At 68.8% G+C, this 40,511-nt stretch carries 35 protein-coding genes (1 of these 35 running past the window's edge); 21 read left to right on the top strand and 14 right to left on the bottom strand.

What is annotated here, in order from left to right; translation table 11 throughout:
• On the bottom strand, window positions 1-473 hold the beginning of the coding sequence (gene acs, locus ACZ7OI_RS05475) for an acetate--CoA ligase (protein WP_470262946.1). 1,507 nt of this gene lie to the left of the window's left edge; the window shows 473 of its 1,980 coding nt (coding positions 1-473); it begins with the start codon at window positions 471-473; its stop codon lies beyond the left edge, outside the window.
• Window positions 474-592: 119 nt separating this feature from the next.
• Window positions 593-1,171, bottom strand: coding sequence for a GNAT family N-acetyltransferase (locus ACZ7OI_RS05480; protein ID WP_470262947.1), 579 nt, complete (start codon window positions 1,169-1,171; stop codon window positions 593-595).
• 114 nt (window positions 1,172-1,285) lie between these two features.
• Here ACZ7OI_RS05480 and ACZ7OI_RS05485 point away from each other — a divergent pair, with 114 nt between their 5' ends.
• The 5 genes from ACZ7OI_RS05485 to ACZ7OI_RS05505 all read left to right on the top strand — a co-directional run bounded on the left by ACZ7OI_RS05485 (window position 1,286) and on the right by ACZ7OI_RS05505 (window position 6,500).
• Window positions 1,286-1,783, top strand: a complete 498-nt coding sequence (locus ACZ7OI_RS05485; protein ID WP_116204936.1) for a phosphoribosyltransferase — start codon at window positions 1,286-1,288, stop codon at window positions 1,781-1,783.
• Complete coding sequence (locus ACZ7OI_RS05490; protein ID WP_470262948.1) at window positions 1,780-2,502, top strand: Fic family protein; 723 nt, start codon at window positions 1,780-1,782, stop codon at window positions 2,500-2,502. Before ACZ7OI_RS05485 ends, ACZ7OI_RS05490 begins: the two co-directional genes overlap by 4 nt.
• 89 nt (window positions 2,503-2,591) lie before the next feature.
• On the top strand, window positions 2,592-3,341 hold the full coding sequence (locus ACZ7OI_RS05495) for a 3-hydroxybutyrate dehydrogenase (protein WP_470262949.1): 750 nt from the start codon (window positions 2,592-2,594) through the stop codon (window positions 3,339-3,341).
• A gap of 34 nt (window positions 3,342-3,375) precedes the next feature.
• Window positions 3,376-4,683, top strand: coding sequence for an MFS transporter (locus tag ACZ7OI_RS05500; protein WP_470262950.1), 1,308 nt, complete (start codon window positions 3,376-3,378; stop codon window positions 4,681-4,683).
• Window positions 4,680-6,500 carry a helix-turn-helix domain-containing protein gene (locus ACZ7OI_RS05505; protein ID WP_470262951.1) on the top strand — a complete coding sequence of 607 codons (1,821 nt, stop codon included), beginning with the start codon at window positions 4,680-4,682 and terminating at the stop codon, window positions 6,498-6,500. Before ACZ7OI_RS05500 ends, ACZ7OI_RS05505 begins: the two co-directional genes overlap by 4 nt.
• On the opposite strand, the gene ACZ7OI_RS05510 is transcribed toward ACZ7OI_RS05505, so the two are convergent.
• Window positions 6,485-7,000 (bottom strand): TetR/AcrR family transcriptional regulator, encoded by a 516-nt coding sequence (locus ACZ7OI_RS05510; RefSeq protein WP_470262952.1) that lies wholly within the window; start codon window positions 6,998-7,000, stop codon window positions 6,485-6,487. The two genes, ACZ7OI_RS05505 and ACZ7OI_RS05510, sit on opposite strands and share 16 nt — an antisense overlap.
• Window positions 7,001-7,142: 142 nt before the next feature.
• Between ACZ7OI_RS05510 and ACZ7OI_RS05515 the strand changes: the two genes are divergently transcribed.
• The gene (locus tag ACZ7OI_RS05515; RefSeq protein ID WP_470262953.1) at window positions 7,143-8,018 is read left to right on the top strand and encodes an aldo/keto reductase; all 876 of its coding nucleotides are present in this window, start codon (window positions 7,143-7,145) and stop codon (window positions 8,016-8,018) included.
• 2 nt (window positions 8,019-8,020) lie between these two features.
• Here ACZ7OI_RS05515 and ACZ7OI_RS05520 read toward each other — a convergent pair whose 3' ends face one another.
• On the bottom strand, window positions 8,021-8,899 hold the full coding sequence (locus ACZ7OI_RS05520) for a sigma-70 family RNA polymerase sigma factor (RefSeq protein WP_470262954.1): 879 nt from the start codon (window positions 8,897-8,899) through the stop codon (window positions 8,021-8,023).
• A 71-nt stretch (window positions 8,900-8,970) separates the two neighbouring features.
• Here ACZ7OI_RS05520 and ACZ7OI_RS05525 point away from each other — a divergent pair, with 71 nt between their 5' ends.
• Window positions 8,971-9,423 (top strand): carboxymuconolactone decarboxylase family protein, encoded by a 453-nt coding sequence (locus tag ACZ7OI_RS05525; RefSeq protein ID WP_452077508.1) that lies wholly within the window; start codon window positions 8,971-8,973, stop codon window positions 9,421-9,423.
• A gap of 60 nt (window positions 9,424-9,483) precedes the next feature.
• On the opposite strand, the gene ACZ7OI_RS05530 is transcribed toward ACZ7OI_RS05525, so the two are convergent.
• From ACZ7OI_RS05530 to ACZ7OI_RS05565, 8 genes are all read right to left on the bottom strand, one after another.
• Window positions 9,484-10,062, bottom strand: a complete 579-nt coding sequence (locus ACZ7OI_RS05530) for a hypothetical protein (RefSeq protein ID WP_470262955.1) — start codon at window positions 10,060-10,062, stop codon at window positions 9,484-9,486.
• 13 nt (window positions 10,063-10,075) lie between these two features.
• On the bottom strand, window positions 10,076-11,152 hold the full coding sequence (gene nicT / locus ACZ7OI_RS05535) for a Nickel transporter NicT (protein ID WP_470262956.1): 1,077 nt from the start codon (window positions 11,150-11,152) through the stop codon (window positions 10,076-10,078).
• Between the two features lie 93 nt (window positions 11,153-11,245).
• Window positions 11,246-12,175: an N-acetylmuramic acid 6-phosphate etherase gene (locus ACZ7OI_RS05540; protein WP_470263446.1), complete on the bottom strand. Its 930-nt coding sequence runs from the start codon at window positions 12,173-12,175 to the stop codon at window positions 11,246-11,248.
• A gap of 16 nt (window positions 12,176-12,191) precedes the next feature.
• Window positions 12,192-13,103, bottom strand: a complete 912-nt coding sequence (locus ACZ7OI_RS05545; RefSeq protein ID WP_470262957.1) for a MurR/RpiR family transcriptional regulator — start codon at window positions 13,101-13,103, stop codon at window positions 12,192-12,194.
• 301 nt (window positions 13,104-13,404) lie between these two features.
• A complete protein-coding gene (locus tag ACZ7OI_RS05550) occupies window positions 13,405-15,159 on the bottom strand; it encodes a serine hydrolase domain-containing protein (RefSeq protein WP_470262958.1) in 1,755 nt (584 codons plus the stop codon).
• A gap of 11 nt (window positions 15,160-15,170) precedes the next feature.
• Window positions 15,171-16,442 carry an exo-beta-N-acetylmuramidase NamZ family protein gene (locus ACZ7OI_RS05555; RefSeq protein ID WP_470262959.1) on the bottom strand — a complete coding sequence of 424 codons (1,272 nt, stop codon included), beginning with the start codon at window positions 16,440-16,442 and terminating at the stop codon, window positions 15,171-15,173.
• Window positions 16,439-18,241 carry a glycoside hydrolase family 3 protein gene (locus tag ACZ7OI_RS05560; RefSeq protein WP_470263447.1) on the bottom strand — a complete coding sequence of 601 codons (1,803 nt, stop codon included), beginning with the start codon at window positions 18,239-18,241 and terminating at the stop codon, window positions 16,439-16,441. The genes ACZ7OI_RS05555 and ACZ7OI_RS05560 overlap by 4 nt, the downstream gene beginning before the upstream one ends.
• A gap of 658 nt (window positions 18,242-18,899) precedes the next feature.
• Entirely contained in the window at window positions 18,900-19,721 is an 822-nt protein-coding gene (locus ACZ7OI_RS05565; protein ID WP_470262960.1) for an HAD family hydrolase, read from the bottom strand.
• A 692-nt stretch (window positions 19,722-20,413) separates the two neighbouring features.
• Between ACZ7OI_RS05565 and ssd the strand changes: the two genes are divergently transcribed.
• The 8 genes from ssd (at window position 20,414) to ACZ7OI_RS05605 (ending at window position 27,134) form a co-directional block, all read left to right on the top strand.
• Entirely contained in the window at window positions 20,414-21,472 is a 1,059-nt protein-coding gene (gene ssd / locus ACZ7OI_RS05570) for a septum site-determining protein Ssd (protein WP_470262961.1), read from the top strand.
• Entirely contained in the window at window positions 21,473-22,624 is a 1,152-nt protein-coding gene (locus ACZ7OI_RS05575; RefSeq protein WP_470262962.1) for a TadA family conjugal transfer-associated ATPase, read from the top strand.
• A gap of 403 nt (window positions 22,625-23,027) precedes the next feature.
• Window positions 23,028-23,789, top strand: coding sequence for a type II secretion system F family protein (locus ACZ7OI_RS05580; RefSeq protein ID WP_470262963.1), 762 nt, complete (start codon window positions 23,028-23,030; stop codon window positions 23,787-23,789).
• A gap of 281 nt (window positions 23,790-24,070) precedes the next feature.
• On the top strand, window positions 24,071-24,481 hold the full coding sequence (locus tag ACZ7OI_RS05585; RefSeq protein ID WP_470262964.1) for a type II secretion system F family protein: 411 nt from the start codon (window positions 24,071-24,073) through the stop codon (window positions 24,479-24,481).
• Window positions 24,482-24,511: 30 nt separating this feature from the next.
• On the top strand, window positions 24,512-24,676 hold the full coding sequence (locus tag ACZ7OI_RS05590) for a DUF4244 domain-containing protein (protein WP_344265646.1): 165 nt from the start codon (window positions 24,512-24,514) through the stop codon (window positions 24,674-24,676).
• Window positions 24,676-25,014, top strand: coding sequence for a TadE family type IV pilus minor pilin (locus tag ACZ7OI_RS05595; protein WP_470262965.1), 339 nt, complete (start codon window positions 24,676-24,678; stop codon window positions 25,012-25,014). Before ACZ7OI_RS05590 ends, ACZ7OI_RS05595 begins: the two co-directional genes overlap by 1 nt.
• Entirely contained in the window at window positions 25,011-25,373 is a 363-nt protein-coding gene (locus ACZ7OI_RS05600; protein ID WP_470262966.1) for an Rv3654c family TadE-like protein, read from the top strand. The genes ACZ7OI_RS05595 and ACZ7OI_RS05600 overlap by 4 nt, the downstream gene beginning before the upstream one ends.
• Before the next feature lie 1,140 nt (window positions 25,374-26,513).
• Window positions 26,514-27,134 (top strand): bifunctional DNA primase/polymerase, encoded by a 621-nt coding sequence (locus ACZ7OI_RS05605; RefSeq protein ID WP_470262967.1) that lies wholly within the window; start codon window positions 26,514-26,516, stop codon window positions 27,132-27,134.
• Between the two features lie 46 nt (window positions 27,135-27,180).
• Here the strand turns inward: ACZ7OI_RS05605 and ACZ7OI_RS05610 are convergent, their stop codons facing one another.
• Window positions 27,181-29,871, bottom strand: coding sequence for a DEAD/DEAH box helicase (locus tag ACZ7OI_RS05610; protein ID WP_470262968.1), 2,691 nt, complete (start codon window positions 29,869-29,871; stop codon window positions 27,181-27,183).
• A gap of 276 nt (window positions 29,872-30,147) precedes the next feature.
• On the opposite strand from ACZ7OI_RS05610, the gene ACZ7OI_RS05615 reads away from it, so the two are divergent.
• From ACZ7OI_RS05615 to ACZ7OI_RS05625, 3 genes are all read left to right on the top strand, one after another.
• Window positions 30,148-32,433, top strand: coding sequence for a sodium-translocating pyrophosphatase (locus ACZ7OI_RS05615; protein WP_470262969.1), 2,286 nt, complete (start codon window positions 30,148-30,150; stop codon window positions 32,431-32,433).
• A 137-nt stretch (window positions 32,434-32,570) separates the two neighbouring features.
• Window positions 32,571-33,158, top strand: a complete 588-nt coding sequence (locus tag ACZ7OI_RS05620) for a hypothetical protein (protein ID WP_470262970.1) — start codon at window positions 32,571-32,573, stop codon at window positions 33,156-33,158.
• A 233-nt stretch (window positions 33,159-33,391) separates the two neighbouring features.
• Complete coding sequence (locus ACZ7OI_RS05625; protein ID WP_470262971.1) at window positions 33,392-34,093, top strand: hypothetical protein; 702 nt, start codon at window positions 33,392-33,394, stop codon at window positions 34,091-34,093.
• A 64-nt stretch (window positions 34,094-34,157) separates the two neighbouring features.
• Here the strand turns inward: ACZ7OI_RS05625 and ACZ7OI_RS05630 are convergent, their stop codons facing one another.
• A complete protein-coding gene (locus ACZ7OI_RS05630; protein ID WP_344265618.1) occupies window positions 34,158-34,973 on the bottom strand; it encodes a S1 family peptidase in 816 nt (271 codons plus the stop codon).
• A 306-nt stretch (window positions 34,974-35,279) separates the two neighbouring features.
• On the opposite strand from ACZ7OI_RS05630, the gene topA reads away from it, so the two are divergent.
• From topA to ACZ7OI_RS05645, 3 genes are all read left to right on the top strand, one after another.
• On the top strand, window positions 35,280-38,159 hold the full coding sequence (topA, locus tag ACZ7OI_RS05635) for a type I DNA topoisomerase (RefSeq protein ID WP_470262972.1): 2,880 nt from the start codon (window positions 35,280-35,282) through the stop codon (window positions 38,157-38,159).
• A 61-nt stretch (window positions 38,160-38,220) separates the two neighbouring features.
• Window positions 38,221-39,369, top strand: a complete 1,149-nt coding sequence (locus ACZ7OI_RS05640; RefSeq protein WP_470262973.1) for an MFS transporter — start codon at window positions 38,221-38,223, stop codon at window positions 39,367-39,369.
• 63 nt (window positions 39,370-39,432) lie between these two features.
• The gene (locus tag ACZ7OI_RS05645) at window positions 39,433-40,284 is read left to right on the top strand and encodes an ESX secretion-associated protein EspG (RefSeq protein ID WP_470262974.1); all 852 of its coding nucleotides are present in this window, start codon (window positions 39,433-39,435) and stop codon (window positions 40,282-40,284) included.
• The last annotated feature ends 227 nt before the right edge of the window (window positions 40,285-40,511 follow it).

Raw genomic sequence — 40,511 nt, forward strand, 5'->3', positions numbered from 1 at the left:
CGCGCGCACGCCAGCATCGCGAAAATCGCCTCGGGCACCATCTGCAGCTGGATCGCCACGACGTCCCCGGCGACAACTCCCAGCGACGACAGCGCGTTCGCGGCCTTCGAGACCTCGTCCTTCAGCTGCGCGTAGGTGATGTCGCGCGTGTCGCCCGGCTCGCCGACCCAGTGGATCGCGACCTGGTCCCCGTGGCCGGACTCGACGTGCCGGTCCACACAGTTGTAGGCGACGTTCAGCTTCCCGCCGACGAACCACTTCGCGAACGGCGCATTGGTCCAGTCCAATACCTGGGACCACTTGGTGTCCCACGACAGCTGCTCCGCCTGCCCGGCCCAGAACTGCTCCCGGTCAGCGTCCGCCGTCGCATACAGCTCGGCCTTCGCGTTCGCCTGACCAGCGAACTCTTCGCTGGGGGGAAACGTGCGGCTCTCCGTGAGCAGGTTGTCCAACGCTGGGGACTGCTCGGTCATGGTGCAAAGCCTCCTGTAGTGCGAACCCGCGGCTCAGGGAACGCTAGCGACGTTAGTCCGCCTACGACAAGGTTGCAGCCACGTTGCGCGCACAGCTCCAAGCGAAGTGCGGCGACGGCTCAGCCGAGGCGGGCGAGCAGCCGGGCACGGGCGCCCGGCCACTCGGCGTCCGTCATCGAGTAGAGCACCGTGTCGCGGGTCGTGCCGTCCGGACGGATCCGGTGCGCTCGCAGCACCCCCTCGCGCAGCGCGCCGAGCCGTTCGATGGCGCGTTGCGAGCGGAGGTTGCGGTTGTCGGTTTCCCACGCGACGCGCTGGGCTCCCCAGTCCTCGAAGGCGTTGCGCAGCAGGAGGAATTTGGACTCGGTGTTGAGCGCGGTGCGCTGGAAATCCGCGCCGATCCAGGTGTGCCCGATCGAGAGGATCCGGTGTTTCGCTACTACCTGGTAATAGGAAGTGGTGCCCGCGACGCGGCCGGACGCGACGTCGATCTGCGCCCACGGGCGGCGGTCAGGGTCGGCGAGCGCGTTCTTCACCATCGTCTCGGCTTCGCCGAGGTCGGCGGGCTGGCGGACGCTCAGCCAGGCCCAGATGCCCGGGTCGGCTCCGGCCTCCAGCAGGCCGGGCGCGTGGTCGGGCGTGAGGGGTTCGAGCCGTACGTGGCGGCCGGACAGAATGGGGTGTTCGCTCCAGGTCACGCGATCACGCTACGTCGGCAAGTGGCTGTGTCGAAGTGCCATTTCTCGATCATTTCAGCAGTCCACTATTCGGCCGCTTATGCTCCCTGGACCACCCGGAGAAAGAGAGCGCGCATGGCCGAGGAGCGAGAAAACCTCACCTGGGAGTTGTTCGGTTCGGCGAGCCGGGAGCTGGCCCAGGAGGTGGCCGCGGACGGCTTCGTCCCCGACCTCATCCTGTCCATCGCGCGCGGCGGGCTGTTCGTCGCCGGCGCGCTCGGGTACGCGCTCGACGTGAAGAACCTGCACGTGATGAACGTCGAGTTCTACACCGGCGTCGACCAGCGACTGGACCTGCCGGTCATGCTGCCGCCGGTGCCCAACGTGGTGGATCTCACACACAAGAAGGTGCTGGTCGCCGACGACGTCGCGGACACCGGCGCGACGCTCAAGCTGGTCCGCGACTTCTGCGCCGACCACGTCGCGGACGTGCGGTGCGCGGTGGTTTACGAGAAGCCCGCTTCGACGGTGAAGTGCGAGTACGTGTGGAAGCGGACTGACCGGTGGATCAACTTCCCGTGGTCGGTTTTGCCGCCCGTGGTGGAGCGCGCTGGGCAGGTGCTGGACGCATGAGCGATCCGCTGAAGCCGTTGCTGGAGCTGGACGGCGTTGCTGCTGCGGCCAAAGCCGCGCAGGACGCGATCTTCGCCGTGCACCGGTTGCCCGCGAATCTGCGTGGCGGAGCGGAGACCGCGGCTGAGGCTTCGGTCCGTGCCGCGCGGGCTTCGGCGGGAATCGACGGGGCGAATCCCGAGTTGCCGGAAGGCGGTTCAGTGACCGACCCGCTGCTCGCCGGATCGTTGCGGGTGGCGGAAAAACTGGAGTCGCTGCTGCCGACGTGGCGGCGGGCTCCGTTGCAGACGTTGGCCCGGCTGCATCTGCTGGCCGCGTCCGATGTGGTGTCCGATCCGGATCAGCTCGGCCGTCCGCAGCGCGGCGGCGAGCGGCTGGAGCTGCTGGCTCAGCTCGTCACCGGGGCGACTTCCGTGCCCGGGCCGGTGCTGACCGCGGTCGTGCACGGCGAACTGCTGGCGTTGGCCCCCTTCGGTTCGGCGGACGGGGTGGTCGCCCGGGCGGCGGCGCGGCTGTCGATGGTCGCGACCGGGCTTGATCCGAAGGCGTTGACCGTGCCGGAGGTTGCCTTTTTCCGGCGGGTTCCGCGGTATGTCGAGCTGGCGCAGGGGTTCGCCGGCGGGACGACGGACGGTGTGCGCGAGTGGCTGCTCTTCTGTTGCGAGGCCTTCGAAACCGGGGCGAACGAGGCGCGGAGCATCTCGTCGGCCGCTGGCTGACCGGTGTGGTCTGACCACATCACCGAACGGCATTCTGTAGTGGACTGAGCCATGGTCGCCCTGGTCGGAGCGACTTACTGTTTCCGGCCATGACCAGTGACAGTTCCCTCGCCGGCCGCACCGCGTTGGTGACCGGCGGCGGCAGCGGCATCGGGCTGGCTTGCGTGCGGGCGTTCGGTGCGGCCGGGGCGAAGGTGCACGTGGTGGACGTCGCCGGGGCGGAGGCGGCGGCCGCCGAGGTCGGCGGGCAGGCGCACGTGGTGGACCTGACCGATCCGGCGGCACTGGCGACCCTGCCCGCGGACGTCGATGTGCTCGTCAACAACGCGGGCGTACAGTACGTCGCGCCGTTGCCGGAATTCCCGCCGGAGCGGTTCGCCTTCATTCAGTCGTTGATGGTCACCGCGCCGTTTTTGCTGATCCGCCAGTGCCTGCCCGCGATGTACGCGCGCGGCTGGGGCCGGATCGTGAACATGTCCAGCGTGCACGGCGTGCGGGCGAGTCCGTACAAAGCCGCTTACGTCACGGCGAAACACGCGCTCGAGGGACTGTCCAAAGTGGCCGCTCTCGAAGCCGCGGAGCACGGTGTGACCAGCAATTGCGTGAATCCTGGTTACGTCCGTACTCCGCTCGTCACCGGACAGATCGAAGCGCAGGCGGCCGAACACGGGGTGCCGCCGGAAGAAGTGCTGGAGCAGGTTTTGCTGCGCCGGGCCGCGATCAAGCGGTTGATCGAACCCGAGGACGTCGCCGATCTCGTGCTGTGGCTGTGCGGCGAGTCCGCCGGACATGTCACCGGTGCGTCGCTTCCCGTTGACGGCGGCTGGACCGCTGGCTGAAATCCCCTTTCCCCACAACGGAGTGGAGTCCACTATGGACAAAAAGCTGCTGCGCGTCGTCGGAGCCGGGCTGATCGGAACCACCATCGAGTGGTACGACTTCTTCCTCTACACCTCGGCCGCCGCGCTGGTCTTCAACAAGCTGTTCTTCCCGACCGCCGACCCGCTCACCGGCACCCTGCTGGCGTTGCTGACCTACGCGGTCGGATTCCTCGCGCGGCCGATCGGCGGGCTCGTGTTCGGGCACTTCGGCGACCGCATCGGACGCAAGAAACTGCTGGTCGTGAGCCTGCTGCTGATGGGCGGTTCGACGTTCGCGATGGGTCTGCTGCCCACGTACAGCGCGGTCGGCGTGCTCGCGCCGGTCCTGTTGACGCTGCTGCGGCTGATCCAGGGCTTCGCCCTCGGCGGCGAGTGGGGCGGCGCGGTGCTGCTGGTTTCCGAGCACGGCGACGATCGGCGGCGCGGGTTCTGGGCGTCCTGGCCGCAGACTGGCGTTCCGGCCGGGAACTTGCTGGCCACGGCGGTGCTCGCGATCCTGGCGTCCGCCCAGTCGGACGCGACTTTCCAGGCTTGGGGCTGGCGGGTTCCGTTCCTGCTGTCCGGAGTGCTGGTCGTGCTCGGCCTGTGGATCCGGCTGGCGGTTTCGGAATCGCCGGTGTTCATCGCGGCGAAGGCGGCTGCGGACGAGCGTGAGCAGGCACCGATTGTCGACGTCTTCCGCGGGCATTTCCGTGCGCTGGCAGTGACGTTCGGTGCGCGCATAGCGGAAAACGTGTCCTACTACGTCATCACCGCGTTCATTCTCGTGTACGTGACGACTGGGCTGGGGCTGCCGAAAGCGACTGGCTTGACCGCGGTGCTCGTCGCGTCGGCGGTGCATTTCGTGACGATTCCCTTGTGGGGCCTGCTGTCCGACAAGATCGGCCGGAAGCCGGTGTACCTGTTCGGCGTGGTCGGAATGGCCGCATGGTCGTTCGGCTTCTTCTGGCTGCTCGACCTGCGCACCACCTGGTCGGTGATCGGCGCGGCGGTGGTCGGGCTTGTCGTGCACGGTGCGATGTACGGGCCGCAGGCGGCGTTTTTCGCGGAACAATTCCCGACGCGGGTGCGCTACACCGGGCTCTCGGTCGGCGGCCAGCTGTCGTCCATCGCGGCCGGGGCGGTCGCGCCGTTGATCGCGGTGGCGCTGTTCGAGGCGTACCACTCCACGGTGCCGGTTTCGGTCTACGTGGTCGCGATGTGCCTGTTGTCGCTGGTCGCACTGCTCGCCGCCCGCGAGACGCGCGGCGCGTCGTTGCACGAGACGGCCGCCGAACGGCAGGCTTCAATGACAGCATGACGGGCGTGGACCCCACTGCCGAGGCGTATCGCCGGCTGCTCGAACTGCTCGCCGCCGGAGCGAGCAGCGAGCAGCTGGCGCACGTCGCCGCCCGGGGGTTGTCCGCGGAGCAGTCCGCCGCGATCGGTTCGGCGACCGAGCTGGCGCTGCGGATCCGCGAGACGCTCAGCGAGCACCGACGGCGGGAAGCCGAGCTGACGGCGTTGTTCGACACCGCGAGCGACCTCGCCCGGCTGCGCGACCCGGACGCGGTGCTGCGGTCGATCGTTCGGCGCGCGCGGACACTGCTGGGCGTGGACGTTTCGTACCTCAGTCTCAACGACGAGGCGAACGGCGAGACGTACATCCGCGTTACGGACGGGTCGGTTTCCGCGCTGTTCCAACAGATTGTCCTCGGGATGGGCGAAGGTCTCGGAGGGCTCGTTGCGCAGACCGCGCGTCCATACGCGACTGCGGACTATTTCCAGGACGAGAGGTTCCGGCACACGAGCCCGATCGATGCGGGCGTCCGCGAGGAGGGGTTGAAGGCGATTCTTGGTGTGCCGTTGGCGATCGGCGGCAAGGTTCTGGGCGTGCTGTATGCGTCGGACCGGTCGTCGCGGGCGTTCTCGACGGCTGAGGTCGCGCTGTTGTCGTCGCTGGCCGCGCACGCCGCGATCGCCTTGGACACCGCGCATTTGCTGGACGAAACACGGTCCGCGGCTGCGGAGCTGAACGCGGCCAACGCGACGATGCGGCGGGCCGACGACGCGCACGACCGGTTGATGGACCTCGTGCTCGGCGGTGCGGATTTGCCCGCGGTCGCGGCGGAAGTGGCCGGAGTGTTGCGCGGCTCGATCGCCGTGCACGACGAAGAAGGCGGGCTGCTGGCCGGTGCCTCGGTCGCTTTTGACGCTGCCGCGGTGGCTTCCTCGCACGCTAACGGCCGCGCAGTGTCTACAAAGGACGTCTGGGTGTGTGCGGTGCGGGCGGGCCGAGAGTTGCTTGGCAGCCTGACGCTTTCCGGACGTCCGGAGCTGGCTGGGGACGACCGTCGGCTCTTTGAACGCGCGGCTGTCGTCACGGCGTTGTTGTTGCTGCTGCGTCGTTCCGTTGCGCAAGCCGAGGACCAGGTGCGCGGCGAGTTGCTGACCGACTTGCTCACCGCGCCGACCCGTAACCCGGGTTCGTTGGTGGCCCGCGCACGCCGGTTGGGCGTCGATTTGTCGGCACCGCACGCGGTTTTGGTCGCGCATGCCTCCGGAATTTCTCGACGCGGACTGGCTGCGGCTTGCGCGAGGTACGGCGATTTGGTCGGTGTTCACGCGGAGCAAGTAGTCGCGCTCGCACCCGATCAGCCTGCGGCAGCGCGGATCGCGGCTGAGCTGAAGTCCATTGTGGACTGCCCGGTGACCGTCGGCGCCGCTGGTCCGGCGAGCGGGCCGGAAGCGTTGGCGCAGGCGTACACTGAAGCTGTTCGATGCGTTAATACTCTGCTGGCACTTGGCCGCGAAGGCGACGGCGCGGCGATGGCCGATCTCGGGTTCCTCGGCGTCCTGCTCGGCAGGCATTCCGACCTGTCCGGTTACGTCCGGGCGACGCTCGGCCCGGTCCTCGACTACGACGCCCGCCGCGGCACCGACCTCGTCGGCACGCTGCGCGCGTACTACGCGGCAGGCGGGAATTTGGCGCGGGCGAAGGAAACCCTGCACGTCCACGTCAACACGGTCGCGCAGCGGATGGAACGCCTGGCCGCGCTGCTGGGCGAGGACTGGCGTGAACCCGAACGGTCGCTGGAGATCCAGCTCGCGCTGCGCGTGCATCAGCTCGGCGGCTGACGGACTCCGGCGAGGATCAGGTCGAGCATCCGGTCCAGTTGCTCCGGCCCGCCCGGCAGCGTCCGCATGCTGCACGCGCCGACCACCGTCACGACAACGTCTTGCGCACGAACGTCCGCTCGAAGCGTGCCGTTCTCAACTCCCGCATCCAGGATCAGCTGAACTGCCTCGGTCAGCTCCGCGCGTACCTGCGTCATGTCGACGGTGCCCGCCTCGATGATCGCGCGCAGCGTGTCGGCCATGTCGTGCTTCGTGCTCGCGTACTCGGCGAAGCGGTCCATCCACCGACGCAGCGCGCGAAGCGGCTTCTCGGCAGCGAGCAGCTTCGGCGCGCTCGCGACGACCTGCGCCAACTCGTCTCGGTACAGCGCCTCGACGAGCGCTTCGCGGGTAGGGAAGTGGCGGTAGAGCGTGCCGATGCCGACGCCTGCTTCGCGCGCGACTCGCTCCAGCGTGACGGGCTCGTCGCCTTCGCCGAACGCCTTGCGGGCAGCAGCCAACAGACGGAGACGGTTGCGTTCAGCGTCCGCGCGAGGTTTCTTCGGGCTCGACAAAGCGGAGGGTCCTCCGTTTCTGCTACGGTGGAAATACGGAGGCGCCTCCGCATCAACTTCCACTATGCCACGGCAGGAGTTTTTCCTCATGACGGCAACCACCTCTCCAGGCGGCACCGCGAAGCTCGCCGGCCACGAGGTCGCGCGGATCGGCTACGGCGTGATGCAGCTCGGCCGCCCCGGTACCGACCGTGCTGAGCAGGTAAAACTGCTCCGCTCCGCGGCGAGCGCGGGCGTGAACCACCTGGATACCGCCCAGTTCTACAGCGACGGCCGCTGCAACGACCTGATCCGCGAAGCGTTCTCGCCCTATCCGGACGACCTCGTCGTGGTGACGAAGGTCGGTGCCGAGGAAGCACCGCAAGGGCTTCGGCTCGCGCAACAGCCGGAGCAGCTGCGGGCGCAGGTCGAGGACAACCTCGCCTCGCTCGGCGTCGAACAGCTCGACGTGGTCAACCTGCGCCGCGCGGACGCCGGACCCGGGCTGATCGCGGAAGGCGACCAGATCGTCGATATCGACGACCAGCTGGCCGAACTGATTTCCCTGCGCGACGCCGGAAAAATCGGCTCGCTCGGGCTCAGCAACGTGTCCGCGGACCAGCTCCGGCACGCGCTGCCGGTCGGGATCGTCTGCGTGCAGAACTCCTACAACGTGCTCGCCCGCGCCACCGAACCAGTGCTGGAGCTGTGCCGGGAACACGAGATCGCCTGGGTGCCGTACTTCCCGCTGGGGTCCGCGTTCGAGCTGGGCCAGGACGTCACCGGCAATCCGGTCGTCACCCGGATCGCGGCCGAACTCGGCTGCACCCCCGCCCAGGTCGCGCTGGCCTGGCTGCTTCAGCGCTACCCGGGCACGTTGCTGATCGCGGGCACGGCGACTCCGGCGCATCTCGCCGAGAACCTCGCCGCCGGCCAGGTGCAGCTGCCCGCCGAAGCGGTAGCCGCCCTGGACCGGCTCGGCTGACCTCAGAAGTCCAACGCCGCGATCCGCTCGACGTCGGCGAGGATGTTGATCTCCACGATCAGCCCGTCCGACATGGTGAACGACAGCACCGAAACCGGCTTCCCGTCGCGCAGGGCGACGATGCCGGGGCCGCCGTTGACGGTCGCGTACTGCGACACCATGCCGGTCGGCCGGAACCGCGACGCGTTGCCCGCGACCTCGGCCGCGCCGCGCACGACCTTCGAGTCCGGGCCGCCGGTGTCGACACGCAGCAAAGCGTCCGGGTGCAGAAGGGTGACGAGCCCTTCGAAGTTGCCGCCGCGGGCCGCGGTGAGCCAGGCGTCCGCGATTTTGCGCTGTTGGGCGCGGTCCGGCGGACCGGCCGGCGTCGCGCCCTGCACCCGCCGCCGCGCCCGGCTCGCCAATTGCCGTACGGCTGCGGTGTTCTTGTCGAGCATCGTCGCGATCTCGTCGAAGGGCACGGCGAACATGTCGTGCAGGACGAAGGCGAGCCGTTCCGCCGGGTCGAGCGCCTCCAGCACCACCAGCAGCGCGAGCCCGACCGAGTCCGCGAGGACCTCCTGCTCCGCCGGATCGACGCCGTCCCCGGTTTCCACGACGGGGTCGGGCACCCGGATGTCCAGCGGGTCCTCGCGGCGGGTCGCGCGGGAGCGCAGCATGTTGAGGCATTGCCGCGAGACGATCGTCGTCAGCCAGCTGCCGGTGTTGCGAATGTCCTCCCCGGACGACCGCGTCACCCGCAGCCAGGTCTCCTGGATGGCGTCGTCGGCCTCGGCGAACGAACCGAGCATCCGGTACGCCACCGCCCGCAACCTGGGCCGATGCTCCTCGAGCTGAGCCGCCCAAAAATTCTCGTCCTGTTTTTCGTCCCGCACTGTCACATCTTCTCCTTGGGCCGGGTCCTACCACCAAGACCCGCCGAACGCGGCGGACGTGACAGGAGGAGATCACCATGCAGGCTCGGATGACCCACCCGATCAAGGTGCACCCGGAAGCGATGAAGGCGCTGATGGCGCTGGCCACCGCCACGAAGGACAGCACCGTGCCCGCGACCACGCACCACCTGATCCACCTGCGGGCCAGCCAGATCAACGGCTGCAGCGTGTGCGTCGACCTGCACGCCCGCGAGATGAAGGAGGCCGGTGAGAAGGACGAGCGGATCTGGGCCGTCGGCGCGTGGCGCGAATCGCCGTACTTCACCGACGCCGAACGCGCCGCGCTGGAACTCGCCGAGTGCGTGACGCGGCTGGCCGACCAGTCGGACCCGATCCCGGACGAGGTCTGGGACGCGGCCGCGGACATCTACGACGAGAAGGAACTGTCGGCGCTGCTGCTGTCCATTGCCGGGATCAACGTGTGGAACCGGCTGAACGCCGCGATCCGCCAGCCGGTCGGATCGTTCTGAAACGCACTGGGGGTGTTGCCGGGGCGGCGGTGAGGGGATCCGCCGCCGCTTCCGGCAGCTTCACACACTCGCCGGGAGCTGATCCCGGATCGCGGCGACGGCGGCTCGCGGATCGTCGGCCCAGAAGTCGAGCTGAGTGATTTCGACGGCGCCCTTGCGGCCGAGATCGACCACCCGCGGTTCGCGCAGGGCGACCGAGAGGTTGGTCGACTGGTTGATTCCCACTGCCAGCACACCGTCTTCGGGCACGGTGACGCCGCCCCGCGCGCGCAGCGACCGGCTCACCTGCCGGACGGAATCGATGCTGGCCAACGGGATCCGGCAGTCGAAAAAGGACAGATAGCGCACCCGCAGCGCGTCCTTGCCGACTGAGTGCGGGTACTTGTAGAGCGTCGCGACGAGCGCGAGGAACCAGAGCGCGCCGAGGATTTCCAGTACCAGCAACGCGATCCGCAGCGGTACGGACTTCACCACCACCTCGACCAGTGCGATGTCGACCGGGTTGACCGCCAGCATCACCCAGAACAGCGGACGGATGCCACGGCTGTAGTGGATCGCGACGCCGTCCGGCGGCACGTCGGTCCGGCGGCGGAGCACGAGCGACAACGCCCTCGCCAGTATCAGCACTTGTCTCTTCACGGTTCCCCCAGTGTCAGTCGGCGGTACCCAGCCGCGCGGCCCACTTCTCCTCTATTCTCCCGAATTTCCAGATCGCGAACGCGGCCGACCAGGTGATCACGAACAGCCCGACGATCGCGAAGCCCACGTAGTCCAGGTCCACCGAGGCGATCGCGGCGAGCGGGCCGGAGGTGATGTCGAGCTTCTCGGCGAGCAGCGTGACCAACTCGATGGTGCCGATGCCGAGCGCGACCGCCACGGAAAGCGCGGTGACCGTGAGGTTGTAATAAATCTTCCGGATCGGCCGCGAAAACGCCCAGCCGTAGGCGTAGTTCATCAGCACGCCGTCGGCGGCGTCGAACAGGCTCATGCCGGCGGCGAACAGGATCGGCAGCACGAGAATCGCGTACCAGGGCAAGGCGAACGCGGCCGCGCCCGCCGCGAGCACGAGCAGTCCGATTTCCGTCGCGGTGTCGAAGCCGAGTCCGAAAAGGACACCCACCGGATAGATGTGCCACGGCTTCCGCACCGCTTTGGTGGCCCCGCGCAACAGCCGGTTCATCAGGCCGCGATTGTCGAGATGCCGTTCCAGCTCGGCCTCGTCCAGTTCGCCGCGGCGCATCCGGGCGAACACGCGCGCGATCCCGACGAGCACGACCAGGTTCATGATCGCGATCAGGTACAGGAAAATCCCGGACACCGACGTGCCGATCAGGCTGGTCGTCTCGTGCAGCGCGGAGCCGCCGTCCTCCAGCTGTCCGGCGACCGCGCGGACACCCATCGACAGCAGCAGGCACAGCGCGAAGACGATTGTCGAATGCCCGAGGGAGAACCAGAACCCGACCGACAGCGGACGCTGCCCGTCGGCCATCAGCTTGCGCGTGGTGTTGTCGATGGCGGCGATGTGGTCGGCGTCGAACGCGTGCCGCATGCCGAGCGTGAACGCGGTGACGCCGAGCCCGATGCCGAACGTCCCGCCCGCGCCGAGCGCGTAATGCCGCGGTGCGACAACCAGCACGAGCAAACCCCAGCCGACGAGGTTGAGCAGCAGGATCACGGCCGCCATGCCGCCGATCGACCACCGGTCGCCGCGAGTGAGCCGCTGCGTCATCGCCGTCCTTTCGCTTGCCGAAAAGCCGTGAAGGGCTCCTTCAGGGAATCAGATTCCCTCAAGGAGCCCTTCACGGACAATCCAGTAAAGCCCTCAGCCGGCGCGCAGGTGCAGCGAGTCGAGCGCCTTGCGCACGTGCCCGCCTGCCGCGGTCAGCGCCTCGGCGGAACGAGTGACGTCGCTGCCGGACAGCAGGTGCACGAGCGCCACCTTGAGGTCACCGCTGGACTCGGTGAGCGCGTCCGAGCAGTCCGCCATGGTCATGCCGGTGGCTTCCTGCAGGATCCGGATGTTGCGGCCGCGCAGCTTCGCGTTCGTCGCGCGCATGCTCACCATCAGGTTCGAGTAGGTCTTGCCCAGCTTGATCATCGTCGCGCTGGAGAACGCGGTGAGGATCAGCTTCTGCGCCGTGCCCGCCTTCATCCGGGTCGAGCCCGCGATGGCCTCGGGGCCGGTGGCGACGGCGATCAGCACGTCCACGCCCGCCGGTTGCGCGGCGCGCGGGTTGGCCGAGACGAGCCCGGTGTGCGCGCCGATCCGGCTGGCCTCGGCGAGCGCGCCGAGCACGTACGGCGTGCGCCCGGAGGCGGCGAGGCCGAGCACGAAGTCGCCCGGCTGCACCGAGCGAGCGATTTCCGCCGCGCCGGCGTCCGCGTCGTCCTCGGCGTTCTCGACGGCCTGCCGCAGCGCCTTCTCACCGCCCGCGTGGTGGGCGATGAACAGGTCGCCGGGCACGTTGAAGGTCGGCACCAGTTCGGCCGCGTCCAGCGTCGCCAGGCGGCCCGAGGTGCCCGCGCCGACGTAATGCACGCGCCCCCCGCCGCGCAGCGCCTCGACGGCGTAGTCGACCGCGCGCGCCAGCTGCGGCAGCACCGCGGCCACCGCGTCCGGCACCCGGCGGTCCTCGGCGTTGATCGCGCCGAGGATCCCCATGGTGGACATCAGATCGATGTCCACCGTGCGCGGGTTTCGTTGTTCGGTGGGCGAATCGACGTGCACCGTCTGGCAAGGGACGGACATCAGATCCTCGCTTCTTGGTTCATTTGCCGGTTTCCCGCGGACGACGACGACCGTCGGGTCTGACCCCGAGCCGGTGCGAGCCGACCGCGTCCCTCGTGGCGTCCAACGCGCTGACCGACGCGTCCATGTGGCGCTGTGCGACGCCGATGAAGAGGCAGTCGATCACGGTCAGCTGGGCGATCCGGCTTGCTGTCGCCCCGGACCGGAAGGTGGTTTCGCGGGCCGCGGTGGTGAGCACGTGGTCGGCGACCTCGGTGATCGGCGAGCGCGGGAAGTTCGTGACCGCGACAGTCACCGCGCCGTGCTCGCGCGCGACCCGCAGCGCCTCGACGGTGTCCGTGGTCGCGCCGGTGTGCGAGACGCCGACCGCGACGTCGCCCGGCTTCAGCACGGCGGCCGAGGTCAGCATGATGTGCGTGTCCGACCAGGAGAAGCTCACGCGGCCGATCCGGTGCAGCTTCTGCTGCAGGTCAGCGGCGACGAAAGCGCTTGCGCCCACGCCGTACACGTCGACTCGGCCCGCCTCGGCGACGAGGTCGATCACGCTCTGCAGCGAGGCGACGTCGAGCTGGTCGGCGGTCTCTTCGACCGCGCGCGCGTCGGCGAAGCTGACCTTGCCGATGACGGACGCCAGGTCGTCGCCAGGGCCGATCTCGCCGCCGAGGTTGCGCGAGGAGCGCGCCTCGGTGCGGGCAGTGTCCGCCGCGAGCGCGATGCGCAGCTGCGGGTAGCCGCCGACGCCGACGGCCTTGCAGAAGCGCGTAACGGTGGTCTCGGAGGTGTTCGCGGCCAGCGCGACCTCGGTGATGCTGCGGCGCGCGACCGAGGCCGGGTCCTCGAGGACAACCTTCGCGACGCGCTGCTCGGCGCGGGCGAGTCCGGGCAGCAGGGAACGGATGCGAACCAACGGGCTCGCATCCGCGTCGCGCACCGGGGTCTGACCTGCGAAGTGCTCAGAGGGTGCGCTGCTGACTACGGAATCGGTATCATCCGCCGTCGGAAAGTTACTAACCGCTGGCATTTGCGACAAGGCTACCCACATCCTTCGGCAGAACCACAACCCGTCCGTGTCTGCGGACTTCGGTTTGCGATTAATCGTTGTCAAGAAAGTCGCCAACCGGGTCCACCGTGTTAACGAGCTCAAGCTAACGACTTGGCAACTAAGTGTGTCTAGCGAAGGAGTCTTGTTCCACTGAGTGGGGTCGCGCAGGTCGCGATGCGCGGCTGGGCGGCTACCGAGCGCTCAGATTCCAACCTGAAGAGGTCAGTTCCGACGGATTCCGCTCACCATCGAGAACGAGGTGGCCGCGTTGGGTGACTTTCACACTATCGAGGGAAACTCCCCGTCCCGTGTAATTCGGATCGGTGCTGTAACGCCACCGAAGTGAGGTAACGGCAAACGCGGGCACCTCTGCGGACACCCGCCACCAGGACCGGTGCCCGTGTCCGCCGAGCGCGGGCGTCTCCTCGTCGGGCGCACCCGGGCCACGGGCCAGCAAGGGAACCGGTTGCCAATTAACCCCGTCGGTGCTGGATTCGAGCTGTAACGGGTCACTCGGGCCCTCTGTGTCGACGAAGGCGGAGAAGGACACGCGCAGTGGTGCACCTGCTGGAAGCGGTTGGGTGCGGAGAGTAGCGACGCCGTTGTTTCCCAGGCTCGCGTACCAAGCGTCGGGGCCTGCGACCGGCCGCACGGCCATCGCCTTCGCGAGCGAGGTCGCCCAGACCTGGCGGGCGGGGTTGATGGAACCCCAGGTGCGCGTGGGGTGCACGCGGTTGGTGAGCAGCAACGCGAACGACCGCGATTCCGGGTCGATGACCAGCGTGGTGCCGGTGAAGCCGGTGTGTCCCGCGCTGATCGGCGACGCCAGCGCGCCCATGTACCAGGGCTGGTCCAGTTCGAAGCCGAGCCCGTGCTCGTCGCCGGGGAAGCGCTGGTTGTAGTTCGTGAGCATCTTCGTGACGGTGTCCGGCCGCAGGATCCGGTGCCCGCGGTAGCTGCCGCCGTTGAGGATGGTCTGGGAGAGCACGGCCATGTCGCCGGCCGTGGAGAACACGCCGGCGTGCCCGGCGACGCCGCCGAGCGACCAGGCGTTCTCGTCGTGCACCTGTCCGCGCACGAGCCCGCGCGGCGGGGTGGTTTCGTACTCGGTCGCCGCAATCCTGGAGAGCTTCGACGCGGGCGGGTTGTAGCCGGTGTCGACCATGCCGAGCGGCGCGGTGATGCGGTCGTGCACGACCTGGTCCAGCGGCTTGCCGGACAGCTTCTCGATCAGCAGGCCCAAGGTGAGCATGTTGAGGTCGGAGTACAGGTAGGTGCTGCCCGGCGCGTTCTTGAGCGGGCTGTCGAGGATGGCTTTGCGCCGCGACGGGATGTCCGGATAGCCCTGCCAGAGCGACGGTGACGGGTCCGCGTCGAAGCCGGAGGTGTGGGTGAGCAGCTGCAGCACGGTGACGTCCTGCTTGCCGTTGACGCCGAACTCCGGCAGGTAGCGCACGACCGGCGCGTTGACGTCCAGCTTGCCCTGCTCGGTCAGCTGCAGCGCGGCGATCGAGGTGAAGAGCTTCGAGATCGACGCCATGTCGAAGATGGTGTCGTTGCGCATCGGAACCTGCTGGTCCGGCGGCAGTTCGGTGCCCTTGGCATCGGCGTACCGGAGCGCGCCGCCGACGGCGTAGCGGTCCACGACCACGCCGTCGTGCGCGAGCAGGCCGACCGCGCCGGAGAAGTGCGGATGCCCGCTGGCGTCCGGCTGCGTCCAGCTCTTCAGGAACTGCTCGGCGTCGCGGATCGGCTGCGGATCGAGGTTGACCTCGCCCGGGCTGCCGTCGCGCAGCTTCGTGCTCGCCGGGGCGAATCCGTGCTGCGGACGGTCGAAGCGCCCGGCGAAGCCGCCGTGTCGGTTGTCGATCGTTGCTGCTCCCGCGGTCGTCGTGGCCGCGACCAGTACGGCCAACGTCGCGACGAGCACTTTCCTAGCACGCATGACCGCTCTCCTCAGCGATAGATCAAGTGGGCGCGGCGTCTGCGGGCGAAGTCGGCGAGTTCGGCGCGCCACGCGCCGGTGATCTCGTCGACCCCGGCGCCGGCGTCGACCATGGTGCGCAGCCGCGCGGATCCGGACAGCTTGTCGATCATGTGGTCCGGCCGCCAGCCGAATTTGTCGGGCGCGACGCGCTTGGCCGTCACGAACATCGAGACGGTGGTGCTGATCGCGTCGAAGGCCCGCGGATCGGTGACGGTCACCTGTACGCCGCCGCAAGGCTGGTTCACGAACTTGCCGAAGGTGGGCACGAAGTAGATCTCGCGGAACGCTGCGCCCGGCAGGTGGAGCTTCTCGAGTTCCTCGCGCCAATGCCAGTCGAGGCCGGGCGCGCCGATGATCTCGAACGGCCGGGTCGTGCCGCGTCCTTCGGAGAACACAGTGCCCTCGAACATGCCTGTGCCCGGGTACACGAGCGCTGTGTCCGGCGTCGGCATGTTCGGGCTCGGCAGGATCCAACGGAGGCCGCTGTCGGCGAAGAAGCTGTCGCGTCGCCAGCCGCGTACCTGGACGACTTCGAGCTTCGCCAGCTTCACGCCTTCGCCGGGCAGAAACTCGGCGGCGAAGTACCGTGCCAGCTCGCCGACAGTCATGCCGTGTTGCTGTGCGATCGGCTTCAGTCCGACGCCGGACGAGAACTTCGGGTCGAGGACGGGGCCGGACAGTCGTCCGCCGATGGGATTTGGCCGGTCTAGGACGACGAAGGCCGCGTTGACCTTCGCTGCGGCGACCATCGCCGTGTACAGCGACCAGATGTAGGTATAGAAGCGCGCGCCGACGTCCGCGATGTCGAAGACGACAGTGTCCAGTCCGGCTTTCTGGAACAGCGAAGCGAGCTTCGTCGCATCAGCGCCGTACGCGTCGTACACGGGGATGCCGGTGCGCGGGTCGGTGTAGTCACCTTCGGAGCCACCGGCTTGCGCGCTGCCGCGAAAGCCGTGCTCTGGCCCGAAGGCCGCGACGGGACGTACGCCCGCCGCGACCATCGAGTCGACAATGTGGTCGCCGTTGGCGAGCACACCCGTCGGGTTGGACAGCACGCCGAGCTTGCGTCCGGCGAGCGGACGCCAGCCCTGCGCGGCGAGCTGTTCGGCACCGGTGAGGACCCGGCGTTCCAACTCGGCTTGTGCTGCTTCGGGTGCCGCCTGTGCCGCCGCGGAGCCGCTCGCCAGTACTGGGACCGCGAGTGCCGGAACGGCCAGGAAATTCCTGCGGTTGAGAGTCACCAGGTCAGCCCGTGTCCGAAGGGGTATTTGACGGTGTGCACGTCCGCCCCGGCCGGGACGTCGACCGGCAGCTTCCCGCTGGGCTTCGTCTCGCCGAGCACGACCTTGGCCAGCGCTTCGAGCGACGGCGTGATGTAGCCGTAGGTCGCGAGCCAGGTCGGCACCGGGTTCGCGTACCCGGCGTCGTACGGGATCTGCGCGGCGACCGCGACCACCGGCTTGCCGGTGTCCATCAGCGCCTGAAGAAGCTTGCCCTGCAAGGGGAATCCGCCGAGGTTGTTGGTCAGCACCACGACGACGTCGTTCTGCTTCGCGGCGTTTGCGGCGTCGGCGATCTGCGCGTCGGTCGGCGTCTGCCCGGTGGCCAGAGCGGTCGCCTTCGTGCCGTGCGCGGTGAAGCGGGCGGCAAGCGTTTGCGTCGTGGTCGCACCCCAGCCGGTGACCAGCACGGTCGACGGCTTCTGCTTGAGCGGCAGCACTCCGGCGTCGTTGGCGATCGCGGTGACCGACCGGTCGGCGATGCCCTGCGCGGTCGCCAGGTGTTCCGGCGTACCGACCTTCTTCATGACCTGCGAAGGGTTGTTGAACGGCGCGTACAGGATTCCGCGCTTCAGCTTGAGCTTCAGCACCCGCAGCACGCTCTGGTCGATCCGCTGCATCGGCAGGTCGCCGGACTTCACCGCGGCGATCACGGCGTTGATCGCGACGTCCAGGTGCACCGGCATGAGCAGCTGGTCCACGCCCGCTTTCAGCGCCAGGACGGGGATTTCGGCGTCGCTGTGCAGTTCCCGCACGCCCTGCATCTCGAGCGAATCGGTGATCACGACGCCGTTGTAGCCGAGTTCGCCGCGCAGCTTGCCGGTGATGATCGGCTTCGACAGCGTCGCCGGCTCGCCGGACGGGTCGAGGCTCGGGAACTGGATGTGCGCGCTCATGATCGAGTCGATGCCCGCGGCGATCGCGGCCTTGAACGGCGGCACGTCGATCGCCCGCCATTCCGCCTCGGTGCGATTGATCTTAGGCAACCCGGTGTGGCTGTCGGTCGCCGCGTCCCCGTGGCCGGGGAAGTGCTTCGCGGTGGACGAGACGGTCTGGCTCGCCGGCCCGGATTCCTGGTAGCCCTTGACCTCCGCGGTCACGAAGCTGCTGGCCAGGTCAGGTCGTCCGGAGAAGGACCGGACGCCGATCACCGGGTTGGCCGGGTTGGAGTTGACGTCCGCGTCCGGCGCGTAGTCCTGGTTGATGCCGACCGCGCGCAGCTCGTGGCCGAGGATCGTGGCAGCCTTGGTCGCGCTGCCGGTGTCGCGGCCCGCGGAGATGGCCATCGAGTTGGGGAACTCGGTGGCCGGCGCGCCCATCCGCGTGACCGTGCCGCCCTCCTGGTCGGTGCCGATCTGCAGCGGGATGTGCGCGCCGCTGGAGATCGCGGCGCGCTGCAGGCCGTTGGACAGCTTCGCGACCTGCGTGGGGTCGTCGAAGTTGTCGCGGCTGGTGTTGTTGAAGTAGATGACGCCGCCGAGGTGGTACTTCTGCACGGCCTGCGCGGCGGTGTCGACGCCGAAGTCGGTCTGGTTCTTCGGGTTGACCTCGTCCGCGGACTTGCCGTTCACCCACGTGACGAACAGCTGCCCCACTTTTTCTTCCAGGCTCATGCCGCGCAACGCCTGTGCCGCGGCGGCGTCGAGCTGCGCCGCCTGCTGCTGGGGTGTCTGCTGCTGTTGTTTCGGCGCCGCGAACGCCGAGGAACTCAACCCCCCGACGGCGAGCACCCCCGCAAGGGGAACGGCGAACACCTGCATCCTCCGCGTGCGCGCGAGTCGGTTCGTCACGAATTGCCTCCCAGTGTCGCGTGCCGCCGCGGGTGCGGACGCGAGTCGTGAAGCGTCCACCGGGCAGCACCGGTATCGGGAAGCTACTCACCGCGATACGGGGTTGTCCATCGGCCGAGCGCAGGAACGGGAGGGTTCACCTGGGAGGACGGCGTCCAGTGCCGGTCCGGGTGCGCGCGGATTTCTTCGAGCCGGGCTCGGTCCGCCGCGCGGGGCGTGAATATGCCGTGGGCGGACATAACACTGGCGGCGCCCGTCAGCCGAGGCCAACGGGCGCCGCCAATCAGCGCGAACATCTCGGGCGACCAAGCGTGCAACTCTGGTCGTACCTTCATGGACTCGGCGTCCGGCGTCCCGGTACGCAGTCCCTAGACGACGAGCCTCCCGCGGCGTGCTGCGCGTGGGTACCCGGAGTCCGCGCACGGAGGTTGTCCGGGGTGACAGAGGCTTCTCTTCTACCTCTGTCCTGGCCGAATCAACGTCCGCACCTACTTTCTACGCCGTGAGCGCGGTCACTTCAAGTGCGCGTACGGGTGCACCGGTACAGAGGCTCGATCCGGTGACGGCACCACCCTCAGCAACGGACCTAGCTGCGGAAACCGCGGAATTGGTACCGCCGTGCGGGTGCTCAGTCGCCGATGCCGCGAGACCGGCGGCGACGGCTGAGGCTGTACCAGGTCGCGCCCGCCGCCACCGCGCCCACGCCGAGCGCGACCATGCCCGCGGACTTGGCCGGGATCCGCGTGCGCAGCGACATCGGCCGCTCGAACGCGAGGACCGGCCAGTCGTGCTCGTCCGCGGTGCGGCGCAGCAGCTTGTCCGGATTCACCGCGTGCGGGTGACCCACCACCTCCAGCAGGGGGATGTCGGTGCTGGAATCGGTGTAGGCGAAGCAGTCGGCGAGGTCGTAGCCGTACGTGGCGGCCTGCTGCTTCGCGGCGACGGCTTTGTTCTCGCCGTAGCAATAGAAATCGACCTCGCCGGAGTAGCGGCCGCCGACGATCTCCATGCGGGTGGCGACGCATCGGGTCGCGCCGAGCATCTCGGCGACCGGAGCGGCGACCTCCTCGCCGGTCGCGGAAAGCACGATCACGTCGTGTCCGTCGGCGATGTGCTGCGCGATGAGATCGGTCGCCTCTACGTAGACGAGCGGATCGACTACGTCGTGCAATGTTTCGCGCACGATCGCGGAAACCTGTGCGACATCCCATCCCGCGCACAGCGCGGAAACCTCGGCGCGCATCCGCTCGGTCTTGTCCGCGTCCGCGCCGGCGAGCGAGAAAACCAGTTGCGCGTAAGCACTTCGCAGCGCTGCGCGACGGTTGATCAGCCCTTCGCGCAGCAGCGGCTTGCTGAACGCGAGCGCGCTGGACGAAGCGATGATCGTCTTGTCGAGATCGAAGAAGGCGGCTACGCGCCGGGGTGCTTCTTCGCTGCGGGGTTCGGCCACGTGATCAGGATAGGCGTACCGCGCCGTGTTGTTGGCAGCACACCAGTCGTGGCGGCGGCCGGAAAATCGATGACATCGGCTCGCTTACGGCCTCGGGTGCCGTTATCGAATCGTATGTGTCACTCACACAGCCAACTCATAGCTAACGGAGTTACAGTGAACAGACCCGGTCGTGAACCGGGCTGGTTCAGTCCGACCCCCCGGGGCTGAACCCCTGGCGGCCCTCGTCCCTCCCCCCTGGCGAGGGCCGCCTTCTATTCTCCCCGTTTCCGGATGAGCGAACAATTTTCAGGTCTGCTCCGAAAACCGTTGCGCAGTCTGCGTTTTCGCCCCTGACCTGGGCCGTTCCGGTCGTTCCCTGCGAGCCTTGCGGGCAAGATCAATTAACCGCGCGCTTACCTTTTCTGCGTTTTCTCCTGCAGTGATGCCGGTTACTCGTCCCGGTGCGGCAAATTTACTTCTTTTCACTTGATTCCCCGGAGGTTCTCCGCGGCAATCGTTTTCTCGGCTGAATGCGCGGAGCCGCGCATTGTCTGGTAAGGGCGGACCCTCCGGCGGTTCTGGATCGATTTCGCCCCTCCGGTTGTCCACAACCCCCGGGTTGTCCACAGGACGGAAAAACAGGCATTGCCGACCGCTCCGGCGACGAGCGACGGTGGAGGTCCGGCCCACGAGACCCAGGGGAGGGGCACATGGCCACCGCACAACCGCTCGTCGTCTCCGGCGAGGGAACCGTCTTCGAAGAGATCCGTCGCGTCGCCGCCGTCGTCGGCTGCGAGTTCGACCACGCGCCAGACCTGGCCGCCGCACGCGGACGATGGACGCGCGCCCCGCTCGTAGTACTGGACGAGGACATCGCCGCTGACAGCCCGCCAATGCCGGCACGAGACAGCGTCGTCCTCGTCTGCAAAGGCACACCCAGCCTGGAAACCTGGCGCCGCGCGGCCGCTCTCGGCGCTCGCCGCGTCTTCAGCCTGCCCGACGACGAAGCGGGTCTGACTGGCGCCTTCGCCGATGTCACCGACGCGCCAGCAGAATCCCCAGGCCCAGTAATAGCTTTCGTAGGCGGCCGAGGCGGTTCCGGCACCTCTGTACTGGCCGCCGCGGTTGCCGTAGAAGCCGCCCGCACCGGCCCCGCACTATTAGTCGACTGCGATCCCCTGGGCGGTGGATTGGATCTCCCGCTAGGCCTGGAACACACGAAAGGCCTGCGATGGCCGGAAGTCCGGCTGTCCGGCCGAGTCTCCGTCCCGTCTCTGATCGCTTCGCTCCCGGCTCGCGGCAAGCTCCCCGTACTGTCCTGCGGCCGTTCCGGCGATGGCCCGACCCCACGAGCCTTGTCGGCAGTCGTCGCCGCAGGCAGCCGCGCCGGCCGCACCGTCGTCTGCGATTTACCCCGCCACTTCGACGAAGGCACAGTCGCCGTAGCCTCCGCCGCCGACCTGGTCGTGCTAGTCGTCCCCGTCGAATTCCGCGCTTGCATGGCCGCGAAACAGGTCCTGAACCACCTCCGCCCGCACACCGAGCGGTTCGCGATCGTCGCAAGTGGACACCCCATCGACGGCGTCTCGGCTTCGCAAACCGCAGGCATGCTAGGCCCGCCCGTGCTCGCTTCCGTACCCCCGGAGCGCCGAGTAGCCACCACCTTGGAATCCGGCGAATTCGACCTGCCCCCGAAGGGCGCACTGGCCACCGCCGCCCGTTCCGTACTGGCGAACCTGCGCCCCCTTCCCCTAGAACAGGCCGCATAGATGACGACCGACTTAGTAGAACGTGTCCGCCACCGCCTGGCAGGCGAAAGCCGAGGCACCGACCCCATCGCCCTAGCCGAAGCAGTCCGCGCAGAAGCAGGCGGTGCCCTCAGCCACGACGCAGTGCTGGCCGCCGTCCGTCAAGCCCGAGACGAGTTCGTAGGCGCAGGCCCGCTGGCCCCGCTGCTGGAAGACGACACCGTCACCGACGTCCTAGTCACCGCCCCCGACCAGGTTTGGACCGACAGCCCGCTTGGCCTCACTCACACCACAATCCGCTTCCCCGACGAGGACGCCGTCCGCCGCCTAGCGCAACGCCTGGCCCTAGCCGCAGGCCGCCGCCTAGACGACGCCCAGCCGTACGTAGACGGCTGGCTCCCCGCCCGCCAAGGCCGAATCCGCGTCCACGCCGTACTGCCGCCCATCGCAGCCAACGGCACCTGCCTGTCGCTACGCGTCCTACGCCCGGTGACTCACGACCTGGCCGCACTCCAAGCGCACGGCTCCATCGACACAACCGCCCTGAGCATCCTCCAGACAATCCTTAAGCACCGCCTGGCCTTCCTCATCACCGGCGGCACCGGTGCCGGAAAGACAACGCTTCTGAGCGCCCTGCTAAGCGCGGTAGCCCCGACCGAACGAATCGTCTGCGTAGAAGACGCCGGCGAACTACGCCCGACCCATCCCCAGTTCGTAAGCCTTGTCGCCCGTCCCGCCAACGTAGAGGGCGCAGGCGCCGTGGAACTCCCAGAGCTGGTCCGCCAAGCCCTGAGGATGCGCCCAGACCGCCTGATCGTCGGAGAAGTCCGCGGAGCGGAAGTCTGCTCCCTGCTGAACGCCATGAACACCGGCCACGACGGCGGCGCCTGCACCCTGCACGCGAACTCTCCCGCAGAAGCCCCCGCACGCCTGGAAGCCTTGGCATCCCTAGGCGGTCTCCCCAGGGATGCCTTGCACAGCCAACTATCCGCAGCAGTCCGAGTAATCCTCCACATGCGCCGCACAACCACTGGCCGCCGCCTGACGGAAGTCGCAGTACTCCAGCGCTACCACGGAGAAGTGAAAACCCACCCCATCTGGCGCGACGGCCACTGGACGAGCCGCCGCTCCCTCTTCACCGCCTTGACCACACCGGAGCCAACTCGTGACTAGCTCCCCGCCAGCGCGCTGCCATTTCGCGAGTTCTGCGCTTGCCCGGCATCCACTCGCCAGTTGGCCTTTGCGCACCAGCAGACCTCCCGCCGCCCCAGAGACATCCGCACCTTCCTTCTGGCTTGCCCCGCCCCGTGGCGAGGCGTCCTGCCGGAACCCCGCCACTGCTTAACCGCCCAGTTCGCACTGCCTCCCAGCGGTGGTCAATTCCCGCGCTTACACCGGGCCGTCGATCACCAGCCGACCTTCCCCACTGACCCCCGCGCCTGTCCTGAGCAACCGGTCGACCTTTGCCTCCCTCGACTCCGTGTCTCGCCCGGAACACGCGCACCTTCCTCCCATCCGCCCCCACTCCGTCCAGAAGCAACGCCTTCCCGCCACCACCCAACCGCCCAGAATCGAGGTGCCCCCGTTGATCTCCGCCTGGCCGTTCCTCTGCGCAGGCACCGGAATCCTGTGCTGGCCAACCACCCCCAACCGTCTCCTCCCGTCACCCCGCATCCCCCTCCGCCTCCCCATCCCGCCCCGCCGATCCCTATTGCTGGCCCCAGCCGCCGTCGCCCTGGCACTGGGCGGAATCGGCGCAGCGATAGCCACCGCCCTGCTCACTCTCGCCGTCCGCCAGGAATGGCGGAGCAGAAGGGAAATCACCGAAACCCTGACCCGCGCCGAACGCACCTCGACTGTCCTCCGCACGATGGTCTCCGAACTACGAGCCGGCGCCCACCCGGTAACCGCCGCCGAAGCAGCCGCCGACGCCGTCCCCGAACTAGCCGCAGAACTCCACAACCTCTCCACCGCCGCCCGCCTCGACGGAACCCTGGACTCACCCACGCTCCCCGCGCTCGCCCAATCCTGGAACCTCGCCCGCCGCCACGGCCTGCCCATCGCCGACGCTCTCGACGCCACCCGTCGAGACGTCGACGCCGAAGTCGCCTTCACCCGTCGCCTGCACGCGAAAATGGCCGGCCCGCGCATGAGCGCCATAGTCCTGACCGTGCTACCCATCGGCTGCCTGGCCATGGGCCAGCTAATCGGTGCCAACCCACTCGCCGTCCTCACCGAAACCCTTATCGGACAAGCATTCCTGGTCGCAGGCGCAGCTCTGCTGTGGGCAGGCACCGCCTGGTCAAGAACCCTGACCAACCGCAAGGCCACCCCATGACCGCCCTGGCCCTCGCCCTATTCGCCACCGCACTACTGCTCTGGCCAAACACCGCCCGACCCCGACACCTAGCCCAACCCAGCCGCCTCCACCGCACCCCGAGACCAGATGTCTGGCACCCCGCAGCCGCAATCGTCATCGGCCTGTCCGCCACCGTCCTAACCGGAATCCCAGTAGGACTGGCCGCCGGAGCAGGCACCTGGTGGCTCCTCCGCCGATCCCGCCAACCCAAAAACCCAGATGACACCTCAGAACGACTCCGCTCAGCGTCAGTCCTGGACATGCTCGCCGCCTGCCTGCGCGCCGGAATGCCAGTCCCGACCGCCCTGGAAGCCGTAGCGCCCGGCGCACCGCCGGACACCGAAACCGCCCTGCACGCAACAGCAAACCTGCTAGCCCTGGGCGCCGACCCGGTCCCCTCCTGGGCACCGACCCGAGCAAGACCAGGCTTCGCCGAACTGGCAGTAGCCGCCACCCGTACCGCACGGTCCGGGGCAGCACTCGCCTCGACCGCGGCCGACCTGGCCCACCGCATCCGCGACGGACTGGGCGTCGAAGCCGAAGAACGAGCCGAACGAGCCGGAGTCGCCCTGGCCCTGCCGGTCGGTTTGTGCTTCCTGCCAGCGTTCTTCGCCCTCGGCGTGCTGCCGGTAGTGCTCGGCCTGGCCGGGCGAATCGGCGGCCTGCTGTGAACCCATCCACGAGAGAAAGGACAACCGACCATGTGGTTCCTGCCCGGAGACGAGGGCACCACCACCGCCGAATACGCCATCGGCACAGTAGCCGCGGCAGCGTTCGCCGTCGCGCTCTACGTGCTCCTCAGCGGAGACTCAGTCTCCGCGGCGTTGGCCGGACTGGTGCAAAAAGCCCTCACAGTGGCCACCTGATGACCAGCCGTCGCCGGGACGGCGGATTCGTCACGGTGGAAGCCGCCCTGTCCCTGGGCGCGCTAACCGCCGTGCTGGCGATCTTGCTAGCAGGCACCAGTGCAATCGCCGGACACCTCCGGTGCCTGGACGCCGCCCGCGAAGCCGCCCGCCTCACCGCATCCGGGCAGCCAGGAGCCGCCGACGCAGTGGTCCAAACCATTGCCCCGAACGGCGCGCACCTCACCATCCACCGCACCGGCGACGGCCTCACTGCCGAAGTAACCACTGACACACTGGCAGCCCTCCACCTGAGCGCAACCGCCTACGCCACCGTCGAACCAGGCTCACCCTCATGACCCAAGAACACCCAGCCGACGCCGGTGTCGCCACCATCTGGACCGCCCTAGCCGCAGCCACCCTGATCACCCTGACAGTCGTGGTGTGGTGGCTAGCCGCGGCGATCACCGCCCGCCACCGCACCGAAGCCGCCGCCGACCTGGGCGCACTGGCCGCAGCCGCCCACGCCGCCGCCGGACCGACCAGCGCCTGCGCCCGAGCCCAGGAAGTCGCCGACCACGAGCGCGCCGTGCTGACAAGCTGCCGCTGGCACAACCGCGACGCTTACATCGAGGTCCGCGCCAGCGCGTCTCCAATCCCCGGCCTGCCCACCCCCACCGCAAAAGCCCGTGCTGGCCCGGTAGACGAACCTCCCTGACCGCACACCCACTCCGAGCCTGCCCGGCTGGACACCCGCTGGCCCAACGGGCATGCCCGCCGTCGGGCAACGCTCGGGTCTGCCTGACTTGGCATCCGCTGGCCGCTGTATCTGCCGCCGTAGGTGGGCAACTGCTCCGGGCTCGCCCGGCTGGACATCCGCTGGGCCAGCGGATCTGCGTGCGTAGCTGGGCAACTGCCGCGGAGCCTGCCCGGCTGAGCCGGTGGACATTCCTCTGTGGTTCGGCAACTGCTCCAGGTCTGCGCGGCCAGGCGCATGCTGGCCCGGCGACACGCCTCCCTGGTCTGGCAACCACACTCCACGCTCGTCCGGCCCCGGGCACCCGCTGGCTCGGCGGCTCGATTCCCTATCCAGCCGAGCGTCCCGGGCCTGCTCGGGGCCGTCGTTAGCCATTTGGGCGGTCGTCGCCACCTGCGGCGGGCGGACCCGAGCCGCTCGGCGGCTAGCCGTCGCGAACTTGAACCAAGCCTGGCGTTCAGCCGAGCGCCAGTTCCAACCCGGCACCTGCCCGATCTGCCCCACCGTCCCGGTACACGGCTCGCCTCAGCGGCCACCCACCATCCCGCCCACCGGCCGTCCGAACCACCCCGCCCGCCCCACCCGAAGGGAGTTGCAACCTGCCACCCGCCCCGCACACCCCCGCCCGCCCCGTCACCGCGGGCCGCCACCAGAGGTCGTCCGGGCACCCACCGGAACCGCTCGTCGGCGGCGCGCCGGACCGGTGACCGGTCCCCGGGTCACCCCGTCCGTCCGGACTTTTCCGGCACCGGCGATGAGTGGCGAACGCCACGAGCAGCGGTCGGTGCCGGACGCCGAACGGTTAAATCCCCAGGTCAGAGCACTGCTCGACGGGATGCGCCAGCACCGGTGCGGAAAGGCGAGAAAGTGTCGAATCCCGTGGTGGGCCCGTTCTCGCGGGACGGACGGCGGGGTCAGCGGCCGGTGATCGGCGCGTTGTTATCGGCCGGACAGTGGGCTACTGGGCGTTCATCGCTCGGTAACCGCCGGTTGTCGCGTGGAGTCTTCCCCGCAATGTGCAACTTGCCGTTTAGTGAGACATGCGCCACCACGGCCCCGACCCGGACGGCGCGAAAACCGGACCTCGAAGGCAGGAAAGCAATGTTGGACGCGAATTGGCCGGACAGCTGGCGGAACGCCTTCCGCATCGAACTGCGTGCGGAGGCGATCGGCCTCGCTTGGCGCGGCTGGCCGGTGCTTCCGGGGGCGACCCCGGAACCGATCACCGCGGAGGGGGACGACCTGACCTGGCGCCGGCCGGTGCCGGTGCGCGACGAGTGGCGTGAGCTGGTCGGCTCGCACGCCCACGAGGTCGCCAGCTGGTTCTCCGACCGCACCCACAGCCTGCTCGTGGCGACCGGCACCGTGCTCGACGCGGTCGAGGTCGACCAGGAACTGGGCAAGCGCGCGGCGCGGCTGCTGCGGTCCATCGGGCACCCGGCCCCGATCGTCGCGATGCCGAACGGCCGGTGGCTCTTCCTTACCTCGCCCTCCGAGCACCTGCCTGCCGAACTCGTCGACCAGGTCTCCGTGCAGTGGCACGGCAAGGACAGCTACATCCCGCTGCCGCCGTCGCCGTTCCAGCACGGTGTCGTGCACTGGCGCGTGAAGCCCGAGGTGTGCGGCTGGCAGCTGCCGCCCGCGGCCGAGGTGCAGGACGTGCTGGTCCGCGCCCTCGCCGACGAGCACGCCCCGATGCTGGTCGAGAGCACCGCCGCCTGATCCGGTTCCATCCCGGCAGGCAGCACGCGACAACCGAAGACAGTCTTCACGTTCCACCGTGGCCGCACTGTTCCCCGTGCTGACGCAACGCCCCGAGCACGGCTCCCAGTACGGCCACCGCCCCTGCCTTGTCCAGCGGATCGTTGCCGTTCCCGCACTTCGGCGACTGGACGCAGGACGGGCAGCCCGTCGGGCACTCGCAGGAGACGATCGCCTCCCGCGTAGCGGCCAGCCACGGGACAATCGCGGCATAACCGCGGTCGGCAAACCCCGCACCCCCGGGATGCCCATCGTGCACGAACACCGTCGCCTCCCCGGTGTCCTCGTGCCACGCGGTAGACACCCCGCCGATGTCCCAGCGGTCGCACGTAGCGAACAGCGGTAGCAGGCCGATCGCCGCGTGCTCGGCGGCATGCAGGGCACCGGGGACGCGCGCCGGAAGCAAACCGGCGCCCCCCGGTGCTCTGCCAGCACCCCCGGTCCCCACCGGTCCCACCGCAACACCGATCTCGACCCCGGCACCGGGCCCCCGCCCAGCCGCCGGTTGCCCCGAAACTTCGCCGGTTACCCCGACAACCGACGAGGCGCCCCCGGTCCCCACCGGTTCTCCATCCGCTCGACTGGCCGTTGACCCCACAGCGGTCCCGTCGTTCTCCGCGGCGGTTGGCGACGTGCTTCCGGTCCCCACTGGTTCGCCAACCGCGCGGCTGATCGCCGACGCCGCAGCGGTCCCGCCGATTTCCGCGGCGGTTGGCGGCGACACACCCCCAGTCCCTGCTACCGACCCCCGGCCACCCCCAGCCGGAGATTCCAGCAGCTCACCCGAAATCGTGTACCAAACCGCCCGCGTATGGAGGCTCTGTTCCGGCAGATCGAGCGGCGTATGGTCCAGCACCTCGCCTGACGGCCGCCTCCGCAGATACCCCACCACCTGCGACGTCACCGCGACCTCGCCCAGGCATACCGTCACCCCGCCGTGGCGGCATTGTTCTTCCGTCGACAGCACCGAAATGTCCACGATCTCGCGCGGCGAAGTCGTCCAGTCCGGATCCTCCGCGTGCACCAGCGCGAGACCCGTCTCCAAGTCCAGCTCATCGACGACATACGACGAACCCTGGTGCAAATACACCGCACCGGGGTGCACCGAGTAGCAAGCCGAGCCGGGGTCGACGGTGCCTAGCATTCGGCCCGAGTCCGCTTCCACTACCGCGATCTGGTCGCCGCCCGAGCCGCGGATGCCGACCTCCCCGTGCGGGCGGTCGCGCGAAGTCCAGTACCAGCCGCTCGATCGACGGCGCAGCAGTTTCTCCGACGCCAGGTCCGCCAGCACCGCCCGGGCCGCGTCGCCGCCGAAGGTTTCCAGTTCTGGTTCGGTGAGCGGCAACTCCGCGACGGCGCACGCGAGCTGCGGGCCCAGCACGTACGGGTTCGTCGGGTCCAGCACCGCCGTCTCCACCGGGCGTTCCAGCAACGCGGCCGGATGGTGCACCAGGTAGGTGTCGAGCGGATCGTCACGTGCGACGAAGACCACCAAGGCTTCATCGCCCGAACGCCCGGCGCGGCCGGATTGTTGCCAGAAAGACGCGAGGGTGCCGGGATAGCCCGCCAGGACCACGGCGTCCAGGCCGGCGATGTCGACGCCCAGCTCCAAAGCATTCGTGGTCGCGACACCTAGCAGACGGCCAGAAAGCAGGGCTTGCTCCAGCGCCCGACGCTCCTCAGGGAGATAGCCGGATCGGTACGCGGCAACGGTATCCGCCAATCGAGGGTCCACTTCGGACAGTAGGCGGCGGGCCCCGAGCGCAGTCAGCTCGGCTCCGCGACGGGAGCGGACGAAAGCCAGCGATCGCGCGCCTTCGACAACCAGCTCGGTGAGAATGCGCGCGGTCTCGACGCCAGCCGGACGGCGGACGGGCGCGCCGTTCTCGCCAGTCAGTTCGTCCAGCAGCGGCGGCTCCCACAACGCGACCGTGCGCGCACCGCGCGGAGACGCGTCGTCGGTGACCGCGGAGCACTCCACCCCGGTGAGCCGAGTGGCGAAGGAAGCGGGCGAAGCGGTGGTCGCCGAAGCCAGCACGAACACCGGTGAAGCGCCGTAGTGCTCCGCCACCCGGCGAAGGCGGCGCAGCAACAGCGCGACGTGCGAGCCGAAGACCCCTCGATAGCTGTGGCATTCGTCGACCACCACATACCGCAGCCGGCGGAAGAACTGCGTCCATCGGGAGTGCGCCGAGAGGATGCCGCGGTGCAGCATGTCCGGGTTGCTGAACACCCAGTTCGCGTGCGCGCGGACCCAGTCGCGCTCTGTCATCGGGGTGTCCCCGTCGAACGCCGCCGCGCGTACGCCCGCGACGTCCAAAGAGGACACCGCGCGCAGCTGATCAGCGCCGAGCGCCTTCGTCGGCGAGAGATACAGCGCGGTCGCCCGCCCGTCCGTCGCCAGCGCGCTGAGCACCGGCAGCTGATACGCCAGCGACTTCCCGGACGCGGTGCCGGTGGACACCACGACGTGCGTGCCCGAATGCGCCAGCGAAGCCGCCTCGGCCTGGTGCCGCCACGGTTTTTCCACTCCGGCCGCGCCGAACGCGGCCACGACCGACGGCTCCGCCCACTCCGGCCACGGCTCGTGCCGGGCCGCGCGTTCCGGCAGCCGGGACACGTGCGTCACCGGATTCTCGTGCGCCGGGATCCCTGCCGTGACCCGGTCCAGCAGCCTCCGTCCTCGCTCTCCCACCACGTGCCGAAGCTTCGCACAGGGCACCGACAAAACCTGGCCGAGATCGATCCAGTGACCAATCACACAAGGTTACCGAACGTGCTGTCGCCGGGACGCATTGCGGACGCGCAGATCACTACCAATACACTCCCTCGATCCACACCCACTGTGGCGAGCGTCATGTGAGACGTGCATTGCTTGCACGGCTAGCGTGTCCTTCGGCACAGATCCCCGCCAGTGCAGGCGCGCCGGGTACGACGGGCCCGCGCTGGCCAGACGGCGTTCCCAGGAGGACGAATGTCCCGGCAGTTCCTCGCGGAGGGCGGTATCACGCTCACCGGGGGTGGCTACACCATCGTCGGTGTGGTCGCCGTGGTCGCCCTTGTCGCACTGGCTATCGGTTACGTCCTGCTCAAGGAGGTGCTGGCCGCGGGCCAGGGCACCGCCAAGATGCAGGACATCGCGAAGGCAGTGCAGGAAGGTGCGGCCGCATACCTGAAGCGGCAGCGCAACACCCTCGCCATCTTCGGCGTGATCGTGTTCCTGCTCCTGTTCGCGCTTCCCGCGGACGACTGGAGCGAACGGATCGGCCGGTCGCTCTTCTTCCTCGTCGGGGCGGCGTTTTCGTTCACCATCGGCTACCTCGGCATGTGGCTGGCCACGCAGGCGAACCTGCGCGTGGCCGCCGCGTCGCGCGAGGAAGGCGGTCGCGAGACGGCGATGCGCGTGGCGTTCCGCACCGGCGGCGTGGTCGGCATGATCACCGTCGGGCTCGGCCTTCTCGGCGCGGCGATCGTGGTGCTCGTCTACACCGGCCAGGCACCGAAGGTGTTGGAGGGCTTCGGTTTCGGCGCGGCGCTGATCGCCATGTTCATGCGAGTCGGCGGCGGCATCTTCACGAAGGCCGCCGACGTCGGCGCCGACCTGGTCGGCAAGGTTGAGCAGGGGATCCCCGAGGACGACCCGCGCAACGCCGCGACGATCGCCGACAACGTCGGCGACAACGTGGGCGACTGCGCCGGCATGGCGGCGGACCTCTTCGAGTCCTACGCGGTGATGCTCGTCGCCGCCCTGATCCTCGGCAGCTCCGCGTTCGGCGCGTCCGGCCTGATCTTCCCGCTGATCGTGCCCGCGATCGGCGTGATCACCGCGGTGATCGGCGTCTACATCACGAAGGCGCGCGCGGGCGAGGGCGGCCTGGTCACGATCAACCGCTCGTTCTACATCTCCGCGGTCATTTCCGCGGTGCTGTCGGCGGTCGCCGCGTTCATCTACCTGCCGAGCAGCTTCGCCGAGTTCGGCGAGGGCTACGCGCACAACACCGGCAACCCCGCGGTGATCGCGACGGTCGCGGTGATCATCGGCATCGTGCTCGCCGCGCTGATCCTGCGCATCACCGGTTACTACACCGGCACCGAGCACAAGCCGGTGCAGGACGTCGGCAAGACGTCGGAAACCGGTGCGGCGACAGTGATCCTGTCCGGTATCTCGGTCGGTTTCGAGTCCGCTGTGTACACCGCGCTGGTGATCGCCGCGGCCGTGTTCGGCGCTTACCTGCTCGGCGGCGGCGTCGCGCTGTTCGCGGTGGCGCTGGCCGGCACCGGCCTGCTGACCACCGTCGGCGTCATCGTCGCGATGGACACCTTCGGCCCGGTCTCGGACAACGCGCAGGGCATCGCCGAGATGTCCGGCGACGTCGACGAGAAGGCCGCGCAGATCCTCACCGAGCTGGACGCGGTCGGCAACACCACCAAGGCCATCACCAAGGGCATCGCGATCGCCACCGCGGTGCTCGCGGCGACTGCGCTGTTCGGGTCCTATTCGGACGCGATCGCGAAGACCGTCGCCGAACGCGGCGAGGGCGCGGTCACCGCCGTGACCTCGTTCGTCAACGAGGTGGTCAGCCCGAACACGCTGGTCGGCATCATCGTCGGCGCGGCAGTGGTGTTCCTCTTCTCCGGCCTCGCGGTCAACGCGGTTTCGCGCGCCGCCGGCGCGGTGGTGTACGAGGTGCGCCGCCAGTTCCGCGACATCCCCGGGATCATGGAGGGCACCACGCGGCCCGAGTACGGCCGGGTCGTCGACATCGTCACTCGCGATTCGCTGCGGGAGCTGGCGACGCCGGGTCTGCTGGCCGTTTTCGCGCCGATCGCGGTCGGTTTCGGCCTCGGCACCGGTGCGCTCGCCGGGTACCTGGCCGGCGCGATCGCGACCGGCACGCTGATGGCGATCTTCCTCGCCAACTCCGGTGGAGCCTGGGACAACGCCAAGAAGCTCGTCGAGGACGGCAACCACGGCGGCAAGGGTTCCGACGCGCACGAGGCGACGATCATCGGCGACACCGTCGGCGACCCGTTCAAGGACACCGCCGGTCCCGCGATCAACCCGCTGATCAAGGTCATGAACCTGGTCTCGGTGCTGATCGCGCCCGCGGTGGTCACGCTGACGCTCGGCGGCGGCGCGGACACCACGTGGCGGATCGTGATCGCGGTGGTCGCGGTCGCGGTGATCGTCGCGGCGATCGTCGTGTCCAAGCGGCGCGGCAGTGTCATGGCGGAGACTCCGGCGGAGGCGAAAGCCTGACGCGTTGCTCCATTCGGGCCCGGTACGCCTTGTGCGTGCCGGGCCCGTTCGCGTCCACGACCCGGGGCGAGTTGCGGACTACTGGCGGGTCGGTACCGTGGCCGGGACACGGATTTCGAGGCGGAGGAGTGGTGCGAGTGCGGCCGCGGTGGACCGGTTTAGCCGCGCTGGCAACAGGAATCGGCATCGGGCTGACCGGCTGCGGGCAACCGCCGCCGCCGGCTGAGCAGGTCTCCTCCGGCGGGCACGCGGAGGCGGCGAGCCAAGTCGATCCGGCCGCGAAATGGGCCGACGGATACTGCGGCGCGGTCACGCATCTGGTTCGTGCCTTGGCCAATCTGCCTTCGATCGACCCGAGTTCGTCGGCGCAGGCCACGCGCACGTCCAGTGATCTCCTGGCGTCGGTCGCCACCGGCATCGACCAGACTGTGTCCGGGCTCCACCGGGTCGGCCCCGCGCCGTTGCCCGGCGGCGAGCCGGCGCGCACCGCTTTGCTCAGCCAATTCACTTCGGTGCGGCAGCAAGCCGACGACGTGCGCGGCAAACTCGACGCGGCCGCCGATCCCGACGCGGTGAAGGCAGCGCTGGACGACGCGAAGTCGGCTATCGACCAGATTTCCCGGCTCGACGTCCTCAAGGGCTTGGACGCGACACCAGCCCTGTCCGCGGCGGGCAAGCGCGCGGCGGGTTGTCAGCAATTGGTGGTGCCGCCCGCGCCGCGCTGATCGGCGTCTGGATAGAGCGCGCGCCGAAGGGCGACGGCCAGCTCGGCTTCGCTGGTGTCCTCCGCGAGCTGGAGGACGAGAACCGGTCCGCGGCGCTGGACACGTTCGGAGACCGCGAACAATTCCTCTCCTCCCGGGGTGACCGGTATTGCTATACCGGCAACGCTGCGTGCCCGGCAAATACCTCAGCGGAACTCTCGCCTTCAATCGAACTTGTGTTCTATCATCGCGGCGTGGATCGGACGATCTCGCTGTTTTCGGCGGAGGCGACCGGCCCGGGCCTGCCAGACCTGGCCGGGCTGTTGTGCTGCCAGGGACAGATCACCGGGTTCGGCCGCACGGCGGCGCGGCTGTCGGTGCTGGTCGAGGAGTCGTGGCGGGCTCGGGTGCTGGCGAGGGAATGCCGCAGCCGGGGTGCGGACGCGCAGGTCGCGGTGGCCGAATGCGGCAGATCGCAGGTGCGCACGTCGTTCCGGGTCGATCTGCTCGGGCTCGCCGAACAATGGCTGCGTCCGGGGCACACCGGTCCGGTGGAGGACGATTCGGGCAAGGCGGTGCCCGGCGGATTCCGGCTGAGCGGCGCGATGCTGCGGATGTGGGCGCTCGCGGCGGGCCGTCCCGAACCCGGCGGCTACCTGCTGGGCGTCGATCCGCTGGCCCCGGGAACGCACGAGGAACTCCTGGCGGTGCTCGCGCCGTTGGGGGTCCAGGCGCGGCTGCTCGGGCCGAAGGCGGAGCAGCCGGCGGTGCGGGTGAGCGGGCGGCGGAAGCTGGCCGGTCTGCTGGAGCTGATCGGCGAACCTCCGCTCGGGGCGGAGTCGGCGTGGCCGGAGCTGCCTCCGGCGGGGGAACGCCGCGAACGGACGCCAGGGGAGGCACGTCGCGGTGCTCCAGCGGAGAGTCCTTCACAGTATTTACTGGAGGCTGTCGGGTAGCTGCGCAAGAGAAAAGGCCCCCGTCGCTCAGTGAAGCGACGAGGGCCTGTCCGGTGGGGAAGTCTTACGGTTTCGGCAGAGTGCAGCCCTGCTGGTTGAGGTCGATCTCGTTGGCCGGGGTCAGGCAGGCGGGAATTCCGTAGGTTTCCTGGCCGTACTTGTAGTTCGGCCGCACGGTCGTGTTGCCGGCTTCGTCGACCTCGCACGGGTTGTTCAGCGTGCAGCTCTCGCCGTTGTCGTTGGACGTGTTGTTCACGCCGATGACCTTGCCGGTGTTGCGGTCGACGACCGGCGAACCCGACGTGCCGCCGATGGTCGCGCAGCCCGGGACGTAGCGGATCGAGTCCTTCCAGACCCAGTTGTTCTCGTGCAGTTCGTGCACGAAGCCGTCGATCGAGCAGGAGTAAATCTGCTTCCAGTACCCGGACACCACGTCGATCGGCGTGCCCGCCTGCGGGTGGCTGTTGACCAGTTCGAGCGGCGGCACGTTGTACTTCTGCTGGATGTCCGCGTAGGTGTCGGACAGCTGGTACAGCGAGATGTCGGTGTCGGTCATCGTCGCGTAGACGACCTTGGTCGCGGTCACGGTGCCCACCGAGCTCTGCCCGTCCGGCGAGAGGAGGTCGAACGACCGGTTCGAGGCTTGTCCGACGATGACCTGGCCCGGATCGGGCATGCCTTCCTCGAGGCAGTGGCCGTTCGACAGCACCATCGCGGGCGCGTCCATCGGCGTGGCGGCCGGTTTCACGACCGAACCAGAGCAGTTGGACAGCGCCACGGCGCCCGTGAACGTGGTGGTCGCCGCGCTTGCTTCGGGGGCGGTGACCAGCGCGAATGTCGCCGTGACGGCGATCGCGACGCCAACCAGTCGGCGGATCATGGTGGGTTCCTTTCGGCTGGGGGGAGGAATAAGTGAACCGTCGACGTACTTGGACCCGCCACCGTCTAACGGAGGGTATCGGTGGTATGACCAGTTACCCTGCACGGCACGTGTCCGATATCACGTGCTAGGTGTGGAGGAGAAACATCGCCGAGGTCAGCGGCGATCCGACGGGCAAGGGCCCAGCGGCTCGTCAGGGCACCTCGACGCTGCGCGGACACCGGGGACGTGCACACTGACAGGTCGAGACGCGGGCGCAGTACCCCTCTGGTGCAGGGGTGAGAGCGCCGCTGCGGCGGCGCGGAGATGAGTGGAGAGCAGGGCAGCGTGGCAGGAACACGGACCAAGAAGAGCGGTACCGGGGGCAGCGGTGCCGATCGACGGCGGCTGGTGATCGTCGAGTCGCCAACCAAGGCCCGCAAGATCGCCCCCTATCTCGGCGGCAACTACGTCGTCGAGTCCTCCGTCGGGCACATCCGGGACCTGCCCCGCGGCGCCGCCGACGTCCCCGCGCAGTACAAGGGCGAGTCGTGGGCGCGGCTCGGTGTCGACATCGACAACGACTTCAAGCCGCTGTACATCGTCACCCCGGACAAGAAGTCCAAGGTCACCGAGCTGAAGGGGCTGCTGAAGGACGTCGACGAGCTCTACCTCGCGACGGACCCCGACCGCGAGGGCGAGGCCATCGCGTGGCACCTGCTGGAGACCTTGAAGCCCAAGGTCCCGGTGCGCCGGATGGTCTTCCACGAGGTCACCGAGCAGGCCATCCAGGCGGCCGCCGCGGCCACCCGCGAGCTGGACGCCGACCTCGTCGACGCGCAGGAAACCCGCCGCATCCTCGACCGGCTTTACGGCTACGAGGTCTCGCCGGTGCTGTGGAAGAAGGTCATGCCGAAGCTCTCGGCGGGCCGCGTGCAGTCCGTGGCGACGCGGATCGTCGTGGAGCGCGAGCGCGAGCGGATGCGCTTCACCTCGGCGTCGTACTGGGACATCTCGGCGACCATGGACGCCGGAGCCGACGCTTCGCCGCGTACGTTCCCCGCGCGCCTCGTCGCGGTCGACGGCTCGCGCCTCGCGACGGGTCGCGACTTCGACTCCAACGGTCAGCTCAAGGGCAACGCCGCGGACATCCGCGTGCTCGGCGAGTCCGACGCGCGGGCGCTGGCCCAGGCGCTGGGCGAGCGTGACTTCAAGGTCGCGAGCGTCGAAGAGAAGCCGTACACGCGCAAGCCGTACGCGCCGTTCATGACGTCGACGCTGCAGCAGGAGGCGGGCCGCAAGCTGCGCTTCACCTCGGAGCGCACGATGCGAGTCGCGCAGAAGCTGTACGAGAACGGTTACATCACCTATATGCGTACCGACTCCACGACGCTGTCGGAGTCGGCGATCACGGCCGCGCGTAGCCAGGCAACGCAGCTGTACGGCAAGGAGTACGTCTCGCCGTCGCCGCGCCAGTACACGCGCAAGGTGAAGAACGCGCAGGAAGCGCACGAAGCGATCCGGCCGTCGGGCGAGGTCTTCCGTACGCCGGGCCAGGTCGCGAAAGAGCTGGACACCGACGAGTTCCGGCTCTACGAGATGATCTGGCAGCGCACCATCGCGTCGCAGATGGCGGACGCGAAGGGCACCACGATGTCGGTGCGCATCGTCGGCACCGCCGCGACCGGCGAGGAGTGCACCTTCGCCTCTTCGGGCCGCACGATCACCTTCGCGGGCTTCCTGAAGGCGTACGTCGAGGCAGTCGACAGCGAGGCCGGCGGCGAGGCGGACGACAAGCAGAGCCGGCTTCCGGTGCTCGTCAAGGACCAGGGCCTGACCGCGCCCGAGCTGTCCGCCGACGGCCACTCCACGTCGCCGCCCGCGCGCTACTCCGAGCCGAGCCTGGTCAGCAAGCTGGAAGAGCTGGGCATCGGCCGCCCGTCGACGTACGCGTCGATCATCAAGACCATCCAGGACCGCGGCTACGTCTGGAAGAAGGGCTCCGCCCTGGTTCCGTCGTGGGTCGCGTTCGCGGTGATCGGCTTGCTGGAGCGGCACTTCGAACGGCTGGTGGACTACAACTTCACCGCCGGTCTCGAGGACGAGCTGGACCGCATCGCCAGCGGCGACGAGCACCGCGTCGAATGGCTGTCGAAGTTCTACTTCGGCGGCGACTTCGGCGTCGAGGGCTCGGTCGGCCGGCTCGGCGGGCTGAAGAAGCTGGTGGACGGCAGCGTCGAGGGCATCGACGCGCGCGAGATCAACTCGATCCCGATGTTCAGCGACGCCGAAGGCCACCAGGTCGTGGTGCGCGTCGGCCGCTACGGGCCGTATCTGGAGCGCGAGGTCAACGGGGAGTCGCAGCGCGCGAACCTGCCCGAAGACCTGCCGCCGGACGAGCTGACGGCGGAGATCGCGGAGAAGCTCTTCGCGACGCCGCAGGAAGGCCGTGTCCTGGGCACCGACCCGGTCAGCGGACACGAGATCGTGGCGAAGGAAGGCCGCTTCGGCCCGTACGTCACCGAGCTGCTCCCTGAGCCGGAGCTGCCCGAGGACGCCACCGCGGCGCAGAAGAAGGCCGCGAAGGCGAAGCTGCCGAAGCCGCGTACGGGCTCGCTGTTCAAGTCGATGTCGATCGAGACGATCACGCTCGACGACGCGCTGAAGCTGCTTTCGCTGCCGCGCGTCGTGGGCAAGGACCCGGAATCGGGCGACGAGATCACCGCGCAGAACGGGCGCTACGGGCCGTACCTGAAGAAGGGCACGGACTCGCGCTCGATCCAGACCGAGGACCAGCTGTTCTCGATCACGCTGGAAGAGGCGCTGAAGATCTATTCGGAGCCGAAGCAGCGCGGCCGGTCGGCCACCGCGCGTCCGCCGCTGAAGGAACTCGGCGACGACCCGGTGTCGGGCAAGCCGATGGTGGTCAAGGACGGCCGCTTCGGTCCGTACGTGACCGACGGCGAGTACAACGCGACGCTGCGGAAGTCCGACAGCATCGAGGAACTCACCGCGGAGCGCGGGGCCGAGCTGCTGGCGGAGAAGCGCGCGAAGGGTCCGGCTCCGAAGAAGCGGACCACGACGCGCAAGGCTCCGGCGAAGTCCACCGCGGCCAAGTCGACGACGACCAAGTCCGCGGCGGCGAAGTCGACGACTGCGAAGAAGGCTCCAGCCAAGCGGAGCAGTACGGCGACTAAGTCGAAGTAACGAGGATCTGAAGGGCCACCTGGAAAACTCCGGGTGGCCCTTTCTCGTGTCAGGGGGACGGATGGGGGAGACACAGAGCGCTCGCGTCGCGGTTTCCGTAGTTTTCGCGGTGTGTGGTGCGGCCTTCGCCTCGTGGGCGGCTCGAGTGCCTGCGGCGCAAGCGAAACTGGGTCTCAGCGCCGGAGAGCTCGGGATCGGGGTGTTCGGGCTCGCCGCCGGTTCGGTTGTCGCGTTGCTGGCCGCGGGGCCGTTGATCACGAAGATCGGCAGCCGGCGCGGGGTTCTTTGCGGGGCTGCGGTGTTGTGCGGAGGACTGCCGCTCGTCGCCTTCGCGCCGGACATGCCGTTGTTCGTCGCCGCGCTGGTGGTGCTCGGGGTGGGCAACAGCCTGCTGGACGTCTCGATGAACGCGCACGCCGCGCGCGTCGAAGAGGCTTACGGGCGACCGATTTTCGCCGGGTTCCACGCTTTCTGGAACATCGGCGGGCTGGCTGGCTCGGGCGTCGCGGCGCTGATGGAGCTGTGGCGCGTGCCGATCGAAGCGCACTTCACCGCTGCTGGCGCGGTGTTGCTGGTGCTGGCGGTTTTCGCTGCTTCGCAGTTCTTGCCAGGCGCTGACCGCGGACAGGGTGAAGCGGCGTTTGCCTTGCCCAGCAAGGCATTGATCCCCTTGGGTGTGATCGCGTTCTGCGGTTTCGTCGCCGAAGGCACGGTGAACGACTGGAGCGCGGTCTACCTCCGCGAAGTCACCACGGCGAGCGCGGCCGTCGCGTCGCTGGGCTACTTCGCGTTCTCGATCACGATGATCGCGGTGCGCACGGTGGCCGACCGGGTCGTCGAGCGTGTCGGCGCGGTGTTGTTCATGCGGGTCGCGGCCGCGGTGACGGTCGCCGGGTTCGTGCTGGTGGTCGCGGTTCCGGTGCCGGTGGTCTCGGTGATCGGGTTCGCCGTGGTCGGGCTCGGGGTGTCGGGGATCGTGCCGCTCGCGTGGAGCGCGGCCGGGCGCAAGCAGCCGGAAGCGCCGGGCCGGGCGATCGCGGCCGTCGCGGCGTGCGGGTATCTCGGCTTCCTGGCCGGTCCGGTGCTGGTCAGCGGCCTGAGCGGCGGGATCGGCCTGCACTGGGCGTTCGCCGTGGTCGGTGCTCTCGTGGTGACCGTCGGTTTCCTCGCGCCGACGATGCGTGTCGGCGATCCGGTTCCGCAGCGCTGACCGACCGCTCGGCGCACGGATGGGTTGACTCGAACAAAAGTTCGAGAAATTGTCGGTACCAGGGTGTTCAATGACGGGGTGAGCAGTTCAGCACCCGTCGTCTTCGACGTCATCGACGAGGTCATCGGACCGCTGCGGGCCGAGATGCCGCAGCGGCCTTCGGTGATGGAGTTCTACGACCCGCATTTCGAGGTGCCGCCCGTGCTGGCCGAGGAGGAGCCCGCCGGAGCGGCTTCGGGACTGAGCCTCGCCGAGGAGGTCCGGCAGTCGTTCGGGCCGATGCTCGGCGCCGGGCTGGCCGAGGAGGTGGAGCAGTACACGCGGTTCGTCGCCGGGATGGCCGCGCTCGGGCTCGCCGTCGACGGCGAGGTGACCGCCGAGGCGGTCGAGCTGTACCGAGTGCTGCGCGGAGGGTTCATCCGGGGAGTGGTCACCGGGGTGTTCCCGGCGAGCGAGGAGCCGTGGGAGGTGCGGTTCTTCGGAGACGAGGACTTCACCACGGTGATGAGCAAACTGGGCCGCCGGGCGCGGCTGCGGTCCGGGATGCTGAGCGCGCTGCCCGGATGGGTGTTCGACGGCCTGCCGGACCGCCCGCCCGGCCCCGGGCCAGCGGTGCGCATCGAGACGGACGACAGCGGCCTGATCCCGCGCGCGGCGTGGGGAGACCTGGATGTCATCCGCGCAGCGGTGGCCCGGCCACGGCTGGGGACGGTGCTGGTGGATCTCGCCGTGCGGGACGCGGTGCTGGCGGAGTACCCGCACGGGGCGTTCGGGCTGGTGGACAACGACCAGGGGAGGTATCAGTTCCGGGCTGCGCCGAAGGGCGGCGGAGGGGGATGGGTGGTGACGTGGTCTCCGGCTACCCGGGGGACTGCGGAGGCTTGGATCGTGGAGGCGGTGCGGAGTTGTATTTGATGGGGCTGGGTTAGCCGGGGCTGGGTTCGCGGGTCTGCGCGGCAAACTGTGTTTGATGGCGTCGGCTTCGCCGCCGCGGCGGGATCGCCTTTAAGTCGGCGTGTGGAGGGTCAGTGCACCCGGCCCGGGGGGGAGTGTGGTTCTGGCCCTCCCCCCCCACAACGACCTCCCGCGTGTGGGTGTGTAAAAGAGCGTGGGGCGGGGTGTAGGGTGGGCCTGGGTCGGGG

The sequence above is a fragment of the Amycolatopsis sp. NPDC114503 genome (assembly GCF_055633655.1).

Bases quoted from the DNA above. Each gene is read 5' to 3' on its own strand.
- ssd (WP_470262961.1), top strand. From the start codon at position 20,414: ATGGCCACCGCACAACCGCTCGTCGTCTCCGGCGAGGGAACCGTCTTC.
- ACZ7OI_RS05485 (WP_116204936.1), top strand. From the start codon at position 1,286: ATGGCCGAGGAGCGAGAAAACCTCACCTGGGAGTTGTTCGGTTCGGCG.
- topA (WP_470262972.1), top strand. From the start codon at position 35,280: ATGAGTGGAGAGCAGGGCAGCGTGGCAGGAACACGGACCAAGAAGAGC.
- ACZ7OI_RS05640 (WP_470262973.1), top strand. From the start codon at position 38,221: ATGGGGGAGACACAGAGCGCTCGCGTCGCGGTTTCCGTAGTTTTCGCG.
- ACZ7OI_RS05615 (WP_470262969.1), top strand. From the start codon at position 30,148: ATGTCCCGGCAGTTCCTCGCGGAGGGCGGTATCACGCTCACCGGGGGT.
- ACZ7OI_RS05525 (WP_452077508.1), top strand. From the start codon at position 8,971: ATGCAGGCTCGGATGACCCACCCGATCAAGGTGCACCCGGAAGCGATG.
- ACZ7OI_RS05500 (WP_470262950.1), top strand. From the start codon at position 3,376: ATGGACAAAAAGCTGCTGCGCGTCGTCGGAGCCGGGCTGATCGGAACC.
- ACZ7OI_RS05630 (WP_344265618.1), bottom strand. From the start codon at position 34,973: ATGATCCGCCGACTGGTTGGCGTCGCGATCGCCGTCACGGCGACATTC.
- ACZ7OI_RS05490 (WP_470262948.1), top strand. From the start codon at position 1,780: ATGAGCGATCCGCTGAAGCCGTTGCTGGAGCTGGACGGCGTTGCTGCT.
- ACZ7OI_RS05495 (WP_470262949.1), top strand. From the start codon at position 2,592: ATGACCAGTGACAGTTCCCTCGCCGGCCGCACCGCGTTGGTGACCGGC.
- ACZ7OI_RS05560 (WP_470263447.1), bottom strand. From the start codon at position 18,241: ATGCAGGTGTTCGCCGTTCCCCTTGCGGGGGTGCTCGCCGTCGGGGGG.
- ACZ7OI_RS05575 (WP_470262962.1), top strand. From the start codon at position 21,473: ATGACGACCGACTTAGTAGAACGTGTCCGCCACCGCCTGGCAGGCGAA.
- ACZ7OI_RS05605 (WP_470262967.1), top strand. From the start codon at position 26,514: ATGTTGGACGCGAATTGGCCGGACAGCTGGCGGAACGCCTTCCGCATC.
- ACZ7OI_RS05585 (WP_470262964.1), top strand. From the start codon at position 24,071: ATGCTCGCCGCCTGCCTGCGCGCCGGAATGCCAGTCCCGACCGCCCTG.
- ACZ7OI_RS05590 (WP_344265646.1), top strand. From the start codon at position 24,512: ATGTGGTTCCTGCCCGGAGACGAGGGCACCACCACCGCCGAATACGCC.
- ACZ7OI_RS05515 (WP_470262953.1), top strand. From the start codon at position 7,143: ATGACGGCAACCACCTCTCCAGGCGGCACCGCGAAGCTCGCCGGCCAC.
- ACZ7OI_RS05600 (WP_470262966.1), top strand. From the start codon at position 25,011: ATGACCCAAGAACACCCAGCCGACGCCGGTGTCGCCACCATCTGGACC.
- nicT (WP_470262956.1), bottom strand. From the start codon at position 11,152: ATGACGCAGCGGCTCACTCGCGGCGACCGGTGGTCGATCGGCGGCATG.
- ACZ7OI_RS05595 (WP_470262965.1), top strand. From the start codon at position 24,676: ATGACCAGCCGTCGCCGGGACGGCGGATTCGTCACGGTGGAAGCCGCC.
- ACZ7OI_RS05550 (WP_470262958.1), bottom strand. From the start codon at position 15,159: ATGCGTGCTAGGAAAGTGCTCGTCGCGACGTTGGCCGTACTGGTCGCG.
- ACZ7OI_RS05505 (WP_470262951.1), top strand. From the start codon at position 4,680: ATGACGGGCGTGGACCCCACTGCCGAGGCGTATCGCCGGCTGCTCGAA.